Below are 56,477 nucleotides of genomic sequence, written 5' to 3'. Positions count from 1 at the left end.
GCGTCTGGAAGAAGAAAAGCCCGACCTCATCCTGATGGATGTGGTGATGCCGGGCCAGAACGGCTTCCAGCTGACCCGTGCCATCACCCGCGACGAGCGCTATGCCGACGTGCCGGTGATCATCTGCACCAGCAAGAACCAGGAAACCGATCGCGTCTGGGGCATGCGCCAGGGCGCCCGCGATTACGTCGTCAAGCCGGTCAAGGCGGACGAACTGATCGCCAAGATCAAGGCGCTGGGCTGACGTCATGGCCAACAAGCAAGCGCTGCGGGATCTTCAACAACGCCTGGCGCAGCGCATGCAGGCCGCCCGCGAGGCGCCGCAGGCCGCCAGCTGGCTGGCGGTGGAATGCGCCGGCCTCGGTCTGTTGCTTCCGCTGAAGCAATCGGGTGAGATCTTCACGCCCGTCCCGCTGCAGAGCGTGCCCTACACCCAGCCCTGGTTGCTGGGTGTGGCCAATCTGCGGGGCGGTTTGCACACGGTGGTGGACCTGGCGGCCTTTCTCGGCCTGCGCGGACCCACCGCCCTGACGCCCGCCCACCGGCTGGTGTCGATCAACCCGGATCTGGGGATCAACTGCGCGCTGCTGGTGGACCAGCTGCTGGGGCTGCGCGGTGATGAACAGATCCAGGCCGAGCCCGATGTGGCCGGCCACCCGGAATTTGCTCCCATGCGCATGCGCGACGGGCAAGGCCGGCGTTGGCAGGTGCTGGATCTGGATGCGCTGACGCAGCATCCCCAGTTCCTGCGCATTGTTTTGAACTGAGAGCCAGACGGCGGTCCCGTCCCAGGCCGAACGACCAAACGAGGGTGAGATGAGCTTCCTGGACAAAATCAAGAACAAGGGCAAGAACGAGGGCAAGGCGGTCGTCGATATCGACGACGCCGGCCCCAACACGGAAGCGGCCGTGTCCGCCGAGGACACGCAGGACTTCCAGCCCTCGATCATCACGACGGCGCAGCCCACGCCCGAATTCCAGGACACCGGCAACGGCTTCCAGCCGACCGCCAGCGCCCCCGACGCGCCCAAGACGATGCCGACGGTGCAGCCGCCGCAGCCGCGTCGTCAGGGCCTGTTCACCATGTTGGTCGTGGCCGGTCTGATCGGCACCACGTCCTTCGTGACCTGGAGCCTGATCAATTCGAACCAGTCCGCCGCCCAGGTGCGCGGCGCGGGTCAGGCGGCCATGCAGTCGCAGCGACTGGCCAAGGCGGTCTCGACCGCCCTGCTGGGCAACAAGAACGCCTTCCCTGAAATGAAGGAAAGCGCGGAAGTGCTGACCGGCGTGATCAGCAGCCTGCGCGACGGCAACGGCGCGCTGAGCCAGGGTCCGTCGTCGGTGCAGCCTCTGCTCGAGAAGATCGCTCCGATGGTCGAGCGCGCCGACAAGAACACCAAGGTGATGCTGGCGCAGGAAAAGGTGTTGACCCAGGTCGGCTCCGCGCTGCGCGCCATCAATCGCCAATCGTCCGACCTGCTGGAAAGCGCGGAAGCGGTGGCGTCGCTGTCGATCCAGAGCTCGGCGCCGACCGGCGAAGTGGCTGCGGTCGGTCAGCTGGTGATGCTGACCCAGCGTATCGGCAAGTCCGCCAACGAATTCCTGACCCAGGACGGCGTGAGCCCCGAGGCGGTGTTCCTGCTGGGCAAGGACTTGAATGCCTTCCGCGAAATCGCCCAGGCCTTGCTCAACGGCAACCCCGAGCTGCGACTGGCCGGCGCCAAGGATGCACAGGTGCGTGAGCGTCTGAAGGTGCTGCTGACCCAGTACGACCAGACCCGTACCCAGGCCACCGCCATCCTGTCCAACCTGCAGGGCCTGGTGGCCTCGCGGGAAGCGCAGACCTCCATCCTGAACGACAGCGAAGTGCTGCGTAAGGACCTGGACGAACTGTCGCAGGGCCTGGAATCCGCCGGCGGCCTGAACCCGGCCCTGCTGATCGGCATGGTGGCGTCGCTGGCGATGCTGATCATCGGCGCGCTGGGCTTCCTGAAGCTCTACGTGAACGACCAGGCCCGTCGTGCCCAGCTCGCTGAAGAACAGCGTCGCGAGGCCGAGGCGCAGGAGCAGGAGGCCAAGCGCGTCAACGACGCCAACCAGGCCGCCATTCTGCGACTGATGAACGAACTGCAGACGGTGGCGGAGGGTGACCTGACCCACCAGGCAACGGTGACGGAAGACATCACCGGCGCGATCGCCGACTCGGTGAACTACACCGTGGAAGAGCTGCGTTCGCTGGTGCACCAGGTGCAGACCACGGCGGTGCGGGTGACCGACACGACCGCGCAGGTCGACCAGACGTCCACCGAGCTGCTGGCCGCATCGACCGAACAGCTGCACGAGATCCGCGCCACCGGCGAAGCGGTGCTGCAGATGGCGCACCGAATCAACGATGTGTCCGCACAGGCGCAACAGACCGCCGACGTGGCCCGCCAATCCCGGCAGGCCGCTGAGCTGGGTCTGGAGGCGATGCAGAACACCATCGGCGGTATGAACCAGATCCGCGACCACATTCAGGAAACCTCCAAGCGCATCAAGCGTCTGGGCGAGTCGTCGCAGGAAATTGGCGAGATCACCGAGCTGATTTCCGACATTACCGAGCAGACCAACGTGCTGGCGCTGAACGCGGCGATCCAGGCGGCGTCCGCCGGTGAAGCCGGTCGCGGCTTCTCGGTGGTGGCGGAAGAAGTGCAGCGTCTGGCGGAACGCTCCGCCGATGCGACCCGTCGAATCGCCGCGCTGGTCAAGACCATTCAGACCGACACCCATGATGCGGTGGCCGCCATGGAACGTTCCACGCTGGGTGTGGTGGAAGGTACCAAGCTGTCCGATGCGGCCGGTCGTGCGCTGGAAGACATTGACTCGGTGTCTCGTCGCCTGGACGACCTGATCGTGCAGATTTCGTCCGTCGCGCAGAACGAAGCGCGTGCGGCCAACGAGGTCGGCGCCAACATTCAGCACATTTTTGCGGTGACCGAGCAGACTTCCGAAGGTACCCGTTCGACGGCGCAGATGGTGCATGAGCTGTCCCGCTCCGCCGAAGCGCTGAAGCAGTCGGTGGCCCGGTTCAAGGTCTCCTGATCGGTTGGACGCCCAAGCGTTCACCCCGCGAGTTCACCCCGCGATACACCGCGATAAAGACAACAAAGAGCGAGCATGGACCTTTCGCGCGAATCCGAGTTCCCTGCCGACCTGAGCCCTTTGGCCTGGGTCCAGGAGGAACTGCGCCGCACGCTGGAATCGGTGCACAAGGCCCTGCGCCGGGTGCTGCGCGATACAGATGCGCGCGCCACCACCCTGGGCGGCGAAGGCCAGCCCAGCCCCGCGCTGCAGGGAGCAGCCCAACAGATGCACCAGGCTGCCGGCGTGCTGTCGGTGGTGAGCCTGCCGGCCGCCGCCCAGCTGCTGCGCGCCGCCGAGGCGACGCTGTTCCGACTGGCCGAAGCCCCCGCGACCGTGTCGGTCGCCGAGGTCGAAGCGGTCGAACGGGCCGACTTTGCCGTCCTGGCGTTCATCGCCAAGACGCTGGCCGGTGGCCAGCCCAGTTCGCTGGCGCTGTTCCCGGCGTATCAGGCCCTGCAGGAACTCAACGGCGCGGGCCGCATCCACCCGGCCGACCTGTGGACGCAGGAATTCCGCTGGCGCGACCTGCCGGTCGATCCGGCGGTGCGCGCGCTCACGCCTGAGCAGATGCGGGCGCCGTTCGAGGCGCTGCTGCTCAAGCAGATGCGCTCCCCGGCCCCCGGCCAGGGACAGCTGCTGAGCGACCTCTGCGCCGGCCTGGCCCTCACACAAACGCAACCCCACGCCCGCACCCTGTGGATGCTGGCGTCGGGCCAGTTCGAGGCCCAATCCCGCGGCCTGCTGCCGGTGGACACCCTGGTCAAGCGCTTGGGCTCGCGCCTGCTGGCGCAACTGCGCGCCGGCAGCGATGCGGCGCCGTCCGAGCGTCTGGCCAAGGACCTGCTGTTCTTCTCCGCGGCTGCGAAGCATCCCGAGCCCGGCACCTCGCCGCGCCTGGAAGCGGTGCAGCGCGCCTTCGGCCTGGTCGAGACCGCGGTCGTCGATTACCGCGACGATGCGCTGGGTCGCATCGACCCGACCTGGGTGCAGAACGCCAAGCGCCGTGTCGCCACCGCCAAGGAATCCTGGGGCTCCGCCGCGGAAGGCGAAACCCATCGCCTGGGCGGGCTGGACGAACAGTTCGCCGGCGTGGCGGAGTCGCTGACCAAGCTCTTCCCGAGCGGTGAGGTGCTGGGTGACACCCTGCGCCGCGCCGTCGTGACCACGCTGCGTTCCGGCCGTGCGCCGGAGCCGACGCTGGCGATGGAAATCGCCACCGCGATGCTCTATCTGGAAGCGGCACTGGAGGACGAAGCCTTCGACCAGCCCGAGCAGGCCGAGCGCGTCAAGAGCCTGGCCCGCCGCATCGAATCCGTGGGTCATGGCGAAGCGCCTGAGCCGCTGGAAACCTGGATGGAGGAGCTCTATCGCCGCGTGGCCGATCGCCAGACGCTGGGATCGGTCGTGCATGAACTGCGCGCCAGCCTGTCCGAGGTCGAGCGCCAGTGCGATGAATACTTCCGTGACCCGACCAAGCGCGACCTGCTGATCCCGGTGCCGGGCCAACTGCAGGCCATGCGCGGCGTGTTCAGCGTCCTGGGCCTGTCGCAAGGCGCTCAGGCGGCGTTGCGCATGCGCGATCAGGTCGATGAGCTGGCCCAGACCGAAGTCGATCCGTCGCTGCCCGGTCCGCGTGCCCAGTTCGATCGCCTGGCCAACAACCTCGGCGCCCTGGGCTTCCTGATCGACATGGTCAGCGTCCAGCCGCAGCTCGCCAAGCGGATGTTCCGCTTCGACGACGAGACCGGCATGCTGCAATCGCTGGTCGGCCGCGAAAGCGAACAGCCGACCCACGAGGAGGCCCCGGTGGCGGAAGCTCCGGCGCCGCAGCTGATCGATCAACTGCAAGCCACGGCCCAAGCCGTCGCCCAGGGGGACCGCTCCGCGCAGGATCTGGCCCGCGACCTGGAACGCATCTCCCAGGAGGCGCGCGCCAACGACGAAATCGGTTTGGCGCAAGCCGCCCAGCAGGCGCAGCAACAGCTGCTGTCCGCGGGTCCGGATGCCGATGCGGTCGGCACCGATGCCGCCCAGTCGCTGCAGCAGTTCATCGAAGCCGCCGCCCCCGTGCTGCCGCCCGCACCGCCGCCATCGGCCCCGATTCCGCAAGCGGAAGAGGCGATCGACGAGGAAATGCTGGGCATCTTCCTGGAAGAAGCAGCCGAGGTCGTCGACACCGCCCGTGCGGCCATGGCCGTGCTGGCCCGCGACAGCGCCAACCGCGAGGAACTGACCACGGTCCGCCGTGCGTTCCACACCCTCAAGGGCAGCTCGCGGATGGTCGGCCTGAATGAATTCGGCGAAGCCGGATGGGCCTGCGAACAGCTGTACAACCACCGCCTGTCGGAGCATCCGCAGGCCGACGCCGACCTGCTGCGCTTCAGCAACGAGGCGCTCGATGCCTTCCACGCCTGGGCCACCGCCATTGGCGACAAGCGTCCGCACGGCTATCACAGCGCACCGATCCGCGCTGCGGCCGATTCGCTGCGCCTGAACAACCGCTACCTGTCGCTGAAGGATGCGACCGCGGCCGCTGCTGCGTCTGCACCGGCACCGGCACCTGCGCCGGTGGCAGCACCCGCACCGGTCGCCCCGGCGGCGGTCGTCGCGCCGGTGCTGGCCGCACCTGACGTCGTCGAAGCGGTCTCGGTGCCCGAGATCGTTGAAGTCGCCGAGATGGCCGAACTTCCGGAACTCATCGAAGTGCCGGAGATGGTCGACATCCCGACGCTGGCCGATGTGCCGGCGCCGATCGAGGTGCTGTCCGCGCCCGCTGCGGTGCCCGCGCCGGCCGCTGTGCAGGCGCTGTCCACAAACGAGCTGCCGCCGCTGACGCTGCCGTCGCTGGACGACACGCCGTCGACCGATGCGCTGTCGCTGGACTTCGCCCCCGACGCACCGGCCGTGCCCGAGCTGACCCAGGCCGTTGCGCCGCTGGATGCGGCGCTGGACCTGCCCCCATTGGGCATTGACAGTGCCCAAGGCGTTCCGTCGTTGGATGGTGAGCCGTTCACGTTGGACCAGACGCTGGATCTGCCGCTGACGGCCGAGATCGCCGAAGTGACCGAGTCGCTGGAGATGCCTGCCGGTTGGCCGGATGACGTCGCCATCGTGGAAGTCGAGGCGACCGAGCCGATGCCGCTGGGCGACATTGCCGAGCTGCCCGCGCAGATCGACGAGCCGACGGTCGACCTGCTGGATCTGTCCGGTCTGGATCTCACGCCGGAGGCTGCGGAACCCGCAGCGCCTGTGGCGTCCGTGGAGCCTGTGGCCTCGGTGGACCTCACGCTGGATCTGAGCGAAGAGCTGGTCAGTGCGGCGGCCCCGGTCGTCCCCAAGACGCCGGCTGAAACGCCCATCGTCACGCCGGTTGAAGCCGCTGCTGAAGCATCGGCTGAGCCGCCGACCTTCATCGACGAGCCACGTGTCGACCTGAGCTTCACCACCACCGATCTTGACCTGACCGCACCGGCCGCGCCGGTGCTGAGCCTGGTGGGCGGCACCGCGCTGGACGCTGCGAATGCCGAGGCCGAGGCCGAAGAGAACGATGACGGCGTGAAGGTCATCGGACCGCTGCGCATCAGCATCACGCTGTTCAACATCTTCCTGAACGAAGCGGACGAGCGTTCGCGTCGCCTGCAGGTCGAGCTGACCGAATGGGCCTTGCTGCCGCAATCCCAGTTGCCGCCGGAAGCCGAAGCCTTGGCCCACGGCCTGGCGGGCAGTGCGGCGACGGTGGGCTTTGATGACCTGTCGACACTGTCGCGCGCGCTGGAACATGCGCTCGGCCGTGCCCAGGGTCACGAGGTGGCGGATCCGACGCTGTTCCAGCGTGGCGCCGACGAAATTCGCCGTCTGCTGCATCAATTCGCCGCCGGTTTCCTGAAGGAAGTCGACGCCGAACTGCTGGCCCAGCTGCAACTGTTCCAACCGGGCGCACCGCTGCCCGACGGTTCGGGTGACAGCGACGAAGGCCTGCTGGCCATGTCGCTGGACGAGGTGTCGACCGCGTCGCAGTCGATCAGCCACGCCCAGCCGGTGCATCCGGCCTCCAGCCTCCCCGCCTTCGAAGCGGCGGCCGAAGCCGCTGCCGACGAGGACTTCGACCTCGGCCTGCCGGATCAGATCGATCCGGAGCTGATGCCGATCTTCGAGGAAGAGGCCGAAGACCTGCTGCGCGAGCTGCATGCCAGCCTGCGCGAATGGGCCGCACAGCCCCAGGACACCGGACGTGCCGCCGCCTCCATGCGGGTGCTGCACACCTTCAAGGGCGGCGCTCGTCTGGCCGGCGCCATGCGCGTTGGCGAACAGGCCCACGGGCTGGAGTCCCAGATCGAGCGTCTGGCGAGCGATGGCAACGCGCAGCTGGAACAGCTGATGTCGTTGCAGGATGCGGCCGACGCGCTGGAACACTCCTTCGTCACGCTGCAACGCGACTGGCGTAATCCGCCGCCGGTGGCCGCACCTGTGGCCGCTCCGGTCGCGGCGCCCGCGCCGGTGGTCGCCGCCCCGGTGGTCGCACCTGTGGCAGCGCCTGCGCCTGCGCCCATCCCGGCGGCACCGGTGGCGCCAGCCATTGAAGTCCCGGTCGAAGGCTCCGACGCCATCACCGTGCCGGACGAACCGGTGGTTGAGGCGATCGAGGTCGCCGAGGTGGCCGAGGTTCCGGAGGTCATCGACATCACGCAAGCCGCTGCGGTGGCCGACGTGCCCGAAGTTCGCGAAGTGGCTGAGGTTCCCGAAGTCACCGAGACGGTCGACGCCGTGGCAGCCCCGGTGCTGCTCGACACGCCGGTGGTGACCGAGGTCATCGAGCCTGCACCCGTGCAGCCGGTGGCCGACATTCCGGCACTGGACGACGTGGTGGAGATCACCGAGATCGCCGCGGTCGCCGAGGTGATCGAGCCGACGCCTGATGTCGACGTGCCGGTGCTGGACACCGTGGCCGAACCCGTCGTGCCGGCCCCGGTGGCCGCACTGCCGGCCCATGTGCCGCCGCCTGCCGACATCGACATCGACTGGGCCCACTTCAGCGAAGTGGCGGATCTGGGTCAACCGATGGAAAGCGCGCCGGTCGCGCCTGCCGCGCAAGTGCGTGTGCGTGGCGTGCTGCTGGAACGCATGGCCGCGCTGTCCGGCGAGGTCAGCATCCGACGCGCCCGTCTGGAGTCGGAGCTCGGCCAGATGCGGACCTCGCTGTCCGACCTGGACGACAACCTGGAACGTCTGCGTACCCAGCTCCGCGAGCTGGAACTGCAGGCGGAAGCCCGCATCGCTGCGCGCCAGGAGGCCGTCCATGCCACCGGCAAGGACTTCGACCCGCTGGAGTTCGACCGCTACACCCGCTTCCAGGAACTGACCCGGATGCTGGCCGAGTCGGTCAACGACGTGGCCACGGTGCAGCGCGGTCTGCAGCGCAATGTGGCCGCCGGTGAAGATGAGCTGGCTGCGCAATCGCGACTGACGCGTGAGCTGCAGGACGACCTGCTGCGGACCCGGATGGTGGAGTTCGACAGCAGCCTGGCGGAACGCCTGCACCGGGTGGTGCGGCAGGCCGCCCGCGAAAGCGGCAAGCAGGCCCAACTGGAGATCCGCGGCGGCAGCGTGGAACTGGACCGTTCCGTGCTGGAGCGCCTGACCGGCGCCTTCGAGCACTTGCTGCGCAACAGCGTGGTGCACGGCATCGAAACGCCGCAGCAACGCCAGAGCGTGCACAAGGCGCCGATCGGCCGCATCACGCTGAGCCTGCATCAGGAAGGCAGCGAGATCCAGGTGCGCTTCGCCGATGACGGCGCGGGCCTGAACCTGGCCCGCATCCGCGCCCGCGGCGAGAGCCAGGGCCTGATCACCGCCGGCCAGTCGCTGACCGACACCCAGCTCATGGAGCTGATCTATGAGCCGGGCTTCTCCACCGCCGAATCGCTGACCGAAATGGCCGGCCGAGGCGTCGGCATGGATGTGGTCCGCTCCGAGGTCAACACGCTGGGTGGCTACGTCATCACCGAGTCGACGCCCGGACAGGGCGCCAGCTTCGAGTTGCGCGTGCCGCTGACCACTGCGCTGACGCAGGTCGTGGTGCTGCGCTACGGTGACCGCAAGGTCGCCGTGCCGGCGTCGCTGATGCTGTCGGTGCAGCGTCTGACTGTGGAACAGGTCGAGAAGGCCTATGTGGACGGCGTCCTGCCGGCTGCCGGCGAGAAGCTGCCGTTCTACTGGCTCGGCGGTCTGATGAACCACAGCGAGCGCGGCACCGCCCAGGGCAAGACCATGCCGGTGGTGCTGGTGCACAGCGCTCAGCAGCGTCTGGCGCTGCACGTCGACGAAGTCCTGGGCAACCAGGAAGTCGTGATCAAGAACCTGGGTCCGCAACTGATGCAGGTGCCGGGTCTGGCGGGCATCAGCCTGCTGGCCTCGGGCGACGTGGCGCTCATCTACAACCCGGTGGCGCTGGCCAACCGCTATGGTCATGCCGCGCAGCAGCGGGTGCATGACCGGGTGGCAGCCGCCCGCCAGGAAGTGGTGGCGGCGGCCTCGGCCGTGCCGCTGGCGCCGCTGGTGATGGTGGTGGACGATTCGCTGACCGTGCGTCGCGTCACCCAGCGTCTGCTGGAACGCGAAGGCTATCGGGTCCTGCTGGCCAAGGACGGCCTGGATGCGATGGAACGACTGGCGGGCGACGAGCTGCCGCGCGTCGTGCTGTCCGACATCGAGATGCCGCGCATGGACGGCTTCGACCTGGTGCGCAACCTGCGGGCCGACACCCGTCTGGCGGCGCTCCCCGTGATCATGATCACCTCTCGCATCGCGCAAAAACATCGCGACTATGCGCAGCAATTGGGTGTTGATGATTATTTGGGCAAGCCTTACGACGAAGACCACCTGCTGGGACTCATCGCTCGATACACTTCGCAGCACTGAGCCGGCCTTCCGGTCCAGTCGCAGCGTCCGGCGTTTCGGGCGCAGGTAGACCGTAGCCGCAACATGTCTGAGGTCGTTGAGCATCTCGCCGAATTGACAGGATTTCGTGACCGGGACGTCATGGACGTCACCCTGGTCACGGCCCTGCGCGATTTGCTCACCGGCCCCGCGTCCGTGGCGATTTATCGCTGCGTGGGCGAGCCCGGTCAGCAACGCTGGCTGACCCGCGCCCGGTTGCGCGCCACCGACACCGTGGCCACCGCCGATTCGCTGTGGGTCGATCCCGACCTGCTGCCGCGTCTGGCCGATCACGCCAGACGCCTGCAGTGCCTCACCGAACGCAGCGTGCTGCAGGACCGTGATGGCGAGCAGTGGCTGACGATGTTCCCGCTGGCGACCGAGCGCGATGTGATCGGCGTGCTGGAGGTCCACACGGCCAATCGGCCCAAGGCCTCGGCACAGCGCATGATCGCGAGCGTGCTGCGGATCTATCACAACTTCCAAGGTCTGCTGGACTACAGCGAGCGTGACACGCTGACCGGCCTGCTCAACCGCAAGACCTTCGACGAGAGCTTCCTCAAGGCCGTCTCCGAACTGCCGCTTCGTCCGCAGCACCATGGCGCCGGCGACGAACGACGCCATGCGGAAGTGCATCCGCGCTACTGGCTGGGCGTGCTGGACATCGACCACTTCAAGTCGATCAACGACCGCTTCGGCCATCTGATCGGCGATGAAGTGCTGCTGCTGCTGTCGCGGCTGATGCGCAGCAGTTTCCGCTTCAACGATCTGCTCTATCGCTTCGGCGGTGAGGAGTTCGTGGTGCTGATGCGCTGCGAGGACGAGGACGACGCCGCTCATGCATTCGAGCGTTTCCGTCACAACACCGAGCACTACGCCTTCCCGCAGGTGGGCCGCATCACGGTGAGCATCGGCTTCACCCAGATCCGCGCCGGTGACTCGCCGGCCGGCGCCTTCGAGCGCGCCGACAAGGCGGTCTACCACGCCAAGGGCGCGGGTCGGAACCAGGTTCAAAGCCACGCCACGCTGGTCGCCCAGGGTCGCATGTCTGAAGCCAACCACCTCAGCGACGTCGAGCTGTTCTAAGCTCGCGGTGCGGCCGGATGTCTCCGGCATCGGTGGTCCCACGATGACGCAGTCGGTTCGAGCGCGCTTTCCCTCCCTCATTCATGCCTTCCGGCGCCTCCTGCCTGGACGCAGCCGCGCAGGCGTCGGTCCGAGCCGGCCGCGGCGCTGGGCGGCGTTGCTGTTTGCCGCCGTGCTCGCAGGATGTGCGGGGCAGCGGAGCCCGTCGCTGGAGCCTGATCTGCCGGCGGTGCCCGGCATCCAGGCCGCCGACGACGGCACCCACCAATGGCAGGACTTCGACTGGCGCGATCCCCAGCGCGGACGCGCCGTGCCGGTCCGGCTGTACTGGCCCCAGGGGGCGGCCCCCGCCGCGGGCTGGCCGGTGATCGTGTTCTCCCATGGCATGGGCGGCACGCGACGCGGCTACAGCTATCTGGGCCGCTACTGGGCCTCGCAGGGCTTCGTGGCCCTGCATGTCCAGCATGTGGGCAGCGACCGCCGCCTGTGGGAGGGCGGTTTCTCCTGGACCAATTCCCTCAACCTGGTGCTGCGCCTGCAGCAGGCCGCGCAGCCGCAGGAGGCCATCGACCGAACCCAGGACATGCGCTTCGCGCTGGACCAACTGCTGAAGGGACCGCTGGCCGGCCAACTCGATCCCCAACGCATCGTCGCCGCCGGGCATTCCTACGGCGCCAACACCAGCCTGCTGCTGGCGGGTGCCCAGGTCGCGGATGTCCATCGCTTCGGCGGCGACGGCGCGCCGACGGCCCTGCGCGATCCCCGGATTCGGGCGGCCATTCTGATTTCTGCGCCCCCGTTCTACGGCGAAGGCGATCCGACGCCCATCGTCGGCTCGATCGGCATTCCCACGCTGCATATCAGCGCGACGCAGGATGAGATCCGCATCCCCGGCTATTACTCGGGCGCCGAGGACCGGGTGCAATTGTTCGATGCGATCGGCGGCCCCCACAAGGCGCTGGCGATGTTCAGCGGTGGCTCGCACAGCATGTTCACCGACCGCCTGAACACCGGCGGCGAGACCCTCAATCCCCAGGTGAAGCGGGCGACCCGGGAGCTGAGCCTCGCCTACCTCCGCTGGGTGCTCGATGGCGACGAGGCGCCCCTGCGGGAATGGCGGGCCCGCCACGCCGCCTTGCTGGCCCGGTGGCAGGGCCCGTGATCGACTGACCGCGTTCTCTTGCTTGCTGAATGCAACGTCAGTGGGCGGCGGCGCGCCCGTCGATGTCTGCTTTGACGATGCCCGGTCGCCCCTGATTCCGGCGACGTCTGCCGAGCCTTGTCAGACCGTCGCCCTGCATGGCGGCATCGACGCACCTCCCCGCAAGGACTGACCCTGTGCCGGACGCCGTCCGCCATGGCGCGAGGGCCTCTGGCGCGGGCGCGTCGCCCATGTGGGTACGGGCTTGCTTTTCTTCTCAAGCCCCTCTAGCGTTGGGGGGAGCGGACGGCACGAAGAGGCCAGACCGCAGAATGAATCGAGAGAAGCAGTCGGGTGGGCGCCATGCCGATGTCATGCAGCGTCCCGTCCCACCAGTTGTGCACATGCAGCGGCGTCTTCCGCGCCAGCCCCGTGGGGTGAATCCGCGCGATACCTTTGGGTAGCGCGGCGTTTACTGAAGCGGGTGTCGCGGCGCTTCACGCCGGGATCGGAGGCGGCGTCCATCGCCTTCATCGTGTGCAGGGATTGGCAGGACAGGACGAGGAAAGGCGGGTGCCTGAGGGATGGTTCGAGCGGATCGCAAGATCTCGTCATACATGCGCTTGCTGACCTTCCCGGTCGCAGCGGCATTGCTGCTGGCCGGATGCGTGGCCTTCGTGGTCACGGCTTACAGCGAGTACCGAAGCCTTGGCGAATTGACGCGCCAGGAGAATGTGCGCGCCGATGCCTTGCGCACGCAAGTGCTGATCGGGCGTGTCTACAACCTGCTGGTGGATCTGGAGACCGGTCAACGCGGCTTCCTGATGACCGGCGATGTCAGCTTTCTCGACCCCTACGAACATGCGGTGCGGGAGCTCGACAGCCGTTATGCAGAACTCAAGCGCACCCTGGCAGCGACCGGCGATGCGCAGTCCCAGGCCTTCGGACGGCTGGATGTGTTCATCGCCGATCGCCGGGTGCAGGTCGAGCAGAACATCGAAAGCCGCTGGCGGCTGGGCGAGGCGGCGCTGAGCAACCTGCAGGGATGGGTGGCCGGCAAACAGTTGATGGACGAGATCCGCGGCGAAATGGAGCGGCTGGATTCGCTTCAGCAAAAGCGCATCACCGACATCGAACGCGCCGTGGCGCAGCAGCAGGAACGCACCCGGTTGCTCGCCCAGATCCTGCCGCTGGTCGGCGGCGTGATGGTGGCCGCTGCCATGGCGGCCCTGTGGGTGGAGCGCCAGCGCCGCGATGTGGCCGAACGCGCCCTGCGCGAGAGCCACGCCCAGTTGGAAACGGCGGTGCAGGAGCGCACCCGGGAATTGACCGGCGCCCTGGACCGCATACAGAGCTTCGCCGCCGAGCTCGACCGCAGCGTCGAGGCCGAGCGTCGCCGCCTGGCTCGCGAGGTGCACGACCAGCTCGGTCAACTCGGCACGGCGGGCAAGATGCTGGTGCTGTCGCTGGGGCGCAAGATGGCACCGGCCAAGGAAGCGCTGCTCGATGAAATGCTCACCATTGCCGACGAGGTCATCGGCGCGGCGCGGCGGATCGCCTCCAGCCTGCGGCCGCCCCTGCTGGACGACTTCGGCTTTGCCGCGGCGGTGCAGCATTACGTGCAGGGACTGGAGCGGCAGAGCGGCCTGGTCGTCGTCGTCGACCTGGCGTCGGACGAGCGACTGAGCAGCGAGCAGCACAATCAGCTGTTCCGACTGCTGCAGGAGGCGGCGACCAATGTGCTCAGGCATGCGCAGGCGCAGCACCTGACCATCGAATCGCGCCTGGAAGAGGGCGAGTACCGGCTGCGCATCGAGGACGACGGCATCGGCCCCGGCCCGGTGCGGGTCGATGCCTCGGGGCTGCGTAACATGCGGGAGCGCGCGGTGCTGGCCGGCGGGCGGATGGACTTCGGTCCCGCGCCGCAAGGGGGCACGCGGATTGACGTCTCGGTGCCGCTGCAGCCGGGCGACACCGATGACACATCCACGGGGCTGGCGCATGCCGGCATCGAAAAAGAGGAGGGCTGGGATGAGGTTTCTGATCGTTGATGACCATCCGATCATGCGACTGGGCGTGAAGCAACTGATCCAGAACCAGTGGCCCCAAGCGCAGATCGATGAAGCCTCCACCATCGCGGAGGCCCTTCAACTCGGCCAGGCCAACAAGCCGGACGCCCTGGTGCTGGACCTGTCGCTGCCCGATGCCAGTGGCACCGAAGGCGCCAACCGCATGCTGCGCGCGCTCAAGGGCGTGCCGGTGCTGGTGCTGAGCCTCAATGCCGAATCTGCCTATGCCGCACGGCTGCTGCAGATGGGCGTGTCCGGCTATCTGCCCAAGGACAAGGCCAGCGACGAGCTGGTGCTGGCGTTGCAGCGACTGCTGCAGGGCGGTCGCTATGTCACCGCCGCCATGGCCGACCATCTGCTGGGCCTGCTCAGCGGCCACACCCCGCAGCAACTGCCGCATGAACAGCTCTCGGCCCAGGAGCATCGGGTGATGCTGCTGATCGCTGCCGGCAAGACGCCGGCGGAAATTGCGGAAACCATGCACCTGTCGGCGAAGACGGTGGGCACCTACCGGGCGCGCATCCTCGAGAAAACCGGCTGGCGCAACAACACCGAGCTCACCAAATACTGCGTGCAGCACGGGCTGACCGACGTGGATTAGGCGGCCCGGCCGCCGGGCAGTGACTCAACCAAGGGGCGAGATCATGGATGAGGGAGCGTGTAGGTGATTCACCGACCGATCATGCAGAGCCAGCCCGACAAGGCCTTGGGTGGGGCGCTGCTGACCGGTTCAGGGCGCAGGGGCCAAGATCCGTGTCATGCCGTCGCATCGCGTCGATGCCGGCGCACGGAGTACCGTCTCATGGACATCTTCCTCGTTGAGGACTCGGTGGCGATCCGCCGCCTGCTGGCCCGCCGGCTCGAAACCCTGCCCGGCACCCGCGTCGTCGGCGAAGCGGATTCGGCGCCTCAGGCGGTGGCGCTGGTGGACTGGCTGCAGCCCCAGACCGTGCTGCTGGACATCACGCTGGCCGTCGGCTCCGGCCTGGACGTGCTGCGGCAGCTCAGGGCGCGCGGCTTCAGCGGCCGCATCCTGATGCTCAGTCACCACGATCTCGACGCCTATCGCGACCTCTGCATGCAGGCGGGCGCCGATGGCTACTACAACAAGGGCAGCGGGCTGGAGAGCCTGTTCGCCGACCTCGACGAACTGCTGCAGAGCGAGCGCGCCAGCGGTCGCCAGACCCGGGTGTCGTCGCTGCTGCGCGATCCGACGACCGGGCTGCTCGGTCAGGTCGCGCTGCTGGAGCGGCTGGATCAGGTGCTGCGCATGACGATGGCCGAGCCGCAACTGCTGGCGGTGAGCGTGGTGGTGCTGCGCGGACTCGAATCGCTGGTGCAGTCCAACGGCCTGGCGGCCACCGCGCCGCTGTTGGTCGACATCGGCCGACGCCTGGGTCAGAGCACCGGCGCGGCGGATCTGCTCGCACGCCATGCGGACGAGCAGTTCGCGCTGGTGGTCAGCCGGGTGACGTCGGCCGCCCAGGCGGACGAGGTGGCCGGGTGCCTGCATGAGGCGCTGGATGCGCCGTTCCTGCTGGGGGATCAGTCGCTGCATCTGCATTTCGACACCGGCATGGCGCTCTATCCGCGCGATGCCATCTCCGCCCGCGGCCTGCTCACGCTGGCCGAATCACGGGCGCATGGCACCCGCCTGCCCGCGCAGGGCAGTGCGGTGGTGCACTGAACACGCATGGCCCGGGCCGCCGCGCTGCTGCTGACCACGGGCGTGGTCGTGGTCATGGTCATGGTTGTGGCGGCGCCGTCGGCGAGCGCCGGCACGGCCAGCAACACGATGAACGCCAGCACCACGGTGGTCAGCGCGTGTTCGGTCAATGGCAACACGCTGAACTTCGGCAGCACGATCAATCCGGTGGGTGGCGGGGCGGTGGCGTCCAGCACCAGCCTGACGGTGCAGTGCACCGCCGCCACCCCGTACAGCGTCGCGCTGAATGCCGGCACCAACACCGGCGGCGGATCCAATTTCGCCGGGCGGGTGCTGAAGAACGGCGCCTACACGATCGGCTATCAGCTCTATCTCAATGCCGGCCTCACCACGTTGTGGGGTGACGGCACCGCCGGCAGCTCGGTCTACAGCGGCACCGGCACCGGCGGTGTCCAGACCTTGACGATCTACGGCAACCTGCCCAGCCTGACCGGCGCGGTGCCAGGCCTCTACACCGACACGGTGACGGTCACGGTGAGTTATTGAAGCGCGAACGTCGACGGGATCGTCCGCCGCCAGCGGCACCGACGTTCAACAACAGGGAGCGCATGATGACGACGAACCAGGCATCGAGAGGGTCTCCGGGCCCGTGGCCCTTGGCCGTGGCGATCGGCCGCACCGTACTCGCCGCAGTGAAGGGCGTCGGCCGTCACGCGGCACACCGCGCGATCGGCGCCCTCGCTCGTCACGCCAACCTGCGGTGGCGCGTGCGATGCGCCATGGCCCCCAAGCCGTCCCGGTTGCTGGAGAAGCCGACCGGTCCCCGTCTGCCCCTGCTTCATCGGGTCGTCGCGGCGTTGCTGGCGGTTGTGGCCTGGGGTGTCGGCACGCCGGCCCGTGCGGCCGATGTGAGCATCATGCCGGTCAATGTGCGGCTGGATCGGCTGAACGACCGGGCCACGGTGCAGGTGCAGAACAACGGCACCGAGTCGGTGACCATGCAGGCCGAGGGCATCGCCTGGACGCGGCAGAACGGTCAGGACGTGGACGCACCGACCAACGAGCTGCTGGTGAATCCGCCGATCTTCACCCTGCAGCCCGGCCAGGTGCAGGTGCTGCGGGTGGGCCTGAGGCGACGGCCCGACCTCGAGAACGAGGCCACCTACCGCATGGTGCTGCGCGAGGTGCCGGTGCCGCGCGCCAATGACGGCACGCGGGTCACCGGCGCGGTGCGGGTGCTGGTGGCGCTGCGGGTGCCGGTCTATGTGGCGCCCAACACCGTGCGGCGCGCCGAAGCCTGGCAGGTGCAGCGCGCGGCCAACGGCGAGACGGTGGCCACTGTCACCAACAGCGGCAATGTGCACCTCAAGGTGGCGGAACTGCGCCTGGCCGGCAATGGCGGTGACACCAAGGTCCTGGCGGTGCAGGGCGCCCAGAGCGTGATCTTCCCCGGCGAGCAACGCACCTTCCGGCTGCAGACGCCGGCCAGTCCGCCCAGCAGTCTTCAGGTCCTGACCGACCAAGGGCTGCAGCATGTGGCGCTGGGCAACTCGGAGAAGTGAGATCGGCCTGTGGCTGCTGACCGTCCCCTGGGCGGCCGCAGCCCAGAGCGCGCCCCCCTCGACGCCCGAGGCGCTTCAGCGCGCGCTGGAGCGTCTCGCCGCCGAGCGCGCCGCTGCGCAGCCGCCGCGCTTCGGCGAGACCTTGTTGCTGGGGCTGCGCATCAACGGCGTGGCACAGCCGCAGACGGTGCGCGCGGTGCGCCTGCCCGAAGGCCTCGCGATGCCGCAGGCCCTGTGGGAGGAGCTCAAGTTCCGTCCGCCCGCGCGCGCGCCCCGGATGATCGACGGCGAGTTGCACATGATCCTGGGCGACGGTCCGGCCGAGGTGCTGCGCTGGGAGATCGAGGAGCTCAGCCAGACCCTGGTGATCAATGCGCCGCCGCAGGCGTTTTCCGATCAGCAACTGGAACTGGCGCGTGCGGTCACGCGGGTGACGCTGCCATCGCAGCTTGGCCTGTTCGCCAATTACGACCTGCAGTGGCAGCGGCGTCTGGGCGGGCAGGGCACCTTCGACGGGCTGATGGAATTCGGCGGACTGACCCCGGCCGGCGATGTGCAGCATCAGCAGCTCTATCGCAGCGATGGCGGCTGGGTGCGGCTGGACACCCGTTGGACGATGGACCGGCCCGAACACCTGACCAGCCTGCGCCTGGGCGACAGCATTTCCCAGCCCGGCACCTGGGGCCGGGCGATGCGTCTGGGCGGGCTGCAATGGAGCACTGATTTCTCCTTGCGGCCGGGCTTCCTGAGTTTCCCGCTGCCCACGCTCAAGGGCGAGGCGGCGCTGCCGTCGACGGTGGATGTGTTCGTCAACAACAGCCAGCGCCTGCAGGGCCGGGTGCAGTCCGGGCCGTTCGACATCACCGACCTGCCGCTGGTCACCGGCCAGGGAGAGATCCGCACCGTGGTGCGGGACCTGCTGGGCCGCGAGCAGGTGGTCACCCAGCCCTACTACATCAGTCCGTCGCTGCTCAAGCCGGGGCTGGTGGCGCACAGCGTCGAGCTGGGCTGGCTGCGGCAGAACTACGGCCTGGACAGCAACCGATACGGGCGCGCGGTCGGCCTGGGCACTTGGCGGCAGGGTGTGACCGATCGCTTCACCCAGGAGTGGCGCAGCGAGCTCAGTCGCACGCAGCAAGCCGTCGGCGCCTCGGGACTGTGGCTGGTGCGCGATCTCGGCACGGTGAATCTGTCTGGCGTGGCCAGCCGCAGCGACGATCCTGCCGCTCGACGGGGCTGGTTGGCTGCGGTCGGGCTGGAGCGTCAGGGCATGGACTGGAGCGGCGGCATGCAACTGCGGCGGGCCAGTCGCGGTTTTGTTCAGCTGGGTCAGCCGGTGTCGCCGCGATGGAGCGTGTCGGCTTCCGTGGGCACCCAATGGAAGCAATGGGGGCTGGGCCTGGGCGTGGTGCACCAGGGCTCGCCGCAGCGTGCGCTGGTGGCGGGGCAGCCCACGCTGCCGTCGTCCCGGCTGTGGTCCTTCAATGCCGGCAGGCCGCTGGGGCGCTGGGGCTATGTGGGGCTGTCCGCGCTGAAGGTGGGGGGCGGAGGCGGCACCGCGATGTCGGTCTTCTGGAGCCTGCTGCTGGACGACCACCGCAGCCTGTCGTCCGCCTGGCAGGGTCAACGGGGCGGCGGGCAGACCTCGCGCGATGTGTGGCAGACGCAGTTGCAGGACAACCCCCCGGTAGGCGCCGGACTGGGCTATCAGCTGCTGGCGGAGTCCGGCGGGCGTCAGCAGGCACAGGCGCAATGGCAGAACAACCGGGTGGCGCTCAACGGGGGCGTGGCGCGGCTCTCCGGTCGCACCGATGTGCGTGCGGGCGCCTCGGGCGGGCTCGCTTGGATGGCGGGCGACGTCTATGCCAGCCGGCGCATCGACGGCGGGTTCGCCGTGGTGCAGGTCGGCGACCAGCCCGGTGTGGGTGTCATGCACGACAACCAGCTCGTGGGTCGCACCGATGCGCAAGGCCGGGCCTTCCTGCCGGCGCTGCGGGGCTATCAGGTCAACCGGGTCGGCGTGGTGGCGGACGATCTGCCGCTGGATGCCGAGATCGAGACCCTGGAGCTGCAAGTCACCCCCGCGGCCCGCAGCGCGGCCTTGATCCGCTTCCCGATCCAGCACAGCCTGACGGCGACCTTCCGCGTGGTCGACGAACAAGGCGAGCCGCTGCCGCCCGGCACGGAGCTCCAGGTGGTGGGTGCCAGCCGCAGCTTCCCGGTGGGCATGGAGGGCAAGGCCTTCATCACCGGCCTGGTCGGCGGCGCCGGCGAGGTCAATCACATCGAGGCGCGAGGGGCCGATGGGTCCTGCCGGATCACCGTGACCCTGCCGCGCGATGTGATCGAGCTGCCGGACCTGGGAACGCGGATCTGCCTCAGCGCGACGCGGACGCCGGCACCTGCACCTGCACCCGCACCCGCACCCGCACCCGCATCCGCACCTGCACCTGCACCTGCACCTGCACCGCCACCGCCACCGCCACCGCCACCGCCACCGCCACCTGCGCCGGCACCCTTGCCAAATATGAAGCGACCGACGACTTCGATGACATCGGTGCCATCGCTGAGCACGCGGACGACACGGTTATCGCCATTGCAGTGGAAACCGTCCACGATCTTCGTTTCTGCGTCAGCGCCCACGCATTCACCCGCACCCGCACCCGCACCCGCACCCGTACCCGTACCCATACCGCCCGTCGCGCTGCCGGTCGCGGCCGTTTTCAAGGAGACGACATGATGCGTTCCCCCTCCCTTCTCATCGCTCCGGAGGCGGAGGGAAGACCGCCACGTGGGGTGCCGATCCCCCCGGGCAGGCGTCCCGGCTGGCGACTCGATGGGCGTCTCGATGGGCGACGACTCCTGGTCGGCGCGGCGCTGGTGGTCGGCGCCTCGGCGGCGCAGGCGCTGTGTCTGCCGGCGGTTTGCAGTTGCACCGCCACCACCACCAATCTGCTGTTCGGCAATTACAACCCGCTGGCGTTCGGCAACACCGACACCACCGGCTCGGTGACGGTCAAGTGCAGTGGCGTGGCGGGGCTGTTGATTCCCTTCACCATCGAACTGGGCAAGGGCGGCGGCACCAGTGCCTCGAATCGGCGGCTGGCCTTCAGCACCTATCAGCTGAGCTACAACCTCTATTCGAATGCCGCCTACACCTCGGTCTGGGGCGACGGCAATGCGTCCACGGTGCTGGTGTCCGGCTCGCTGACGCTGGATCTGCTGGGTCTGTCGCCCGGCCTGTCCTACACCGTCTATGGTCGGATTCCCGGGCGGCAGCTCACCGCCGCCCCCGGGGTCTACACCGACAGCGTCACCGTCACCGTGACCTATTTGTAGCGACGCGCGACGCGCGACGCGTGAGCCTCGAGCCGCGAGCCTGGCCGACGGCTCAGGCGTCGGGAATCCCGCGATCCTTCACCACCGCATAGCGGTCCATGGTGGCCATGCGGGCCGTCTCATGGCGCACGATCGGGAGGGGATAGTCCCGGCCCAGGCCCACCCCGCAGGCCTGCAGTTCCGCCGGACGTGCAAGCCAGGGGGCGTGAATGAGCTTCGGCGGCAGGCGCGACAGTTGCGGCAGGTAGCGTTTGATGAAGGCGCCTTCCGGATCGAACTTCTCGCTCTGGTTCACCGGATTGAAGATCCGGAAGTAGGGCTGCGCGTCGCAGCCGCTGGAGGCCGCCCATTGCCAGCCGCCGTTGTTGGCCGCCAGATCGAAATCGAGCAGTTGCTGGGCAAAGTAGGCCTCGCCGCGGCGCCAGTCGATGCCCAGGTCCTTGATCAGGAAGCTGGCCGTGACCATGCGCAGCCGGTTGTGCATGTAGCCGGTGCGGTTGAGCTGCAGCATCGCCGCATCCACCAGCGGATAGCCGGTGCGGCCCTGGCACCAGGCCTCGAACTCGGCATCCGCCTGCGGGCCGCTGGCCCAGGCGATCCGGTCGTACTCCGGTCGGAAGGCGTGGCTCACCACCCGGGGATGGTGATGCAGCACCTGGTGGTAGAAATCGCGCCAGATCAGTTCGGACAGCCAGGTCGCCGACCCCGGATCGCCGGCCTGCGCCCGGGCCCAGGCCTCGCGTGCCAGTTGCCGGATCGAGATCGTCCCGAAGCGCAGATGGGTGCTCAGGTAGCTCGGGCCCTTCTCGGCGGGAAAGTCCCGGCGGTCGGCATAGTGGTCGATGCGTCGCAGGAAGTCGTCGAACAGGCGCTGCGCCCCGCGGCTGCCCTCGGCCAGCAGGGTCGGCAGTTCGACCGGCTCGAAACCGATGTCCGACTCGGTGGGCACACGTCGGCCGGGTGTCGGTGCGAAATCGGCGGTCACCCGGCCCGGTCCGGTGGGCCGGAACGCGTTCAGCGCGTCCGGCAAGCGGGCCAGCCGGTCGGCATAGCGGGCGACCGGATAGTTGCTGAGGAAGAACGGGTTGACCTGCCGCAGCCAGGCGTTCTTGTAGGGCGTGAACACGCCATACGGCTTGCCGACCGCGGTCAACACCTCGGAGCGCTCGAAGACGACATGGTCTTTGAAGCTGTTCACCTGCAAGCCGCGGGCGCGCAGCGTGTCCCCGACCTCGGCGTCGCGGCGCAGCGCATCCGGTTCGTCGTCATGGTTGAAATAGAGGGCACCGGCGCCTAGGGCGGCGGCCAGGGTGGGGATTTCGGTCCGTGCGGGGCCGTGGCGGACGATCAGGCCCGCACCGGCGGCCAGGGCGCCCAGGTCGTCGTCCAGCACCTGCAGCGCCTCGAGGATGAAGGCCACGCGGCGGTCGGCGCGGGGCAGGGGGTCGAGGATGTCGGTGTCCAGCACGAAGGCACAGAACACGCGGCGGTGGCGCTTCAGCGCATGGAAGAGGGCGGCATGGTCGTCGACGCGCAGGTCGCGGCGGAACCAGACCAGGGCGGTTTCCGCGTCGGTGGGAGGAGAAGTCGTCATGGAGGGCAAGTGTCGGTGAAATAGAATCCGCGCCATGTCCAAGGAACGCATCGACCTCACCAACCAGTTCCTGATCGCCATGCCCGGCATGGTGGATGAGGCCTTTGCCGGTTCTGTCATCTATCTCTGCGAGCACAACGAGAAGGGTGCGCTGGGTCTGGTGATCAACAAGCCGATCTCGCTGACCCTGGGCAACCTGTTCGAGAAGGTCGAACTGGAGCTGTCCGACGAGGCCATGGCGGCCCGTCCGGTGTTCTTCGGCGGCCCGGTCCAGACCGAGCGCGGTTTCGTGCTGCATGAGCCGCTGGATGAGCAGGGCAATCACTACAACGCCACCCTGGCCGTGCCCGGCGGGCTGGAGATGACCACCAGCCGGGATGTGCTGGAAGCGCTGTCCAGCGGCGCCGGCCCGAAGCGGGTGCTGGTCACCCTGGGCTACAGCGGCTGGGCTGCGGGGCAGTTGGAAGAGGAGATCGGTCGCAACGGCTGGATCACCGTGGATGCGGCGCCGGACATCATCTTCGAGACCCCGATCGAGGAACGGTACGAGAAGGCCCTGGCCTTGCTCGGCATCGATCCCCGCATGCTCAGCCAAGAGGCCGGCCACGCATGAAGAAGGACTTGAGCCCCCCAGTCGCTGCGCTCCTGCCCCCGAGGGGCGCTGCCCGCCTTGGGGCGGCCCGGCGGCGGGCGGACTTGAACCCCCCAGTCGCTGCGCTCCTGCCCCCGAGGGGCGCTGCCCGCCTTGGGGCGGCCCGGCGGCGGGCTGGCCCCCCAGTCGCTTTGCTCCTGCCCCCACAGGGCGCGCGGCGGGCATGACGGCCGCTCGACCCATGGTCACCGACGCGTCCGCTTCCTTTGTTTCTCCCCTGGCATTCGATTTCGGTACGAAACGCATCGGCGTGGCGACCGGCAACCGGTTGCTGGGCAGTGCGCGGGGACTGCGCACCGTCAGCGAGCAGGGCGATGCCCGCTGGGCAGCGATCTCGGCATTGATCCAGGAATGGCAACCCGACGCGCTGGTGATCGGCGTCCCTCGCCATCCGGATGGCACCCCGCATGAGATGACTGCCCGTGCGCTGAAGTTCGCCGGCCAGTTGCGGGGGCGCTATCGCCTGCCGGTGGTCGAGGTGGATGAGCGCTACACCAGCGCCGAAGCCCAATCGCACGGCGCGCGCGATCTGGATGCGGCCAGCGCGGCCCTGATCCTTGAACAGTTTTTTCGGGAACATTCATGATGAACGCGACGTCGACACGGCTGCCGTGCCCGGCCGCCACGGGCCTGGACACGTCCCCCTGCAGGGCCGCCCAGGCCACGAACCCATCCGACAAGGGCTGACATGACCACCTTGCTACTTGACGCGGAAGCGCTCTACGCCGACCTCGTGCGCGGCGTGCAGCGCCTGATGCAACCCGACGCGGCACTGGTCGGCATCTGGTCAGGCGGTGCCTGGCTGGCCGAACGGCTGCAGCAGGACCTGAAGATCCCCGGCCAGCACGGCGTGATCTCCAGCGCACTGCATCGCGACGATTTCGGCTCCAAAGGCATGAATGCCAGCGCCGACCACACCAAACTTCCCTTCGACATCAACGGTCGCCACATCCTGCTGATCGACGACGTGCTCTACACCGGCCGCACCACGCGCGCGGTGATCAACGAGCTGTTCGATTTCGGCCGCCCCGCCAGCGTGACGCTGGCGGTGCTGGTGGACCGCGGCGGTCGCGAGCTCCCGATCGAGCCGGCGTTCTCCGCCGCCCGGGTCGCGGTGTCGCCCAGCCAGCGCCTGAGCCTGATCAAGCGCGACGGCGAGGGCGACGGCGAGCGCGGCCGCTTCAGCTTCGACCTGCGAGGGGACTGACCCAATGCTGAGCAAACGCAACCCCCAACTCAACAAGCACGGCGAGCTGATCCATCTGCTCTCCACCGAAGGCCTGCCCCGCGCGGTGCTTCATCAGATCCTGGACACCGCCGGCACCTTCCTGTCGGTCAACGACCGGGAAGTGAAGAAGGTCCCGCTGCTGCGGGGCAAGTCGGTGTTCAACCTGTTCTTCGAGAACAGCACCCGCACCCGCACCACCTTCGAGATCGCGGCCAAGCGGCTGTCGGCGGATGTGATCAACCTCGACATCGCCCGCTCCAGCACCGCCAAGGGCGAGACCCTGCTCGACACGGTGGCCAACCTGTCGGCGATGCATGCGGACATGTTCGTGGTGCGCCACAGCGAATCCGGCGCGCCCTATCTGATCGCCCAGCACTGCGCCCCGCATGTGCATGTGGTCAACGCCGGCGACGGCCGCCATGCGCATCCGACGCAAGGCCTGCTGGACATGTACACGATCCGTCACTACAAGAAGGACTTCACCAACCTGACGGTGGCGATCGTGGGCGACATCGTGCATTCGCGGGTGGCGCGCTCCGACATCCATGCGCTGTCGACGCTCGGCGTGCCGGAGATCCGCGCGGTCGGCCCCAAGACGCTGGTGCCCGGCGACCTGAAGGACATGGGCGTTCGCGTGTGTCACGACATGGCCGAAGGCATGAAGGATGCCGACGTCATCATCATGCTGCGCCTGCAGAACGAACGCATGAGCGGCGCGATGCTGCCAAGCGCAGGCGAGTACTTCAAGAGCTTCGGCCTCACACCTGAGAAGCTGGCGCTGGCCAAGCCCGATGCGATCGTGATGCATCCCGGCCCGATCAACCGCGGCGTGGAGATCTCGTCGAGCGTGGCCGACGGCTCCCACAGCGTCATCCTGCCGCAGGTCACCTTCGGCATTGCGGTGCGGATGGCGGTGATGTCGATCCTGGCGGGGAACGAGGCATGAGGCCGGCGGCTGCAGCGGCGCGGATCGCCGCATTCCCAAGGCATTCAGGCGCCGTCGCGGGCGCGGTGCGCAGCACCTGGAGGACACGATGAAGATTCTGATTCAGAACGGGCGGCTGCTCGACCCGGCCTCCGGGCTCGATGCCACCGGCGATCTGGCGATCGCCTCCGGCCGCATCGTCGGCCTGGGCCAAGTGGGTGAATTCAGCGCCGATCGCACGATCGACGCCACCGGCCTGGTCGTCGCCCCCGGACTGGTGGACCTCGCCGCGCGCCTGCGCGAGCCGGGCCATGAGCACGAAGGCATGCTGGAGAGCGAGCTCGCCGCGGCGGCCGCCGGCGGCGTCACCAGCCTGGTCTGCCCGCCCGACACCGACCCCACGCTGGACGAGCCCGGCCTGGTCGAGATGCTCAAGTTCCGCGCGCGCAAGCTCAGCCGGTGCCGGCTGTTCCCGCTCGGCGCGCTGACCCGCGGCCTGGCTGGCGAGACGCTCACCGAAATGGCCGAGCTGACCGAGGCCGGCTGCGTGGGCTTCTCCCACGCCACGGTGCCGATCCGCAACACGCTGACGATGCAGCGCGCCATGCAGTACGCCGCCAGCTTCGGTTATGCGCTGTGGCTGAGCCCGCGGGATCCGTGGCTCAGCGGCGGCGTGGCCGCCAGCGGTGCAGTGGCCACCCGGCTCGGTCTGTCCGGCGAGCCGGTGGCCGCTGAGACGATCGCCCTGCACACCATCTTCGAATTGATGCGCGTCACCGGGGCCCGCATCCATCTGTGCCGCATCAGCAGCGCCGCAGGTGTCGAGCTGATTCGCCAGGCCAAGAAGGAGGGCCTGCCGGTGACGGCGGATGTGTCGATCAACTCGCTGCACCTCAGCGATGTGGACATCGGCTACTTCAACCCCGCCATGCGCCTGCAACCGCCGCTGCGCCAGCAGCGCGATCGCGAGGCCCTGCGCCAGGGGCTGCTCGACGGCACCATCGACGCCCTCGTCAGTGACCACAACCCGGTGACGTCGGATGAAAAGCATCTGCCGTTCGCCGAAGCGACGCCGGGTGCGACCGGCCTGGAGCTGTTGCTCAGCCTGGCCTTGCGCTGGGGCCAGGACCTGGGGCTGTCGCTGGGCAAGAGCCTGGACGTGATCACGGCCCGTCCGGTGAAGGTGTTGGGCAGCGCCTTGGGCTCGCTGTCGGCCAGCGCGGGGCGCCTGGTCGTCGGCGGCGTGGGCGATGTCTGCGTCTTCGATGCGGGCGCCAGCGGCGCGGTCACGCCGGAACGGCTGGTCAGCCAGGGCAAGCACACCCCGTTTGCCTTCGACATCACCGGCTTCGAACTTCCCGGACAGGTCCGTTTCACGCTGGTGGCGGGTCAGGTGGCGTTCGAGTCCCTGCTGACGGAATCGGCTTGATGGGTGCGGTGTTGGCCATCGTGCGGATGCTGCGCATGGTGGCGCATGTGGCCCACGGACTGATGTTGGTGCATTGGGGATGGGACCGGCGCACGCCGCAGGACCGCCAGGACCGCATCGGCTGGTGGTCCGCCAAGCTGCTGCGTGTGCTGGGCGTGCGGCTGGAGACGGTGGGCATGCCCGCCCAGGGGGCCCGGCTGGTCACCGCCAACCATGTGTCCTGGCTCGACATCGCCGCGATGCATGCGGTGATGCCGGATGCGCGCTTCGTCTCCAAGGCCGACATCAAGCACTGGCCGCTGGTCGGTCGCCTGGTGACGGCGGTGGGCACGCTCTACATCGAACGCGCCAGCAAGCGCGATGCGCTGCGGGTGGTGCATCAGACTGCCGAGGCCCTGGCCCGCGGCGAGACGGTCGCGGTGTTCCCGGAAGGGACTACCGGTCCCGGACGACCGCTGCTGCCGCTGCACGGCAACCTGCTGCAGGCGGCGATCAGCACCGGCACGCCCCTGCAACCGGTGGTGTTGCGATGGCATCAGCCGGGCCGCCCCTACAGCGAGGCGGCCCAGTTCATCGGCAACATGACGCTGGTGGCGAGCATGTGGCGCATCATGAGCGCGCGTGGATTGACCGCACGGGTGCAATGCCTGCCGCTGCTGCCCACCGCGCACATGGAGCGACGCGCCCTGGCCGATGCCTTGGCACGTCTGATCGACGCGGAGCTGCCGCCCGCCTGAATCCGATCTCATCCACGGGCCGCCGGCCTTCTCCCTCATCGCTCATCCTTCATCGCTCATCCTTCAGGCTTGGCGAGCTTCGGCCACCAAGGCCGGATTGAGCGTCGGGTCGTTGTACATCTTGTACTGCCGGTAGAGATTGAATCGCACCCGGCCTGCCGCCAGGTCCCGCATCAGCCGGGACAGGCAGCCCGTCAGGTCGCGGCGTTGCTGCTCCAGCACCGCGGCGCGTTGCAGGCACTGGGTGCGGTGGGGCGGTTCGACATCCTCGCGCAAGGCCTGCGCCGTCATGGCCTGGATCTTCAGCGCCAGGATCGACAGCCGGTCGATCATCGCGCCGGGTGTCTCGCTGTGAAGCGGGGCGTCTTCCGACCGGGGGATGTCGGCGCGCTGGAGCGCTTCCATGATCAACCCATCCATCCGCTCCACCGCATCGTTGCGCTGCTGGTTGTAGCGGTCGATGGCCCGCTTGCTGGCGGCGATCTCGGAATCCGGCACCCGCGTGCGTCGCGCAAGATCCTCCTCATACCAGAGGCTGGCATTGCAGCGGTGGTTCCAGCGGGCCCATTGGGTCAGCAGGTCATTGGCGTCCATGTCGGGATCGACGGAGACGGGCGGACCCCGCAGCAGGTCCATCGGCGGGTTGCCATCGCCGAGGGCCCGCCGTGCCGGTCCCTGGGTGGGACGTGAGGTCCGAGCGATCTCGATGCCCGCCGGCGTGCCGACGGCTGCCGCGCGCAGCTCAGCCTCCAGGGGCTGCGCCTTGGCCCGGCCGCAGCCACCCGGTGTCTTGCATTGACCGCAGCCGCCGGCGGTGGCCTCGCCGGACGCGGGGCTGGGTGCGGCGGCGCCGTGGAAGCCGCTGCGCAGCGCGAGGTCATGGATGGCCACCAGTTGTTCGGCGCTGAAGGTGCTGAACCGAAACGGCCGGTGGGGCACAGGGCGCTTGTCGGGCGCCACAGCCGCGTGGACAGGCCCCGGCACGGGGGGCGACGCAGGCAAGGTACAGGGACGGGTCGACGGCGCGTTCGAGGTGGGTGAACTCATGGGGAGGTCCTGAGACAAATGGGGCTCTCCATGTTGCGAATGGCCGGCTGATCCCGCCATTGCCGTTATTTGTATGTCTGAGGTTCCCCTGATCGTGCGGCTGCGCAATTTCGTCGGTGATGTGGTGCTGATGGTGCCTGCCCTGCGCCTGTTGCAGCGTCAGGGGTATGCCTTGCGCCTGATCGGCAAGGGCTGGGCGGGCGCGCTGCTCAGCGGTGAAGGCTGGCCTGTCGAGGTGAGGCCCGAGGGCACGTGGCAGCGCACGGCGCAACTTCGTCGGATGCGGCACGCTGCCGCCTCGGTGGATCCGGCGTTCAACCACCGACCAAATGCGGTGTTGTTCGCGGATGCATTCTCGGCAGCGCTGGAATGTCGGCTGGCCGGACTGAAGGCCACCGGCCATCGACATGAGGCCCGCAGCTGGTTGCTGAATCGGGCGCTCTCGAAGCCGCCGGCCAACAGCATGCATGCGCTGCAGGAATATTGGTCACTGGCGAGCCGATTCCTCGACATTGCCGAGGACCCGCCGGCGGACATCCAACTGCGGCTCACGGCGGAAAGCCGCACCCTCGCTGCGGGACTGCTCAAGGGCCTCGGCGTAGGGGACACAGATCCGTTCGTGCTCATCTGCCCGTTCACCAGCGTGGCGCCGGGCCTGCCGTCGCCTCGGATGTGGCCGCATTGGAGCGGCTTCGCGCGGCTGCTGGCGCGGCGCGGTCTGCCCACCGTGGTGTGCCCGGGCAGCGGGGAGGAGTGGGAAGCCGCCCGGCGGCGCTTCCCGACGGCGCATTGCCTGCCCCATGTGCCGTTGGGAACCTACGGCGCGTTGCTGGAGCGGGCCGCCGTGGCCGTGGGCAACGACACCGGACCGATGCATTTGGCGGCGGCAGTCGGCACGCCCACCTTGAGCCTGTTGGGCCCGACGCTGCCGCAGCGTTGGGCGCCGTGGGGCAGCCAGGTGGAGGTGCTCAGGGCGTATCCCGCCTGGATCCCCCCGGAGGCCGTGATGACGCGGGTGGAGGCGCGCCTGCGTCTCGCCAGCGGCTCACATCCCCCCGATCCCCAGGCTGCGGTGCCGCTTCCGCCGCCAGAGGCGCTTCAGCGCCCGGAAGGACGAAGCGGATCCTGATGGGATCCGCTTCGTTGAATGGCCGTTGCTGAGACGTCGTTGATCTCAGGGTCCGTGCGACGTCGTGGCTTGCGGCGTCGCGCCCGCCAGAGCCGCCCCGCCTGGTGGCGGGTCGGTTCGCGGACGACGTTCGGACGTCAGGCCTTGCCCTGGCTCGCCACGGCGGCAGCGGCCTTGGCGGCGGCTTCAGCGTCGCCCAGGTAGTAGCTCTTGATCGGCTTGAGGTCCTTGTCCAGCTCGTAGACCAGCGGAATGCCGTTGGGAATGTTCACGCCCACGATGGCGTCGTCAGCGATGCCGTCCAAATATTTCACCAGGGCGCGGATGCTGTTGCCGTGGGCGGCGATCAGCACGCGTTGACCCGACAGGATCGCGGGCGCGATCTGCTCGTTCCAGTAGGGCAGCACACGGGCCACGGTGTCCTTGAGGCACTCGGTCAGCGGAATGTCCGAGGCTTGCAGACCGGCGTAACGGATGTCGCCGCGCTCGCTGCGGGGATCGTCGGCCTCCAGGGCGGGCGGCGGCGTGTCGTAGCTGCGGCGCCAGACGAGCACCTGTTCATCGCCATATTGCTTGGCCATGTCCGCCTTGTTCAAGCCTTGCAGGCCACCGTAGTGGCGCTCGTTCAGGCGCCAGCTGTGGCGAACCGGCAACCACTGGCGGTCCATCTGATCCAGGCAGTGCCACAGGGTCCAGATGGCCCGCTTCAGCACAGAGGTGTGGGCGACGTCGAAGTCCAGCCCCGCTTCCTTCAGCAGACGACCGGCCTGCTGGGCCTGGGCGACGCCGGTCGGGGTCAGGTCCACGTCGGTCCAGCCGGTGAATCGGTTCTCGAGGTTCCAGGTCGATTCGCCGTGGCGAATGAGCACGAGCTTGTACATGGGGTCGGATGTGAAGTTTGGCCGGTTTCCGGCGGGCCCGGCGGATTCTAGGCGGTGCTCCGACAGGCCGGCCGTCAAGGCGGTTTCATCGGCCCGAACCCGCTGCCGATGCCGATCCCGCCCCCACGGTCATGCCGCCGCACACGCGCCGGCCTCCCGTCCGCACGCCTGCGGGCGCCTGCGGGCGCATCGCCGGAATCGCGGCGCGGGCGGTCCGAACGGGCGCTCAGTCGGTTCGGTTCCTATAATCCGCGCTTTTGATCCTCCGGACCTGGCCTTGAAGTTTCTGATCGACAACTGGTATCTGGTGCTGACGGCCCTCGTGTCCGGCGGCTTGTTGCTGTGGACGTCGGTGCGCGGCAAGGCGGGCGGCATCGCGACGGCGGAAGCCGTGCGGCTGATCAATCGCGAAAAGGGCGTGCTGATCGATGTCAGCGAGCCCGACGAATTCGCGGCGGCTCATGCGGGCGGCGCGCGCAATGTGCCGCTGTCGGTGCTCACTGGCACGACCGACCCGATCAAGCAACTCCCCACCAACAAGGCCCTGCCGGTGGTGCTGATGTGCAAGAGCGGCACACGCGCTTCGCGCGCCGCTGGCATCCTTCGCAAACAGGGCTATGCAAACGTGGTGGCGCTCAGCGGCGGTCTCGCCGCCTGGCGCGAAGCCAGTTTGCCGATCGAGAAGTCCGCAGCCTGATCGCCCTGACGGCTGCATCGGCGTTCGCCCTGTCGTCGAGCCTGTCTCGACGCTGAGGCGGACACCGCCTCGATCCTCGATTCGACCTATTGGAGAACTGGCGATGGCCGCCGTGAAGATGTACACCACCTTGGTCTGCCCGTACTGCGTGCGCGCCAAGTCGCTGCTCAAGCAACGTGGCGTGGAGCAGATCGAGGAAGTCCGCGTGGACCTGGATCCGGCTCAACGCGATTCGATGATCGAGCTCACCGGTCGTCGCACCGTGCCGCAGATCTTCATCGGCGATACCCATGTCGGCGGATGTGACGATCTGATCGCGCTGGATCAGCGCGGCGGTCTGCAACCGCTGCTGCAAGGCGCTTGAGGCCCGTTGCGGGCTCACGTCTGAAACGCGCGGTCACATCACCGCGCCGGTCCCGGGGCGGCCCTTTCGCGAGTGCGCGGCCCCCTCGGTCATAATGCCCGCCGCGGCCCGCCGCTGGCGGGCTTTTTCATTTGGATGACCCACATGGCAGACGACACCAACACCCCCGTGTTCCAGATTCAGCGCATGTACCTGAAGGATCTGTCGCTGGAGCAGCCCAACGCTCCGCAGATCCTCCTGGAACAGGCCCAGCCGCAGGTCGACATCAAGCTCTCGCTGGCCGCCGAACCGGTGGCCGAGGGCCTGTTCGAGGTCAGCGTGACCGCCACCGTCACGACCACTGTCGAAGAAAAGACCCTGTTCCTGATCGAAGCCAAGCAGGCCGGCATCTTCGAGATCCGCAACCTGCCGCAGGAGCAGCTCGAGGGCATCCTGTCCATCGTCTGCCCGCAGATGATCTATCCCTACCTGCGTGCAATCGTCTCCGACGTCTGCACCCGTGCCGGTTTCCCGCCGGTGCTGCTGACCGAAGTGAACTTCCAGGCGATGTTCGAAGCGCAGCAGGCCCAACTGATGGCTCAGCAGACCAACGGCGAATCCGCGCCGAACTGAGCGAACTGAAATCCGCCCCGGCGCCGCGTGTGCCGGGACGAGGCGCCGGCCGGACGGCCCCTTCCGGGCCGACCGGCCGGCGTTGTTGTCTGGGGCTCGCGCCCGACTCGACGATGAAGTGTTCCGCATGAAGATCAGCGTTCTCGGTGCTGGCGCCTGGGGCACGGCGCTGGCCATTGCCGCCAGTGCGCGCCATGAGGTGCTGTTGTGGGCCCGCGATGCGTCCGGCATCGCCGCGATGCGCAGCGCCCGGCGCAATGCGCGCTATCTGCCCGATGCGCCTCTGCCCGAGACGCTCGGCCTGACCGATCAACTCGATGCCGCGCTGGCCCACGGCCGCGACGGCCTGATCGTGATCGCCACGCCCATGGCCGCCTTGCGCGGCATGCTGGGCCATCTGCCGGCGGGCACACGCTGCCTGTGGCTGTGCAAGGGCTTCGAAGCCGGCACCGGTCGCCTGGGGCATGAGATTGCCCGCGAGGTGGTGCCGCATCTGGCGACCGGCGTGCTGTCGGGCCCCAGCTTCGCGCAGGAAGTGGCGGCGGGGCAGCCGACGGCGCTGGTGTCCGCCTCGCATGACGCGGCCCTGGCGCAACTGGGCGTGCAGGCCTTTCACAGCGATCGGCTGCGGGTGTACTCCTCGGCCGACCCCGTGGGCGTGGAGGTGGGCGGCGCCGTCAAGAACGTGATGGCGATCGCCGTCGGCATCGCCGATGGCCTGCGGCTGGCCGCCGAGGCACGAGGCCATCAGGGCCCGGGCCTGAATGCCCGCGCCGCACTGATCACCCGAGGCCTGGCCGAAATGCAGCGCCTGGCGTTGGCCCTGGGCGCCCAGACGGAAACCCTGCTCGGCCTGGCCGGCCTGGGCGACCTGGTGCTGACGGCCACTGGCGACCTGTCGCGCAATCGGCGCGTCGGTCTGCTGCTGGCCGAGGGCCTGGACCTGCCCGGCATCCTGCAGCGGCTCGGGCATGTGGCCGAGGGTGTCTACAGCGCGCCCACCGTGCTGGCGCGCGCCCGGAGCCTGCAGGTCGACATGCCGATCGCCGCCGCGGTGGTCGACGTGCTGGAAGGCCGGCTGGACACCCAGGGCGCGATGGACGCTCTGATGGGTCGCCAAGCCCGCGCCGAATGGTGATCGGGGCGATGACCGGCGCCGCATCGTGATTCCGCGCGGTTCGCCACCACCGGATCCGCAACAACCCGGCCGTCGACGCGCCGTGTTCGGAGCGCTCAGCCGCATCGGCGCGATCGGCCCCGTCGGGAGCGCTTTGCGCCTTTTGGCCGGTGCGGGATTGCACGGGGCGGGCAGGGTGGGGTTCAGCCGTGCGACAGCGGCCTACGCGGTCGCTGGTGCGACGGCCGCGACCGCGGCGCCGACGCCACTTGCCTGGCCTCAACGGCCCCTCCGCCTCGTGGTGCCGTTTCCGGGCGGCAGTTCCCCTGATCTGATCGCCCGCACGCTGGCGGAACCGCTGGCGCAGGCGCTGGGTCAGCCCATCGTGATCGACAACAAGGTCGGTGCCGGTGGCAACATCGGCACCGGGGTGGTCGCCAAGGCGCCACCGGATGGCTACACCCTGCTGTTCACCATTCAGGGGCCGTTGATCACTGCGCCGATGCTGGCCAAGGCCTTGCCCTACGACCCGGCACGTGAGCTGCGGTCGATCAGCCTGGTGGCCAGTTCGCCCAATGTGCTGGTCGTGTCGCCGTCACTGGGCGTGGAGAACGTGGCGCAGTTCGTGGCGCTTGCCCGGCGCCAAGTCGGCGCGTTGAACTACGGCAGCATCGGCAACGGCAGTGCGGCGCATCTGGCGATGGCGTCGTTCATCGAGCGGGCCGGCCTGTCGATGGTGCATGTGCCTTATGCCGGCTTTCCTCAGGTGGTGAATGCGATGCTGGCAGGCCAGCTCCAGGCTGGCATCATGGTGCCGGCGATTGCCATGCCGCAGGTGCGCGGCGGCAAGCTGAAGGCGCTGGCGGTCACCAGTGCGGGTCGGATGGCGGCCTTGTCGGACCTGCCGACGTTGGCCGAGTCCGGCTTCCCCGGCTTCGAGGCCACCTCCTGGCAGGCGTTGCTGGCGCCGGCGGGAACGCCGACGTCGATCGTCGATCGATTGGCGACCGAGACGATTCGCATCGTCAAGAGCGAGACCTTCCGTCGGGCCTTGCTGCCGCTTTATTTCAGCGCCGCGGGCACCTCGCCCGATGGGCTTGAGACCTTGATGCGTGACGAGCGTCAGCGGTGGGGGCAGTTGATTCGACAGTTGCGCCTGGCGCGTGAATGATCGAATCAGCCGTCAGCCGTCAGCCGTCAGCCGTCAGCCGTCAGCCGTCAGCCCTGAGCCCTGAGCCCTGAGCGGTGGGCGGTGAGCGGTGGGCCAAGGGCGCGAGCGGAGGGTCGGATGACCCGATGCGCGGCGCCGATGCCGTGCCGGCTCAGACGCCGTCGCGATAGCCGTTCTGGCGCCAACCTTCAAACACCGCCACCGCCACCGCATTGCTGAGGTTGAGGCTGCGCTGTCCGTCGCGCATCGGCAGTCGCACCCGTTGCGCCAGCGGGAAGCTGTCGCGCAGGTCGGATGGCAGGCCGGCGGTCTCGCAGCCGAAGACCAGGTAATCGCCCTCGCGCAAGGCGACCTCCGGCAGCAGGCGGCTGCCCCGGGTGGTGAAGGCGAAGAGACGGGTGGGATCCGGTGTTTCGGTGCTCAGGAAGGCCGCCCAGTCCGCATGGCGCATCACCGGCGCGTACTCGTGATAGTCCAGGCCGGCGCGCTGAAGCAGCCGATCTTCCATCGAGAAGCCCAGGGGCTCGATCAGATGCAGCCGGCAGCCGGTGTTGGCCGCCAGGCGGATGACGTTGCCCGTGTTGGGCGGGATTTCTGGATGCACCAGCACGATGTTGAACATGGGATCGATCTGCTTATCTGCTTGTCTTGGTGGCTTCTCGGGGGGGCTGTGACCTTTTGCCTGCTGCGGCGCATGGGCGGAGCCGCTCACGCTCAACGGCTCAGTCCGGCGTCCGCGCCACCGTCCAGGCGTGGACTTCGGCCGCACCGGCGCGTCGCAATGTCGCAGCGGCCTCGAACACAGTGGCACCGCTGGTCATCACATCATCCAGCACGGCGACGCGCAGACCTCGCACCGGCCGCACCACCGCGAAGGCGCCCCGCAGATTGCCTCGGCGCTCCGCCAGGGAGAGTCGCGCCTGGTGGCCGGTGTCACGCACCCGAATCAGGCTGTGCACGCACAGGCGGCATTGTCGCCGCCGCGCCAGCGTCTGTCCGATCAGTTGGCTCTGGTTGTAGCCGCGCTCGCGCAGGCGACTGTCGGACAGCGGGATCGGCAGGATCAGGTCGGGCGGACGCAGCGGGTCTCGCGCGTGCTCGTGGTCCAGGGCCTGATGCAGTCGGTCCGCCAGCACGGGGGCGAGGGCCAGCCGCTCCTGGAACTTGAAGGCCTGCAGCAGTCGGTCCCACGGGAAGAGATAGTCCTGCGCCGCGATGCAGCGGTCCAGCGGCGGCGGCCGACGCAGGCAATGGCCACAGCGGGCGATCGTCGCCCCGGTGGGCAGGCGCAGGGCGCAGGTGCGGCAGCGGGCAGGAGGAGGTGCGTCAAAGCGGTGACGACAGTCGGCGCACAGGGTGTCGCGGCACCAGCGTCGACACAGCGGACATTCCCCCGGCCAGCGTGCACGAATGGCGTTTGCCAGCGGCTTTGCCATGCACCATCGTTGGATGAGGTCAAGCATGCCCGCCTACAATTCCGCCCATGAGTGGGAATGAGGCCATGCCGCCGGGCACACAGCAGATCGATGCGCAGGCGGCGCGGCGGCAACGCCGTCGCCTGGCCGGGTTGGACCAGCCGCCCTGGCTGCATCAGGAGGTCGCTCAGCGCATGCTGGACCGCCTGCCGGTGATCCGCCTCGCGCCGACGGCCGTGCTGCAGAGCCGGCCCTCGCTGGGTGGGGGTGATGATGGCCTGCGCCGTCAGTATCCGCAGGCCACGCAGTTGTGGGTCGAGCCGGACGAAGTGGTCCGCCAGCAGTGGCAGCAGCGCTTGCGGCGCGGCCTGATGCAGTCGGTGATGGACCGCCTGCGCGGCGCGACGCCGCCGGAATTGGTCGCCGAGGCGCCCGCCGGCGCGTCGCAGTTGCTGTGGTCCAACATGGAGCTGCATGCCGAAGCGGATAAGCCGGCGCTGGTGCGTCGCTGGCATGCGGGCTTGGCGGTGGACGGCTGCCTGATGTTTTCATGCTTCGGGCCGGACAGCTTCATCGAACTGCGCGCGCTGTATGCGCGTGAGGGCTGGGGCCCGCCCGCACCCGATTGGGTGGACATGCATGACTTGGGCGATCTGCTGGTGCATGCCGGCTTCGCCGATCCGGTGATGGATCAGGAACATCTGCGCCTGACCTGGAAGACGCCTCAGGACCTGCAGCGCGACCTGCGCGCGCTGGGCGGCAATCTGGCGCCGACGCGCTCGGCCGGGTTGCGCGGACGAGGCTGGCAGGATCGATGGCTGCGCAGCCTGGAGGCGCTGCGTGGCGTGGACGGATTGCTGGGATTGAGCGTGGAGCTGGTCTACGGGCATGCCTTCAAGCCGAAGCCGCGGTTGAAGGTGGCGGCGCAGACCGAGGTCTCGCTGGACCAGATGCGGGCCCTGGTGCGCGGGGTGGGCAAGCACTGACCCCGGCCGGGCTCTGAGGGTAATCCTGGGCGGCTGGGTGTCGCCGCCCCGGTCATAGTGCGAGCTTGGTGCAAAAGGGGGTGGACTAGAATCCGCACCCGACTGGAACACGTCTGCTGGCCCCGTGGGTTTTCGCGATTGCGTTGGCCTCGACGCCTGCTGAGAGCGGGCTCGAGTGCGACGCCGCCTGGTAGAGACCCGGGTGACGAGAGCTTGAGAAAGACTGGATAAAAGAGACGACCATGACGATGATGAACAGTTGCGTGCATCAGCTGCGGTGCCGATCGAGCCAGCTGGCGATGGTCGGGCTCACGGGGCTGAGTGCGCTGGCCAGCCAGGCCGCCTGGGCAGTGAACGATTTGAAGGGTGGCCCTGCGGTCAACCAGATCAATCTGCAGACGCCGGTCACCAAGATCGCGCAGGAGCAGATGTGGCTGCACAACATGATGCTGGTGTTGTGCCTGGTCATCTTCATCGCCGTGTTCGGCGTGATGTTCTATTCGATCTTCAAGCACCGGAAGTCCAAGGGCGCGGTTTCCGCCAACTTTCATGAAAGCGTGAAGGTCGAGATCGCCTGGACGATCGTGCCCTTCATCATCGTGATCCTGATGGCCCTGCCGGCGACCAAGGTCGTGGTGGCCATGAAGGACACCACCAACGCCGACATCACCATCAAGGCTACCGGCTACCAGTGGAAATGGGGCTACGACTATGTCAAGGGCGAGGGCGCCGGCATCGGATTCGTCTCGACGCTGGATGCCTCGCATCGTGCGATGTCGGATTCGGGCAACCCCGGCGAGGTGGATGACTACCTGTTGAAGGTGGACAACCCCTTGGTCGTGCCGGTGGGCAGGAAGATCCGCATCATCACCACCGCAGACGACGTGATCCACGCCTGGTCGGTCCCGTCCTTTGGCGTGAAGCAGGATGCGATTCCCGGCTTCGTGCGCGACACCTGGTTCAAGGCCGAGCAGACCGGCGACTTCTACGGCCAGTGCGCCGAGCTGTGCGGGAAAGAGCATGCCTACATGCCGATCCATGTGAAGGTGCTCGAGCCCAAGGCCTACAGCGCCTGGGTGGCCGACGAGCAGAAGAAGATCGCCGCCAAGGCCGACGATCCGAACAAGGAGTGGAAGCTCGACGAGCTGATCGCCCGCGGCGAGAAGGTCTACACCGCCAACTGCGCGGTCTGCCACCGGCCTGACGGCAAGGGCGCCGGCCCGATCAAGCCGCTGGATGGCTCGGCCATCGTGCTGTCGGACAAGCACTCTGACCAGCTGGAGGTGCTGCTGCGCGGCCGCAACGCCATGCCGGCCTGGACGCAGCTCAGTGACACCGAGCTGGCGGCCGTGGCCACCTTCACCAAGAACAGCTGGTCCAACAAGACGGGACAGGTCGTTCAGCCGGCGGAAGTCGTGGCTGAGCGCGCCAAGTAAATCGCGGCCTGCGGGCCCTCCCGACGGGCGAGACCTTGTCATCGTCCCGGAACTGTTGCAGATTCGTCGCAGATTCGACTCAGATAAGCCGCACGGACCCGATCCGCGGAACCGAGGAATTCACCATGAGTGCAGTGCTTGACCACCCGACCGGTCACGTTCATGACCATCATGACGATCACCATGCGCCGACGGGCTGGCGTCGCTGGGTCTTCGCCACCAATCACAAGGACATCGGCACCCTGTACCTGCTGTTCAGCTTCACCATGCTGATGGTCGGCGGGATTCTGGCGCTGTGCATCCGTGCCGAGCTGTTCCGCCCCGGCCTGCAGTTCTTCAATCCGGAGCTGTTCAACCAGTTCACCACGATGCACGGGCTGATCATGGTGTTCGGCGCGATCATGCCGGCCTTTGTCGGCTTCGCGAACTGGATGATCCCGCTGCAGATCGGCGCCTCGGACATGGCCTTCGCGCGGATGAACAACTTCAGCTTCTGGCTGATGATCCCTGCGGCGCTGATGCTGGTCGGCTCGTTCTTCATGCCCGGTGGCGCCCCTGCGGCCGGCTGGACCCTGTATGCGCCGCTGACGCTGCAGATGGGCCCGTCGATGGATGCCGGCATCTTCGCCATGCACATCCTCGGCGCGTCGTCGATCATGGGCTCGATCAATATCATCGTGACCATCCTCAACATGCGTGCCCCCGGCATGACCTTGATGAAGATGCCGATGTTCGCCTGGACCTGGCTGATCACCGCCTACCTGCTGATCGCGGTGATGCCGGTGCTGGCTGGCGCGATCACGATGACGCTGACCGATCGCCATTTCGGCACCAGCTTCTTCACTCCGGCCGGCGGTGGGGACCCGGTGATGTACCAGCACATCTTCTGGTTCTTCGGTCACCCCGAGGTCTACATCATGATCCTGCCGGCGTTCGGCATCATCAGCCAGATCGTTCCGGCCTTTGCCCGCAAGCGCCTGTTCGGTTATGCCTCGATGGTGTACGCGACCGCCTCGATCGCGATCCTGTCCTTCATCGTGTGGGCCCACCACATGTTCGCCACCGGCATGCCGGTGACCGGGCAGCTGTTCTTCATGTACGCGACCATGCTGATCGCGGTGCCCACCGGCGTGAAGATCTTCAACTGGCTGGCCACCATGTGGCGCGGATCGATGACCTTCGAGACCCCGATGCTGTGGGCCATCGGCTTCATCTTCGTGTTCACCATGGGCGGCTTCACCGGCCTGATCTGCGCGGTGGCACCGGTGGACATCCAGATCCAGGACACCTATTACGTCGTCGCTCACTTCCACTATGTGCTGGTGGCGGGCTCGCTGTATGCGCTGTTCGCCGGCGTCTACTACTGGGGGCCGAAGTGGACCGGTGTGATGTATTCGGAGACCCGCGGCAAGATCCATTTCTGGGGCTCGCTGATCTTCTTCAACATCACCTTCTTCCCGATGCACTTCCTCGGCCTGGCCGGCATGCCGCGCCGCTATGCCGACTATCCGATGCAGTTCGCCGACTTCAACGCGCTCGCCTCGATCGGCGCCTTCGGCTTCGGCTTCATGCAGGTGTACTTCTTCCTGTTCGTGGTCATCCCGATGATGCGCGGACAGGGCGCGAAGGCCCCGCAGAAGCCGTGGGAAGCGGCGGAAGGCCTGGAATGGGAAGTGCCGTCGCCGGCGCCGTTCCATACCTTCGAGAACCCGCCCAAGCTGGACGTGACCGCCACCAAGGTGATCGGCTGACGCCATGGCGATGACCCCGGATCAACGCAAGAGCAACCGCCGGCTGGCCCTGATCCTGGCGAGCGTCGCGGCGGTCTTCGCGATCGGCTTCGTGGCCAAGATCGTGCTGCTCGGCGCGGCGTGAGGACCGCATGAGCCGCCTTCCCACCGCCGCCGCCTGGCTCCGCAGGGACAACCTGCGGATGATGGGCAAGCTGTTGGTGGTGGTCGTGGTGATGTCGTGCTTCGGTTATGCGCTGGTGCCGATGTACCGCGCGATCTGCACGGCGCTGGGGATCAATGTGCTGTCGCTGGCGGAGCGCCAGCATGTGGTCAAGGCGACCGACCTGCGCAACACGCAGATCGACTACAGCCGCAAGATCACCATCGAGTTCGATGCGAACGCACGCGGTCCGTGGGACTTCAAGCCGGCCAAGCGTTATCTCGAGGTGCACCCGGGCGAGCTGACGACGGTGATGTACACCTTCCAGAACAGCCAGACCCGTCAGATGTCGGCCCAGGCGATCCCCAGCTATGCGCCCAAGCAGGCCACGGCCTATTTCAACAAGCTGGAGTGCTTCTGCTTCAATGAATACACGCTCAAGCCCGGCGAGCAGAAGGAATGGCCGGTGGTGTTTGTCATCGATCCGAAGCTGCCCCGCGATGTGAAGACGATCACCCTCTCCTACACCTTCTTCGAGGTGGCGGGGAAGGGGCATGCGCAGGCCATCGCGGTGCCGGCCGCGCCGAAGGAGCCGCGCACGTGAACGCGCCGGACGAATCGGGACAAGGGCTGAGCGATCGCGCCACGCGCGAAGCCGCGTCGGCTGTCGGCGAGGACGAAGGCCTGTCACGCGTGGTGCAGCGCAAGGGCTCGTTCTGGGGCACTTTCAGGGCGGTGGGCTGGTCCTTCTTCGGCGTGCGCCAGGGGGCCGGTTATGAGAAGGATGTGTCGCAGCTCAATCCGCTGCATGTGATCGCGGCCGGTGTGCTGGCCGCGGCGCTGTTCGTGCTGGGATTGGTGCTGTTGGTGAATTGGGTGGTGGGCAGCGGCGCGGCCAGCGGCTGAACCTGGGTTCAGCGGCGTGACGGGCGGGCGTGTTCACCGGGCGCGTTCGAAGCGAAGGACAGACCGATGCATCGGTGTCATCGCCTCGGACGAGCCGCAGGACCACGGTTGGAGACGAGGTGAGGTCGAGGCGTCGAGGTCGGGCGCCCGGCGATCACCGGGATTGAGCATCTGAGTTCGAGGAGAGACAGGCATGTCGGCAGCGACGACTCACGGGAACACCCCTTACTACTTTGTGCCCGGACCTTCCCGGCACCCGGCCATGGCCGCTTTCGGCCTGTTCTGGGTGATCCTGGGCGCGGGGCAATGGATCAACGGCCACGGCTGGGGCGCCTGGTCGCTGCTGTTCGGCCTGCTGTGGTGGGCCTTCACCCTCAAGCAGTGGTTTGGCGACGCCATCCGCGAAAGCGAAGGCGGTCTGTACAGCGACCGCATCGACGCCTCGTTCCGCTGGAGCATGGGCTGGTTCATCTTCTCGGAGGTGATGTTCTTCGCCGCCTTCTTCGGTGCGCTGTTCTGGTCACGCGGCTACAGCATTCCGACCCTGGGCAGCCTGGACAACGCGCTGCTGTGGCCCGACTTCAACGGCCTGTGGCCCAGCAACGCGCCAGGGTCGACGGCCTCGCCCGCGGGCACGGTGGAAGCCTTCGCGATCATGGGTCCATGGCCCATCCCGACCATCAACACCGCGCTGCTGCTGACCTCCGGCGTCACGCTGACCATTGCGCACCATGCGCTGATCGCGGGCCATCGGGCGCGCACCATCGCCTTCATGTGGGCGACGGTGTTGCTGGGCATCGTGTTCCTGGGCTTCCAGGGTTACGAGTACCACCATGCCTACGAAGACCTCAACCTGAAGCTGAACTCCGGCATCTACGGCTCCACCTTCTTCATGCTGACCGGCTTCCACGGCTTCCATGTGTTCGTGGGCATGCTGATGCTGCTGTTCATCACGCTGCGGTTGATGAAGGGCCACTTCACGCCGGATCGCCACTTCGGCTTCGAAGGCGCGGCCTGGTACTGGCACTTTGTGGACGTGGTCTGGCTGGGCCTGTATGTGATCGTCTACTGGCTTTGACCGGCACCGCACGGCCCCGGCCGTGACGCCCCACGAAAAAGCGCCGCTCGACGCGGCGCTTTTTGTTGTGCGGATCGGAGCGAATCGTGTGGTGTCGGGTCGTGCCAGGCCGTGCCGTGCCGAGCCGAGCAGTGGCAGTGGCTGTGGCAGTGGCAGTGGGGTGACCCTGCTTTGCCGCACTGCGGCGGGGTCAGGGTGATCGCCTGCCCGCGCCCTCCACCAGTGGCTTCAGTGCGAGACTGGCAGCCCGGTGGGCTTGATCCATCCCATGTAGGCACTGAACAGGATGATGAGGAACAGGGCCACCGACAGGCCGACCCGCAGCGCCAGCGCGCGGGCCATGCTGGCCTTGCCTTTCTGGCGCCTCAGCATCAGGACCCCGGCGCTGAACAATGCACCGAGGATGCCGATGAACGCGACGATGACGATGATCTTCATGGCGAACGATTATTCCACCTCCCCCCTGGCGATGCGCGTCCATGGCTGAGCGCCGTCGATGGCCGGTGCTGGTGGCCAGCGTGATCGGTGTGGCGGTCACCGTGTCGCTGGGCGTGTGGCAACTGGATCGGGCCGCGCAGAAACGCGCGATGCAGCAGGACATCGACCAGCGGGCCGAACTGCCGCCGCTCTCTACCGCCGAGCTGCCCGCCGCGGACCGGTCGTTGCCGCAGGCCCTGGTCCATCGCGTGGCGCGGCTGGAGGGCCGCTGGGATGCCGCGCACACGGTGTACCTGGACAACCGACCGATGGACGGCCGCGTCGGTTTTTTCGTGCTCACGCCGCTGAAACTCAAGGGCCGCGACGACGCGGTGCTGGTGCAGCGCGGCTGGGTGCCGCGCCATGCCGCGCAGCGCGAGGCCTTGCCGCCGATCGTCACTGCGCCGGGCGATGTCCGCATCGAGGGACGGCTGGCGCTGTCGCCCTCGCGCGCCTATGAACTCGGGCAGGGCGTGGGGTCAGGCCCGATCCGGCAGAATGTCGATCTGTCGGCTTTCCAGGGTGAATCGGGCTTGCGCCTGTTGCCACTGGTGCTGCTGCAGACAGAGCCGGCGCACGAGCCCGGCGCTGCTGCTCGCGCGGCAATGTCCGACGGCCTGTTGCGTCACTGGCCGCCGCCGACCGTGGATCTCCACAAGCACTACGGTTATGCCTTTCAATGGTTTGCGCTCGCTGCGCTGATCCTGGGTCTTTATGTCTGGTTCCAAGTCCTCGCCCCTCTCCGGAGAGACCGCCGCCGACGCGATGCCCGCGACGCCGATGCCACCTGAGGGTCCGGTGACCCTGTCGGTGCACAGCATGCCGATGCCGTTGGCGCCCATCGCCAGCGATGCGCCGCGACGCGCCCGTTGGCAGATGTGGCTGGTGCTGCTGGTCTGCGCTGCACCGGTCATCGCCTCCTACTTCAGCTTCTATGTGCTGGACCTGCGCGGCAGTGCCTACAGCGAGCTCATCACGCCGACGCGCGATCTGCCTGCCGATCTGCCGTTGCGCACGCTGGCCGGGGAGCCGGTCCGTGCGGAGTCGCTCAAGGGCCAATGGCTGCTGACCTATGTGCCGGACGCCGGCGCCTCCTGTGCCGACGCCTGCGAGCGCATGCTGTTCATGCAGCGTCAACTTCGCCAGATGCTCGGCAAGGACCGCGATCGGCTCGACAAGCTGGTCCTGCTGCCCGATGAGCTGGTGCTCACGCCGGCGCAGCTCGACGCGCTCACCCAACAGGGCGTCCCGGTGACGCTGCTGCGCGCGCCTGCGGCGGCGTTGCAGGCCTGGCTGATGCCGGCACCGGGGCATCGCATGGGCGAGCATCTGTTCCTGATCGATCCCTTGGGCCGCTGGATGATGCGCTCGCCCGCCCAGCCCGATCCGGCGCGATTCAAGAAGGATCTGGAGCGGCTGATGCGTGCCAACGCCGGCTGGGATCGGCCCGGTCGGTGACCGCAGCGCCCCTCGATCTCTCATTGCGGAACGACAAGGACTCTCTGCTGCTATGACTGGCCTGGCCAACGGATTCGATTTCGGCCCGCTGCTGCAACTGCTGGCAATGGCCGCCTTGATCGGCGGTGCCGCGTTGCTGTGGTGGCATCTGCGCCAGCGCAGTGCCACGCCGTCGCAGCGACTGCGCGCGCTGACGGTGCTGACGGTGTTTCTCACCTTCGACCTGATCCTGGTCGGCTCGTTCACGCGACTCACTGACTCCGGATTGGGCTGCCCGGATTGGCCGGGCTGCTATGGCAGCGCGTCGCCGCTTGGGGCACGCGATGAGATCCATGCGGCCCAATCCGCGATGCCCACCGGCCCGGTGACCCATGGCAAGGCCTGGGTGGAGATGATCCACCGCTATCTGGCGAGCGGGGTCGGTTTCCTGATCCTGGTGCTGGCGATTCAGAGCTGGCGACTGCGCCTGGCAGCGCGACGAGCCGCACGGGCAGGGGCAGCGGCTGACGATCGCCTGGCCGGCGGGACGGTGCCGTCACCGTGGTGGAGCACGCTGTCCCTGGTCTGGGTGCTGGTGCAGGGACTGTTCGGCGCCTGGACGGTGACGATGAAGCTGTTCCCAGCCATCGTGACCAGCCATCTGCTGTTGGCGCTGGGGCTGCTGATGTTGCTGGCGTGGCAGGCGGAGGCGTATGCCCCGCGGCCGCTGCGCGCCTCGCACGCCCTGCGGCGCGGCATGGTGGCCTTTACCGCGCTGGTGATCGTGCAGGTGGCGCTGGGCGGCTGGGTCAGCACCAACTATGCGGTGCTGGCCTGCCGGGATTTTCCGACCTGTCAGGGACAATGGTGGCCCGCGACGGACTTCGAGCACGGCTTCACCCTGTGGCGTGAGTTGGGCCGCGGCGCCCATGGCGATTGGTTGCCCTTCGAGGCGCTCACCGCCATCCACCTGACCCATCGCATCGGCGCGCTGATCGTGTTCGTGGCCCTGTTGGCGATGGCGGCTGCGTTGTGGCGGCTGGATGGCGGCGCGCCGGGGCAGGCGCGAGTGGCGTCGCCGGCCATCGGTGCGACCGAAGGCATCGGCAGGCCCGTCCGGACCGGCCGGACCGGCATGAGCGAGGGCCGCCGCTGGGCGCTGCGCTTGCTCGCCGTGGGCGGCTGGCAGGCGGCGACCGGGCTGTCGAATGTCGTGCTGGGATGGCCGCTGGTGGCGGCCGTATCCCATACCGGCGGCGCTGCGGCGCTGTTGTTGATCTGTTCCCTTGTGCTGGCGCGTTTGCGTGCCGGCGCGCTGACCGTGAGTTCGAGATGACGTCCGCGACCCATGCTGCCCTGCCTTCGCGCTGGTGGCAGTTCTATCAACTGACCAAGCCGCGCGTGGTGCAGCTGATCGTGTTCTGCGCGGTCATCGGCATGGCGCTGGCGATTCCCGGCCTGCCTCATGGCGAGGAATGGATCAGGCTGATCGCCGCCACGGCCGGCATCTGGCTGGTGGCCGGTGCGGCCGCTGCCTTCAACTGCCTGATCGAACAGCAGATCGACGCCAAGATGAAGCGCACCGCCTGGCGCCCGACGGCCCGCGGTGAACTGAGCCGGCGTGACACGCTGCTGTTCTCGGCGCTGCTGTGCGCCTGCGGGTCAGCGGTGCTGTTCATCTGGGTCAATCCGCTGACGATGTGGCTGACCTTCGCCACCTTCGTCGGTTATGCGGTCATCTACACCGTGGTGCTCAAGCCGATGACGCCGCAGAACATCGTCATCGGCGGCGCTTCCGGCGCGATGCCGCCGGTGCTCGGTTGGGCGGCGATGCGCGGCGATCTGGGCGCGGAAGCCTGGCTGATGTGCCTGATCATCTTCCTGTGGACGCCGCCGCATTTCTGGGCCCTGGCGCTCTACCGCAGCGAGGACTACCGCAAGGCCGGCCTGCCGATGATGCCGGTGACCCACGGCAACGCGTTCACCCGGCTGCAGATCATGCTCTACACCTGGGTGCTGTTTGCGGCGACCTTGCTGCCCTTCCTGATCGGCATGAGCGGCTGGCTCTACTTGGCCGCGGCCGTGGTGCTGGGATTGATGTTCTGCCACCATGCGTGGCGACTGTGGCGCGCCTATTCGGAAGCGTTGGCGCGACGCACTTTCATGTTCTCGCTGGTGCATCTGTCGCTGCTGTTTGCAGCGCTACTGCTGGATCACTATCTCAGCCCGTGGCTGGGTTGAGGTCTGCTCGGTCCGCGAGGCTCCTGCGACGCTTCTCTTGCGGCGTTCTTCTCATCTTCTGTCCAGGCCCTTCGCCATGATCTCGAGACGTTTGATCTGCTTCACCGCCCTGACCGGCGCCGCCCTGCTCACCGGGTGCGACAAGCTTGGCTTCACGTCGGCGCCCAAGGCCAGCTTCCAGGGCGTGGACCTGACCGGTGCCAACTACGCCCGCGGCTTCAACTTGCCCGACCAGGACGGCAAGATCCGCACGCTGGAGGATTTCAAGGGCAAGGTCGTGGTGGTCTTCTTCGGCTTCACCCAATGCCCGGATGTCTGCCCGACCACCCTGCAAGAGCTGGCGGAGGTCAAGCGCGCGCTGGGCGCTGATGGCGACCGGTTGCAGGCCGTGTTCATCTCGGTCGATCCGGAACGGGACAAGCCGGAGATGCTGAAAGCCTACATGGCCAACTTCGATCCGGGCTTCGTGGCCTTGCGCGGGTCGCCGGAGCAGGTCAAGGACGTGGCCAAGGAGTTCAAGGTTTACTACGCCAAGGTGCCGGGAAAAACCCCTGACAGCTACACCATGGACCACACCGCCGCGAGCTTCCTGTTCGATCCGCAGGGCCGGGTTCGGGTGTTCTCGCGTTACGGCGCGGGCACGCAAGCGCTGATGAGCGACATCAAGACGCTGCTGGCAGGGCAGTGACGGATCGGGGCCGGCCAGCTCGGCCGGCTCGGCCAGACGGGCATGACGGGCCAGACGGACCCGATCGGTTCGATCGATGAATGGCCTCACCCTCGTCTCCGCCCTGGCCCTCTCCCTTGGTTTTGCGTTTGCGTTTGCGCTCCTTGGCGTCCGGAAGGCAGAGCACGTTGTCGACGACATCACCAGCGAAAAGACGAAGGCCCCGCATGGCGGGGCCTTCATTTTTTGAAGTGATGTCGCAGTGAGCGCGGCGGGCAGGCGATGCCCCTTTGCGCGGACTGCGGTGACCGCTCAGGCGGTGACCGCGACGTCCTTGGCCGCCTTCTTGGCCGCTGCCGGCTTGGCGGCCGGCGTGGCATCGCCGACCATGGCCTTGCGCATCTTCTTCATCGCGGCGACTTCGATCTGGCGAATCCGTTCAGCCGAGACGCCGTACTCCGAGGCCAGCTCATGCAGCGTCATGCCGCCGGAACTGTCATCGTTCACCTTGAGCCAGCGCTCTTCGACGATGCGACGGCTGCGCGGATCCAGCACCTCCAGCGCCTGGTTCAGGCCGTCGGTGGCCAGACGGTCCCGCGAACGGGCATCCAGCACCCGGGTGGGCTCCTGCGAGTCGTCCGCCAGGTAGGCGATCGGGGCGAAGGTTTCGGAATCGTCGTCGCCTTGCGGCTCCAGCGCGATGTCGCCACCGGAGAGACGGGTTTCCATCTCCAGCACTTCCTCGCGCTTGACGTTCAGCTGCTGGGCGACCAGATCGATCTCGCTTTCGGTCAGCGAGGCGCGTTGCTGGTGGTCCGAGCCTTCCTTCAGGCTGTGCTTCATCGAGCGCAGGTTGAAGAACAGCTTGCGCTGCGCCTTGGTCGTCGCGACCTTGACCATGCGCCAGTTCTTCAGGATGTACTCGTGGATCTCGGCCTTGATCCAGTGCATGGCGTAGCTGACCAGGCGCACGCCTTGGTCCGGATCAAAGCGCTTGACCGCCTTCATCAGGCCGACATTGCCTTCCTGGATCAGGTCGCCCTGCGGCAGGCCGTAACCCAGGTATTGCCGGGAGATCGACACCACCAGACGCAGGTGCGAGAGCACCAGCCGACCGGCCGCTTCGACATCGCCCTGCGCGCGCAGGCGCTTGGCGTAATCCTGTTCCTCCTCGAGCGTCAGCATCGGCAAGCGATGGACGGCCGAGATGTAGGCATCCAGGTTCCCCAGCGATGGCACCAGGGACCAGGGATTGCTGATCTTCAATGCATGGCTGTTGGACATGGCTTCAGTTCTCCTGGCCAAAGAATTTGGCGTTGGAGAGAATATTAGCACTCATGGCAATTGAGTGCTAAAGCCGTGCAACGAGCTTGACCAAGTGTAGGGCTGCTGCCGAAGATGTGGGCGCATGCTCACGTTTCAAGCCCCGCAGATGCTGTGGGGCAGGGCAAATCGAAGCGAAAGGTGGATCCGACGCCCGGCGTGCTGGTGACCTCAAGCCGGCTGTCCATCAGCTCCAGCAAGCGCTGGGTGATGACCAAACCGATGCCGGTGCCCTCGATGCCGCTCACCTCACGCCCCAGCCGGTTGAACGGCTGAAACAGCTGCGCCAACTGGGTCTCGGTCAGGCCGGCACCGGTGTCGGCCACGCTGAGATGCACGCGCTCGCCGCGCCGCTCGGCCCGCAGCCGGATCTCGCCGCCTTCGCGGTTGTACTTGATGGCGTTGCTGAGCAGGTTGGTCAGCACCTGGCGCAGGCGGGTGGCGTCGGCCCGGACCTGGCTGGCGTCCTCGTCGAGCTCGACCTCCAGGCGGATGTGTCGCCGTTGACGCTGGGTCTCCACCATCGCCAGGCTGTCCGAGACGATCCCGTCCAGCGCCAGGTCGTCGATGCGCACCCGCATCTGGCCGACCTCCAGCCGCGACAGGTCCAGGGTGTCGTTGATCATCGCCAGCAGATGCCAGCCGGACTGCTGGATGCGCCCCAGCCAGTCGCGCTGTCGGGCGGTGAGCGAGGCCTCCGGATCCACTTCCAGCAGCTGCGCGAATCCCAGCATCGCATTCAAGGGCGTGCGCAGCTCATGGCTCATCCGCGAGAGGAATTCGCTCTTGGCCCGATTGGCCGCCAGCTCGGTCTCATGTTCCAGCTCCAGCGCTTCCAGCCTCAGCTGCTCGCCGATGTCCTCCACCACGCCCACCAGGCGATGGGGCTCGCCGTTGGCGTCCCGCAGCAGGCTGACGGTGCTTCTCACCGTGATCACCTGACCCTCTTTGCCGATGTAGCGCTTGATCCGGCTGTAGCGGTCCAGGTCGCCCCGCAACAACGCGGTGCCCAGCCGGTTGTCTTCGGCGCGGTCATCCGGATGGGTGATCTTGAGGATGGATTTCTCCTTGAGTTCCTGCGCGGTGTAGCCCAGCAGTTGGCAGAAATACGGGTTGATCTCCTGGGGCCTCGCCTTGAGGTCGGCAAAGACGACACCGACCGGCGCGTGCTCGACGATGCTGCGAAACCGCTCCTCGCTTTCGCGCAGTCGGCGGGTGCCTTCATCGACCAGTTGCGCCACCCGGGCGGCGCGGCCGGTCACGATCAGCAGCAGCATGCCGAGCAGGCCGGTCCCGAACAGTCCGGCCAGCGCGAAGGGCAAGCTGGCGCTGCGGTCCGGCGGCGGCAGGCCTTGCGGCGCATAGACCACCAGGCGCCAGTCCCGTCCCGCAAAGTCCAGTGACCGCTCCAGATGCGGCAGGCTGTCCGGCAAGGCCGCACAGCGCGGATCCCCGGCGATCAGCGGTCGCGCGACCCCCGGGGTGTCGTCCAGCAGGCAGAAGTCCAGCATCGGTGCGGTGGGCGCCTCGCCCTGGTGCTCCAGCGCCGCAGCAGGTGAGGACATGGCATGCGCACCCGCGGCTGGCGCGGAGGCCGGCGCGCTCGGCGCGGTGTGATGCGCCTGCGCGGCCATGGCTTCGCGCAGCAGCAGCTCGGGGCGGAGCGTGGCGAAGGTCAGGCCGTGCAACTCGCCTCGGGGGTCTGCGCCCTGTGAGGCGGCCGGCTCTCCTCGCAGGGCGCGGTAGACCACCACGCCGATGGCGTGGGTGCCGGTGTCCTGGGACAGCGGGAACGCCTCGCTCGCCTGCGGCAGTCCGGAAGCGATCGCCAGATCCTGCGCGGTGCGCGACTGCGGAATCGCACGCACATTGACGCCCAAGGCCCCGCGATTGCGCGTCCAGGGCACGATCAGCCGGACCACCATCAGGTCGTCCTGAGCATCGATGGGAAGGTCGCCCGGGCGCTGACGCTCACGGACCATGAAGTCGGGGTAGTCCTCCTGTCGGGCAGCGCGCTCGAAGGCATCGCGCTGGGACGGCGTGACCCGGGCGATCCAGCCGAGCGCATAAACGCTTTCGTTGTCGGAGACGCGTTCCGCATGAGCCCGCTCGAACTCGGCCCGGCTCAGATGCGGTGCCACCCGCAGCACGCTGTGGTTGGCGTCCAGGGCGACCAGCGGGCGGCGCAGCGCTTCGCCCAGGCTGTCGAGCCCGAGTTCGGCCGCTACCTCGAAGCTGTGTCGCTGCCGATTGTCCTCATTGCGGGCGATGTAGAACGCCGCCGCGCTGAGCAGGGCGCAGGCGCACAGCAAGGGCAGCGCGACCGCCAGGCGGCGCGGTGCCCAATGGGCACGTGGCAAGCCGAACAGGCTGAGGGCGATCGGGGCCGCCAGCAGCACCCCGATCGCATCGCCGATCCACCAGGACAACCAATGGGCGGCCACCTGGGCGTCGGTGATGGTGGCTGAGAGCCACAGCGTCGTGGTCGCCACCGTGGGGCTGATCAGGCAAGCCAGGCCGGCGATCGCACCGAAGAATCGCAGCAGTTCACGAGGCTCGGTCAAGCGCGGCTGTGGCCCGACCCACCGACGCGCCAGCGCCGCACCGAGACCGGCCTGCGAGGCGGCGCCGAAGGCGATCACGACGGCAGTCATCCACTGGATCTGCCCGCGCGAGGCGGCGAGCGTCATCGTGACGAAGAAGCTCCCGAAGGCCACGCCCGGCAAGACACCGGTCCCCCACCGCAGGGCAGCCGCCACTGCCAGACCGGCGGCCGGATAGACCGGTGCGGCAAAGTCCTGCGGCAGGATCAGGCGCAGCGACGCAATGCCCAGCGCGGTGTAGCCCATGGTCAGCACCAGATTGACCGCCAGCAGGAGAGCCCAGGACGACCCACGCCCCACAGCGGGCGGCATCGTCACCGAATCCTCTGAGGAGGGGGCATCGCGCATGCAACCAGCCTACCCGGGGTGTGCGCATGGCGAAAAGAAAAAAAGCCCGGCAGGTGCCGGGCTTTCCCTAGTGGTGCGCAGGGGTGGGACGGCGCTACGCCAGCGCCTGGGCTGCGGCGAGACGCCTAATCGGCGTCATCACCTGCCCGCCCCGATCAGACGTTAAAGAGGAAGTTCAACACGTCGCCATCCTTGACGACGTATTCCTTGCCTTCGGCCCGCATCTTGCCGGCGTCCTTGGCCCCTTGTTCGCCCTTGAACTGGATGAAGTCGTCGAAGGCGATGGTCTGGGCGCGGATGAAGCCGCGTTCGAAGTCGGTGTGGATCACGCCGGCCGCCTGCGGGGCGGTGTCGCCGATGTGGATGGTCCAGGCACGGACTTCCTTCACACCCGCAGTGAAATAGGTCTGCAGACCCAGCAGCTTGAAGCCGGCGCGGATCAGGCGGTTCAGGCCCGGCTCGTCCTGGCCCATCTCGGCCAGGAACATCGCGCGGTCTTCATCGCTCATTTCCGACAGCTCGGCCTCGGTCTTGGCGCAGATGGCCACCACCGGACCGTTCTGGGCGGCGGCGTATTCCTTCAGCCGGTCCAGGAAGGGGTTGTTCTCGAAACCGTCTTCGGCCACGTTGCCCACGAACATCGCCGGCTTGGCGGTGATCAGGCACAGCGGCTTGAGGATGACCAGCTCTTCCTTGCTGAAGTCGATGGTGCGCACCGGCTTGGCCTGGTCCAGCGCCGCCTGGCACTTCTCCAGCACCTTCACCAGGGCGATGGCTTCCTTGTCGCCGGCACGGGCCACCTTGTTGTAGCGGTGCAGGCTCTTTTCCACCGTGCCCAGGTCGGCCAGGCAGAGTTCGGTCTGGATGACTTCGATGTCGGCGATCGGGTCGACCCGGCCGTTGACGTGGATCACATTCGGATCCTCGAAGCAGCGCACCACGTTGACGATGGCATCGGTCTCGCGGATGTGCGAGAGGAACTGGTTACCCAGACCTTCACCCTTGGACGCGCCCGCCACCAAGCCGGCGATGTCCACGAACTCGACGATGGCCGGGACGATGCGCTCGGGCTTGACCACTTCGGAGAGCTTGCCCAGACGCGGATCGGGCAGTTCCACGATGCCCACATTGGGCTCGATGGTGCAGAACGGATAGTTCTCGGCGGCGATGCCGGCCTTGGTCAGGGCGTTGAAGAGGGTGGACTTGCCCACATTGGGCAGACCCACGATGCCGCATTTGAGGCTCATGGTTGGACTTTCGGGTGATCCGGGAGATGCTTGTGGGCCAGCGGCGACGCCTGCAGGCGAAAGAAGCCGGCATTTTAAGCGGCGCTGGAAACCGCGGGGACCGGGCTGCCTACAATCCCGTTCCATGGAAAAGTTTGACGTGCTGGTCCGCGGCAGTGGCTGCGTCGGTCGCAGCCTGGCGCTGGCGCTGGGTGCCCGCGGGTATCGGGTCGCGCTGCTGGCCCGGCCCGGCGCCGCGCCCAAGCCGTCGGGTGACGTGCGTGCCTATGCGCTGAATGCGCAGTCGGTGCGTCTGCTCACCCGTCTGCGGGTCTGGGAAACGCTGCCCGAAGACGCCCGCACCCCCGTGCATGACATGCGAGTGATGGGCGACCGCGCCGGCGCCGCACTGCATTTCAGCGCCTGGGAGCAGGGCGCCGGTGAGCTGGCCCACATCGTCGACGCCGCCGCGCTCGAAGACCAGCTCGATGCCGCGCTGCGTTTCGCCCCCCATGTCCAGCAGGTCACCGCGCCGGTGCCCGCCACGCTGCAGGCCCTCTGCGAAGGCCGCGATTCCGCCACGGCCGCCGAACTCGGCGTCCGCTACGAGCGGCACGATTACGGCCATCTCGGCGTAGCGACCCGCCTGGTGGCCAGTCAGCCGCATCACGGGCAGGCGCTGCAATGGTTCCGCTCGCCGGACATCCTGGCCCTGCTGCCGTTCGATCGACCGGAGCCGGGGCACAGCTACGGCCTGGTGTGGTCGCTGCCCCGCGAGCGTGCCCAGGCCATGTTGGCGGCGGGCCCCGCCGAATTCGAATCCGCGCTGTTGGAGGCCACCGGCGGTGCGGCCGGCAGTCTCAAGCTTGCTGGTGAGCGCCAGGCCTGGCCGCTGCAGCTCGTGCGGGCGGACCGGCTCTGCGGCCCCGGCTGGGTGCTGCTGGGGGATGCCGCCCATCTGGTGCATCCGCTGGCCGGCCAGGGCCTGAACCTGGGCCTGGCGGATGTCGAATCCTTGCTGGAGGTGATCGCCGCGCGCGAAACCTGGCGCGGCCTGGACGATGAGAAGCTGCTGCGTCGCTATGAGCGGGCCCGCATCGCGCCGACTTGGGCGATGGGGGAGCTGACGGACGGCCTGCTGCGTGGCTTTGCCAGCCAGGCGCCGGTGATCGCGCGATTGCGCAACGAGGGACTGCGCCTGGTCAATCAGGCCGGTCCCATCAAGAAATGGCTGACCGCTCGCGCGCTCGGCCGCTGACCCCATGCCCCATCCCATGAAGACATCCTTCGCCCTGCTGGCCGCCGCGCTGGCCCTGTCCGGCTGCACCGCGCAGGCCAACGAGGACACGATCCGCAAAAACCTGGGCGCCCAGTTGCCCAAGGAGATCAAGCTCGACGAGATCCGCCCCAGCCCGGTCGCCGGCCTGTGGGAGGTGCGCATCGGCTCCGAAATCCGCTACACCGACGCCACCGGCCAGTTCCTGATCGAGGGCGAGATCCTCGATCTCAAGAACCGCCGCAACCTGACCCAGGACCGGGTGGCCAAGATCACCGCGGTCGATTTTTCGACCCTGCCGCTGAAGGACGCCATCGTCTGGAAGAAGGGCGACGGCAAGCGCCGCATCGCGGTCTTCGCCGATCCGAACTGCGGCTACTGCAAGCGCTTCGAGCGCTCGCTGCAGGACGTCAACAACATCACCGTCTACACCTTCGTGCTTCCCATCCTGGGCGGCGACTCGCCGGACAAGTCCCGCGCTGCCTGGTGCGCCAAGGACAACACCGTTGCCTGGCGCGATTGGATGCTCAGCGGCACCACGCTGCCGCGGCCTGACGCCAAGTGCGACGCGGCCGCCATCGACCGCAACATCGAACTCAGCCGCCGCCTGCGCGTCAACGGCACGCCGGCCATCGTCTTCGAGGACGGCACCCGCGCGCCGGGTGCGCTGTCGGCCGAGCAACTCGAGCAGCGGTTGCAGTCGATTTCCGCTGGCGCTGGCGCTGCGCCGGCCGCCGCCGGCAAATCGTGAGTGACGCGGTGACCTCGCGCACCGTGGCGCCGCTCAATCCGGTCGCGCTGCGGCTGGGTTATGCCGGGCTGATTCCGTTCATCCTAGGCGCGATCCTGGTGTGGCTGGTGCGCGCGGATGCGCACCCCTACGTCACCGACGGGCTCTCGCGTTATGCCGCGGTGGTGATCTCGTTCCTGGGGGCGATTCACTGGGGACTGGGCTTTCGCCAGACCGTGCCGTCCCCGGCGCCGTTTGTCTGGGGCATCGTGCCTGCGCTGCTGGCCTGGGTGGCCTGCATCATGCCGCCCTATGCGGGGCTGGTGGTGCACGGCGTGCTGCTGATCGCCTGCTACCTGGTGGATCGCCGCACCTATCCCGGCCTGGGCGCCGGCCCCTGGCTGACGCTGCGCTTCCGCCTGAGCGCGGTGGCGTCGCTGTGCTGCTTCATTGCCGCCCAAGGCACCTGAGCGACACGAAGAACGCCCCGCTTCGTCCTGTGGACTGGGCCCGACCGGCCAAGACTTGTTAGTCTTCCGTCATGATCCATTACCGCATTGCCATCGCCGACCTTCACGCGCATCGCTTCGAGGTCACCCTGACCGTGCCGGCGCCCGCCGCCCGGCAGGTGCTCAGCCTGCCGGTGTGGATTCCCGGCAGCTACCTGGTGCGCGAGTTTTCGCGCCACCTGGGCCAGGTCTCGGCCCGGCAAGGCAGTCGCGAGGTCGCGGTTCACCAGACCGCCAAGAACCGTTGGGAGTTCGACTGCAGCGGTCGCGGTGCGCTGGTGATCAGCTACCCGGTCCATGCTTTCGACACCTCGGTCCGGGCGGCCTTCCTGGATGCCCAGCGCGGCTTCTTCAATCCGAGCTCGTTGTGCCTGCGGGCGCACGGCAAGGAATCCCTGGAGCACCGCATCGAGCTGGCGGATCTGCCGTCTTCCTGGTCGGTGGCCACCGGCATGGACCGTCTGAACGAGAAGGCCGATGCCGCCTCGGAAAGCGGCGAGGGCGGGTCTTGGCTGTTCAAAGCGGCCGATTTCGATGAGATGGTCGACCATCCGTTCGAGCTCGGCAGTTTCTGGCGCGGCGAGTTCATTGCCGGCGGTGTGCCGCATGAGTTCGTGGTGTCCGGCGCCTTGCCGGTGTTCGATGGTGAACGGCTGCTGCGCGATGCCCAGCGCATCTGCGAAGCGCAGATCGCCTTCTGGCATTGCCACAAGAGCAAGCCGCCCATGGACCGATATGTGTTCCTGCTCAACTGCGTGGACGACGGCTACGGCGGTCTCGAGCATCGCGCCAGCACCGCGCTGATTGCGGCACGGCGTGATCTGCCGCGGCTGGGCCAGCCGGAGACCAGCGATGGTTATGTCAAGCTGCTGGGCCTCATCAGCCACGAGTACTTCCACACCTGGAACGTCAAGCGGCTGCGGCCGGATGTCTTCGAGCATTACGACTACGAACAGGAGAACTACACCGAGCTGCTGTGGTTCTTCGAGGGCTTCACCTCGTATTACGACGACCTGTTCCTGGTGCGCAGCGGCCTGATCGACGAGGCCCGCTACCTCAAGCTGATTTCCCAGACCTTCACCCAGGTGCTCGGTGCGCCGGGTCGCAAGCACCAGAGCGTGGCACGCTCCAGCTTCGAGGCCTGGACCAAGTACTACCGGCAGGACGAGAACACGCCCAACGCGGTGGTGAGCTACTACGCCAAGGGGTCGATGGTCGCCATGGCGCTGGACCTTTCGCTGCGCAGCGCCGAGCGTGCCAGCTCGCTGGACGAGTTGATGCGGGCCCTGTGGCGCGACAGCGGCGGCGGGCCGATCAGCGAAGCACGCATCCTGGCGCGCCTGACCGAACTCGGCGGCGAGCCCTTGGCCCAGACGCTGTCGACCTGGGTCCATGGCACCGACGACCTGCCGCTGCCGCCC

51 protein-coding genes (2 of these 51 only partly in view) are annotated in these 56,477 nt (G+C 67.8%); 42 read left to right on the top strand and 9 right to left on the bottom strand.

The features are described 5' to 3' along the window. From N4261_RS22400 to N4261_RS22340, 13 genes are all read left to right on the top strand, one after another. A protein-coding gene (locus tag N4261_RS22400) for a response regulator (protein ID WP_261757462.1) crosses the window boundary here: on the top strand, positions 1-244 show its 3' portion. It extends 122 nt beyond the left edge of the window; the window shows 244 of its 366 coding nt (coding positions 123-366); its start codon lies beyond the left edge, outside the window; the stop codon is at positions 242-244. Between the two features lie 4 nt (positions 245-248). Continuing rightward, entirely contained in the window at positions 249-767 is a 519-nt protein-coding gene (locus tag N4261_RS22395) for a chemotaxis protein CheW (protein WP_261757461.1), read from the top strand. A gap of 49 nt (positions 768-816) precedes the next feature. After that, complete coding sequence (locus N4261_RS22390) at positions 817-3,081, top strand: methyl-accepting chemotaxis protein (RefSeq protein ID WP_261757460.1); 2,265 nt, start codon at positions 817-819, stop codon at positions 3,079-3,081. Between the two features lie 75 nt (positions 3,082-3,156). Next, positions 3,157-10,041: a hybrid sensor histidine kinase/response regulator gene (locus N4261_RS22385; protein ID WP_261757459.1), complete on the top strand. Its 6,885-nt coding sequence runs from the start codon at positions 3,157-3,159 to the stop codon at positions 10,039-10,041. Between the two features lie 63 nt (positions 10,042-10,104). Continuing rightward, a complete protein-coding gene (locus N4261_RS22380; RefSeq protein ID WP_261757458.1) occupies positions 10,105-11,145 on the top strand; it encodes a GGDEF domain-containing protein in 1,041 nt (346 codons plus the stop codon). A 157-nt stretch (positions 11,146-11,302) separates the two neighbouring features. Beyond that, positions 11,303-12,307 carry an alpha/beta hydrolase family protein gene (locus N4261_RS22375; protein ID WP_261757457.1) on the top strand — a complete coding sequence of 335 codons (1,005 nt, stop codon included), beginning with the start codon at positions 11,303-11,305 and terminating at the stop codon, positions 12,305-12,307. Between the two features lie 596 nt (positions 12,308-12,903). Continuing rightward, on the top strand, positions 12,904-14,337 hold the full coding sequence (locus N4261_RS22370; protein WP_261757456.1) for a CHASE3 domain-containing protein: 1,434 nt from the start codon (positions 12,904-12,906) through the stop codon (positions 14,335-14,337). Further along, positions 14,318-14,956, top strand: coding sequence for a response regulator (locus N4261_RS22365; RefSeq protein WP_261757455.1), 639 nt, complete (start codon positions 14,318-14,320; stop codon positions 14,954-14,956). Before N4261_RS22370 ends, N4261_RS22365 begins: the two co-directional genes overlap by 20 nt. 201 nt (positions 14,957-15,157) lie before the next feature. Beyond that, the gene (locus tag N4261_RS22360; protein WP_261757454.1) at positions 15,158-16,042 is read left to right on the top strand and encodes a response regulator; all 885 of its coding nucleotides are present in this window, start codon (positions 15,158-15,160) and stop codon (positions 16,040-16,042) included. A gap of 6 nt (positions 16,043-16,048) precedes the next feature. Then, positions 16,049-16,567 carry a Csu type fimbrial protein gene (locus N4261_RS22355; protein ID WP_261757453.1) on the top strand — a complete coding sequence of 173 codons (519 nt, stop codon included), beginning with the start codon at positions 16,049-16,051 and terminating at the stop codon, positions 16,565-16,567. Positions 16,568-16,800: 233 nt separating this feature from the next. After that, a complete protein-coding gene (locus N4261_RS22350) occupies positions 16,801-17,583 on the top strand; it encodes a fimbrial biogenesis chaperone (RefSeq protein WP_261757452.1) in 783 nt (260 codons plus the stop codon). Continuing rightward, entirely contained in the window at positions 17,555-20,323 is a 2,769-nt protein-coding gene (locus N4261_RS22345; protein ID WP_261757451.1) for a fimbria/pilus outer membrane usher protein, read from the top strand. Before N4261_RS22350 ends, N4261_RS22345 begins: the two co-directional genes overlap by 29 nt. Continuing rightward, a complete protein-coding gene (locus N4261_RS22340) occupies positions 20,320-20,922 on the top strand; it encodes a Csu type fimbrial protein (RefSeq protein ID WP_261757450.1) in 603 nt (200 codons plus the stop codon). The genes N4261_RS22345 and N4261_RS22340 overlap by 4 nt, the downstream gene beginning before the upstream one ends. Before the next feature lie 52 nt (positions 20,923-20,974). On the opposite strand, the gene N4261_RS22335 is transcribed toward N4261_RS22340, so the two are convergent. Further along, positions 20,975-22,516: a cryptochrome/photolyase family protein gene (locus tag N4261_RS22335; protein ID WP_261757449.1), complete on the bottom strand. Its 1,542-nt coding sequence runs from the start codon at positions 22,514-22,516 to the stop codon at positions 20,975-20,977. 34 nt (positions 22,517-22,550) lie between these two features. Here N4261_RS22335 and N4261_RS22330 point away from each other — a divergent pair, with 34 nt between their 5' ends. From N4261_RS22330 to N4261_RS22305, 6 genes are all read left to right on the top strand, one after another. After that, positions 22,551-23,129 carry a YqgE/AlgH family protein gene (locus N4261_RS22330; RefSeq protein WP_261757448.1) on the top strand — a complete coding sequence of 193 codons (579 nt, stop codon included), beginning with the start codon at positions 22,551-22,553 and terminating at the stop codon, positions 23,127-23,129. 220 nt (positions 23,130-23,349) lie between these two features. Continuing rightward, positions 23,350-23,754, top strand: a complete 405-nt coding sequence (ruvX, locus tag N4261_RS22325; RefSeq protein WP_261757447.1) for a Holliday junction resolvase RuvX — start codon at positions 23,350-23,352, stop codon at positions 23,752-23,754. A gap of 102 nt (positions 23,755-23,856) precedes the next feature. Next, positions 23,857-24,375, top strand: coding sequence for a bifunctional pyr operon transcriptional regulator/uracil phosphoribosyltransferase PyrR (gene pyrR / locus N4261_RS22320; RefSeq protein WP_261757446.1), 519 nt, complete (start codon positions 23,857-23,859; stop codon positions 24,373-24,375). 4 nt (positions 24,376-24,379) lie between these two features. Beyond that, positions 24,380-25,342: an aspartate carbamoyltransferase catalytic subunit gene (locus N4261_RS22315; protein ID WP_261757445.1), complete on the top strand. Its 963-nt coding sequence runs from the start codon at positions 24,380-24,382 to the stop codon at positions 25,340-25,342. 88 nt (positions 25,343-25,430) lie between these two features. Further along, entirely contained in the window at positions 25,431-26,750 is a 1,320-nt protein-coding gene (locus N4261_RS22310; protein WP_261757444.1) for a dihydroorotase, read from the top strand. After that, positions 26,750-27,487, top strand: coding sequence for a lysophospholipid acyltransferase family protein (locus N4261_RS22305; protein ID WP_261757443.1), 738 nt, complete (start codon positions 26,750-26,752; stop codon positions 27,485-27,487). Before N4261_RS22310 ends, N4261_RS22305 begins: the two co-directional genes overlap by 1 nt. 63 nt (positions 27,488-27,550) lie before the next feature. Here N4261_RS22305 and N4261_RS22300 read toward each other — a convergent pair whose 3' ends face one another. Beyond that, complete coding sequence (locus tag N4261_RS22300) at positions 27,551-28,534, bottom strand: DUF4254 domain-containing protein (RefSeq protein WP_261757442.1); 984 nt, start codon at positions 28,532-28,534, stop codon at positions 27,551-27,553. Positions 28,535-28,607: 73 nt separating this feature from the next. Between N4261_RS22300 and N4261_RS22295 the strand changes: the two genes are divergently transcribed. Next, positions 28,608-29,663, top strand: a complete 1,056-nt coding sequence (locus tag N4261_RS22295; protein WP_261757441.1) for a glycosyltransferase family 9 protein — start codon at positions 28,608-28,610, stop codon at positions 29,661-29,663. A 137-nt stretch (positions 29,664-29,800) separates the two neighbouring features. Here the strand turns inward: N4261_RS22295 and gpmA are convergent, their stop codons facing one another. Then, the gene (gene gpmA, locus N4261_RS22290) at positions 29,801-30,544 is read right to left on the bottom strand and encodes a 2,3-diphosphoglycerate-dependent phosphoglycerate mutase (protein ID WP_261757440.1); all 744 of its coding nucleotides are present in this window, start codon (positions 30,542-30,544) and stop codon (positions 29,801-29,803) included. A gap of 277 nt (positions 30,545-30,821) precedes the next feature. Here gpmA and N4261_RS22285 point away from each other — a divergent pair, with 277 nt between their 5' ends. The 5 genes from N4261_RS22285 to N4261_RS22265 all read left to right on the top strand — a co-directional run bounded on the left by N4261_RS22285 (position 30,822) and on the right by N4261_RS22265 (position 34,505). After that, complete coding sequence (locus tag N4261_RS22285) at positions 30,822-31,241, top strand: rhodanese-like domain-containing protein (RefSeq protein WP_261757439.1); 420 nt, start codon at positions 30,822-30,824, stop codon at positions 31,239-31,241. 103 nt (positions 31,242-31,344) lie between these two features. Next, positions 31,345-31,605 (top strand): glutaredoxin 3, encoded by a 261-nt coding sequence (gene grxC, locus N4261_RS22280; protein ID WP_261757438.1) that lies wholly within the window; start codon positions 31,345-31,347, stop codon positions 31,603-31,605. Between the two features lie 144 nt (positions 31,606-31,749). Beyond that, positions 31,750-32,217: a protein-export chaperone SecB gene (gene secB, locus N4261_RS22275; RefSeq protein ID WP_261757437.1), complete on the top strand. Its 468-nt coding sequence runs from the start codon at positions 31,750-31,752 to the stop codon at positions 32,215-32,217. A gap of 127 nt (positions 32,218-32,344) precedes the next feature. Then, positions 32,345-33,355: an NAD(P)H-dependent glycerol-3-phosphate dehydrogenase gene (locus N4261_RS22270; RefSeq protein ID WP_261757436.1), complete on the top strand. Its 1,011-nt coding sequence runs from the start codon at positions 32,345-32,347 to the stop codon at positions 33,353-33,355. Between the two features lie 175 nt (positions 33,356-33,530). Further along, positions 33,531-34,505 carry a Bug family tripartite tricarboxylate transporter substrate binding protein gene (locus N4261_RS22265; RefSeq protein WP_261757435.1) on the top strand — a complete coding sequence of 325 codons (975 nt, stop codon included), beginning with the start codon at positions 33,531-33,533 and terminating at the stop codon, positions 34,503-34,505. Positions 34,506-34,656: 151 nt separating this feature from the next. Here N4261_RS22265 and trmL read toward each other — a convergent pair whose 3' ends face one another. Further along, positions 34,657-35,127: a tRNA (uridine(34)/cytosine(34)/5-carboxymethylaminomethyluridine(34)-2'-O)-methyltransferase TrmL gene (trmL, locus tag N4261_RS22260; protein ID WP_261757434.1), complete on the bottom strand. Its 471-nt coding sequence runs from the start codon at positions 35,125-35,127 to the stop codon at positions 34,657-34,659. A 100-nt stretch (positions 35,128-35,227) separates the two neighbouring features. Then, the gene (locus N4261_RS22255; RefSeq protein WP_261757433.1) at positions 35,228-35,941 is read right to left on the bottom strand and encodes a ComF family protein; all 714 of its coding nucleotides are present in this window, start codon (positions 35,939-35,941) and stop codon (positions 35,228-35,230) included. A gap of 47 nt (positions 35,942-35,988) precedes the next feature. On the opposite strand from N4261_RS22255, the gene N4261_RS22250 reads away from it, so the two are divergent. The 7 genes from N4261_RS22250 (at position 35,989) to N4261_RS22220 (ending at position 42,219) form a co-directional block, all read left to right on the top strand. Beyond that, on the top strand, positions 35,989-36,906 hold the full coding sequence (locus tag N4261_RS22250; protein ID WP_261757432.1) for a biotin synthase: 918 nt from the start codon (positions 35,989-35,991) through the stop codon (positions 36,904-36,906). A 299-nt stretch (positions 36,907-37,205) separates the two neighbouring features. Further along, the gene (gene coxB / locus N4261_RS22245; protein WP_261760817.1) at positions 37,206-38,342 is read left to right on the top strand and encodes a cytochrome c oxidase subunit II; all 1,137 of its coding nucleotides are present in this window, start codon (positions 37,206-37,208) and stop codon (positions 38,340-38,342) included. A 125-nt stretch (positions 38,343-38,467) separates the two neighbouring features. Continuing rightward, entirely contained in the window at positions 38,468-40,093 is a 1,626-nt protein-coding gene (ctaD, locus tag N4261_RS22240) for a cytochrome c oxidase subunit I (RefSeq protein WP_261757431.1), read from the top strand. A 10-nt stretch (positions 40,094-40,103) separates the two neighbouring features. After that, a complete protein-coding gene (locus N4261_RS22235; protein ID WP_261757430.1) occupies positions 40,104-40,217 on the top strand; it encodes a cytochrome oxidase small assembly protein in 114 nt (37 codons plus the stop codon). Between the two features lie 7 nt (positions 40,218-40,224). Beyond that, positions 40,225-40,839, top strand: coding sequence for a cytochrome c oxidase assembly protein (locus N4261_RS22230; RefSeq protein ID WP_261757429.1), 615 nt, complete (start codon positions 40,225-40,227; stop codon positions 40,837-40,839). Continuing rightward, a complete protein-coding gene (locus N4261_RS22225) occupies positions 40,836-41,141 on the top strand; it encodes a DUF2970 domain-containing protein (RefSeq protein WP_435531967.1) in 306 nt (101 codons plus the stop codon). The genes N4261_RS22230 and N4261_RS22225 overlap by 4 nt, the downstream gene beginning before the upstream one ends. A gap of 193 nt (positions 41,142-41,334) precedes the next feature. Next, complete coding sequence (locus N4261_RS22220; RefSeq protein ID WP_261757428.1) at positions 41,335-42,219, top strand: cytochrome c oxidase subunit 3; 885 nt, start codon at positions 41,335-41,337, stop codon at positions 42,217-42,219. A gap of 228 nt (positions 42,220-42,447) precedes the next feature. Here N4261_RS22220 and N4261_RS22215 read toward each other — a convergent pair whose 3' ends face one another. Beyond that, positions 42,448-42,657 carry a DUF2909 domain-containing protein gene (locus N4261_RS22215; RefSeq protein WP_261757427.1) on the bottom strand — a complete coding sequence of 70 codons (210 nt, stop codon included), beginning with the start codon at positions 42,655-42,657 and terminating at the stop codon, positions 42,448-42,450. A 41-nt stretch (positions 42,658-42,698) separates the two neighbouring features. Between N4261_RS22215 and N4261_RS22210 the strand changes: the two genes are divergently transcribed. From N4261_RS22210 to N4261_RS22185, 6 genes are all read left to right on the top strand, one after another. Further along, positions 42,699-43,487 carry an SURF1 family protein gene (locus N4261_RS22210; RefSeq protein WP_261757426.1) on the top strand — a complete coding sequence of 263 codons (789 nt, stop codon included), beginning with the start codon at positions 42,699-42,701 and terminating at the stop codon, positions 43,485-43,487. Next, a complete protein-coding gene (locus N4261_RS22205; RefSeq protein ID WP_261757425.1) occupies positions 43,477-44,154 on the top strand; it encodes an SCO family protein in 678 nt (225 codons plus the stop codon). Before N4261_RS22210 ends, N4261_RS22205 begins: the two co-directional genes overlap by 11 nt. A gap of 52 nt (positions 44,155-44,206) precedes the next feature. Next, on the top strand, positions 44,207-45,469 hold the full coding sequence (locus tag N4261_RS22200; RefSeq protein ID WP_261757424.1) for a COX15/CtaA family protein: 1,263 nt from the start codon (positions 44,207-44,209) through the stop codon (positions 45,467-45,469). Then, complete coding sequence (cyoE, locus tag N4261_RS22195) at positions 45,466-46,374, top strand: heme o synthase (RefSeq protein WP_261757423.1); 909 nt, start codon at positions 45,466-45,468, stop codon at positions 46,372-46,374. The genes N4261_RS22200 and cyoE overlap by 4 nt, the downstream gene beginning before the upstream one ends. Before the next feature lie 76 nt (positions 46,375-46,450). Next, a complete protein-coding gene (locus N4261_RS22190; RefSeq protein WP_261757422.1) occupies positions 46,451-47,062 on the top strand; it encodes an SCO family protein in 612 nt (203 codons plus the stop codon). 76 nt (positions 47,063-47,138) lie between these two features. Continuing rightward, positions 47,139-47,291 (top strand): hypothetical protein, encoded by a 153-nt coding sequence (locus tag N4261_RS22185; protein ID WP_261757421.1) that lies wholly within the window; start codon positions 47,139-47,141, stop codon positions 47,289-47,291. A 62-nt stretch (positions 47,292-47,353) separates the two neighbouring features. Here N4261_RS22185 and rpoH read toward each other — a convergent pair whose 3' ends face one another. The 3 genes from rpoH to ychF form a co-directional block, all read right to left on the bottom strand. Further along, positions 47,354-48,325, bottom strand: a complete 972-nt coding sequence (gene rpoH, locus N4261_RS22180) for an RNA polymerase sigma factor RpoH (RefSeq protein WP_261757420.1) — start codon at positions 48,323-48,325, stop codon at positions 47,354-47,356. Positions 48,326-48,453: 128 nt separating this feature from the next. Continuing rightward, entirely contained in the window at positions 48,454-51,315 is a 2,862-nt protein-coding gene (locus N4261_RS22175; protein WP_261757419.1) for an ATP-binding protein, read from the bottom strand. A 155-nt stretch (positions 51,316-51,470) separates the two neighbouring features. Continuing rightward, positions 51,471-52,562: a redox-regulated ATPase YchF gene (ychF, locus tag N4261_RS22170; RefSeq protein WP_261757418.1), complete on the bottom strand. Its 1,092-nt coding sequence runs from the start codon at positions 52,560-52,562 to the stop codon at positions 51,471-51,473. A 124-nt stretch (positions 52,563-52,686) separates the two neighbouring features. Between ychF and N4261_RS22165 the strand changes: the two genes are divergently transcribed. The 4 genes from N4261_RS22165 to N4261_RS22150 form a co-directional block, all read left to right on the top strand. Next, a complete protein-coding gene (locus N4261_RS22165; protein WP_261757417.1) occupies positions 52,687-53,799 on the top strand; it encodes an FAD-dependent monooxygenase in 1,113 nt (370 codons plus the stop codon). A 16-nt stretch (positions 53,800-53,815) separates the two neighbouring features. After that, positions 53,816-54,568 carry a DsbC family protein gene (locus tag N4261_RS22160; protein ID WP_261757416.1) on the top strand — a complete coding sequence of 251 codons (753 nt, stop codon included), beginning with the start codon at positions 53,816-53,818 and terminating at the stop codon, positions 54,566-54,568. 8 nt (positions 54,569-54,576) lie between these two features. Then, the gene (locus tag N4261_RS22155; RefSeq protein ID WP_261757415.1) at positions 54,577-55,017 is read left to right on the top strand and encodes a DUF3429 domain-containing protein; all 441 of its coding nucleotides are present in this window, start codon (positions 54,577-54,579) and stop codon (positions 55,015-55,017) included. Positions 55,018-55,088: 71 nt separating this feature from the next. Then, positions 55,089-56,477: the 5' portion of a M61 family metallopeptidase gene (locus N4261_RS22150; protein WP_261757414.1), read on the top strand. Its footprint extends 387 nt past the window's final position; only the first 1,389 of its 1,776 coding nucleotides appear in the window; the start codon lies at positions 55,089-55,091; its stop codon lies off the right edge, out of view.

The organism is Roseateles amylovorans (assembly GCF_025398155.2).
In the GTDB taxonomy this organism is placed as follows: Bacteria; Pseudomonadota; Gammaproteobacteria; order Burkholderiales; family Burkholderiaceae_C; genus Roseateles; species Roseateles amylovorans.
This window is presented reverse-complemented; position numbering and strand designations above follow the sequence as displayed.

Coding starts and splice junctions, on each gene's coding strand:
- N4261_RS22395 (WP_261757461.1), top strand. CDS start 249: ATGGCCAACAAGCAAGCGCTGCGGGATCTTCAACAACGCCTGGCGCAG.
- N4261_RS22390 (WP_261757460.1), top strand. CDS start 817: ATGAGCTTCCTGGACAAAATCAAGAACAAGGGCAAGAACGAGGGCAAG.
- N4261_RS22385 (WP_261757459.1), top strand. CDS start 3,157: ATGGACCTTTCGCGCGAATCCGAGTTCCCTGCCGACCTGAGCCCTTTG.
- N4261_RS22380 (WP_261757458.1), top strand. CDS start 10,105: ATGTCTGAGGTCGTTGAGCATCTCGCCGAATTGACAGGATTTCGTGAC.
- N4261_RS22370 (WP_261757456.1), top strand. CDS start 12,904: ATGCGCTTGCTGACCTTCCCGGTCGCAGCGGCATTGCTGCTGGCCGGA.
- N4261_RS22365 (WP_261757455.1), top strand. CDS start 14,318: ATGAGGTTTCTGATCGTTGATGACCATCCGATCATGCGACTGGGCGTG.
- N4261_RS22360 (WP_261757454.1), top strand. CDS start 15,158: ATGGACATCTTCCTCGTTGAGGACTCGGTGGCGATCCGCCGCCTGCTG.
- N4261_RS22355 (WP_261757453.1), top strand. CDS start 16,049: ATGGCCCGGGCCGCCGCGCTGCTGCTGACCACGGGCGTGGTCGTGGTC.
- N4261_RS22350 (WP_261757452.1), top strand. CDS start 16,801: ATGGCCCCCAAGCCGTCCCGGTTGCTGGAGAAGCCGACCGGTCCCCGT.
- N4261_RS22345 (WP_261757451.1), top strand. CDS start 17,555: ATGTGGCGCTGGGCAACTCGGAGAAGTGAGATCGGCCTGTGGCTGCTG.
- N4261_RS22340 (WP_261757450.1), top strand. CDS start 20,320: ATGATGCGTTCCCCCTCCCTTCTCATCGCTCCGGAGGCGGAGGGAAGA.
- N4261_RS22335 (WP_261757449.1), bottom strand. CDS start 22,516: ATGACGACTTCTCCTCCCACCGACGCGGAAACCGCCCTGGTCTGGTTC.
- N4261_RS22330 (WP_261757448.1), top strand. CDS start 22,551: ATGTCCAAGGAACGCATCGACCTCACCAACCAGTTCCTGATCGCCATG.
- ruvX (WP_261757447.1), top strand. CDS start 23,350: ATGGTCACCGACGCGTCCGCTTCCTTTGTTTCTCCCCTGGCATTCGAT.
- pyrR (WP_261757446.1), top strand. CDS start 23,857: ATGACCACCTTGCTACTTGACGCGGAAGCGCTCTACGCCGACCTCGTG.
- N4261_RS22315 (WP_261757445.1), top strand. CDS start 24,380: ATGCTGAGCAAACGCAACCCCCAACTCAACAAGCACGGCGAGCTGATC.
- N4261_RS22310 (WP_261757444.1), top strand. CDS start 25,431: ATGAAGATTCTGATTCAGAACGGGCGGCTGCTCGACCCGGCCTCCGGG.
- N4261_RS22305 (WP_261757443.1), top strand. CDS start 26,750: ATGGGTGCGGTGTTGGCCATCGTGCGGATGCTGCGCATGGTGGCGCAT.
- N4261_RS22300 (WP_261757442.1), bottom strand. CDS start 28,534: ATGAGTTCACCCACCTCGAACGCGCCGTCGACCCGTCCCTGTACCTTG.
- N4261_RS22295 (WP_261757441.1), top strand. CDS start 28,608: ATGTCTGAGGTTCCCCTGATCGTGCGGCTGCGCAATTTCGTCGGTGAT.
- gpmA (WP_261757440.1), bottom strand. CDS start 30,544: ATGTACAAGCTCGTGCTCATTCGCCACGGCGAATCGACCTGGAACCTC.
- grxC (WP_261757438.1), top strand. CDS start 31,345: ATGGCCGCCGTGAAGATGTACACCACCTTGGTCTGCCCGTACTGCGTG.
- secB (WP_261757437.1), top strand. CDS start 31,750: ATGGCAGACGACACCAACACCCCCGTGTTCCAGATTCAGCGCATGTAC.
- N4261_RS22270 (WP_261757436.1), top strand. CDS start 32,345: ATGAAGATCAGCGTTCTCGGTGCTGGCGCCTGGGGCACGGCGCTGGCC.
- trmL (WP_261757434.1), bottom strand. CDS start 35,127: ATGTTCAACATCGTGCTGGTGCATCCAGAAATCCCGCCCAACACGGGC.
- N4261_RS22255 (WP_261757433.1), bottom strand. CDS start 35,941: ATGGCAAAGCCGCTGGCAAACGCCATTCGTGCACGCTGGCCGGGGGAA.
- N4261_RS22250 (WP_261757432.1), top strand. CDS start 35,989: ATGAGTGGGAATGAGGCCATGCCGCCGGGCACACAGCAGATCGATGCG.
- coxB (WP_261760817.1), top strand. CDS start 37,206: ATGGTCGGGCTCACGGGGCTGAGTGCGCTGGCCAGCCAGGCCGCCTGG.
- ctaD (WP_261757431.1), top strand. CDS start 38,468: ATGAGTGCAGTGCTTGACCACCCGACCGGTCACGTTCATGACCATCAT.
- N4261_RS22235 (WP_261757430.1), top strand. CDS start 40,104: ATGACCCCGGATCAACGCAAGAGCAACCGCCGGCTGGCCCTGATCCTG.
- N4261_RS22230 (WP_261757429.1), top strand. CDS start 40,225: ATGAGCCGCCTTCCCACCGCCGCCGCCTGGCTCCGCAGGGACAACCTG.
- N4261_RS22220 (WP_261757428.1), top strand. CDS start 41,335: ATGTCGGCAGCGACGACTCACGGGAACACCCCTTACTACTTTGTGCCC.
- N4261_RS22215 (WP_261757427.1), bottom strand. CDS start 42,657: ATGAAGATCATCGTCATCGTCGCGTTCATCGGCATCCTCGGTGCATTG.
- N4261_RS22210 (WP_261757426.1), top strand. CDS start 42,699: ATGGCTGAGCGCCGTCGATGGCCGGTGCTGGTGGCCAGCGTGATCGGT.
- N4261_RS22205 (WP_261757425.1), top strand. CDS start 43,477: ATGCCACCTGAGGGTCCGGTGACCCTGTCGGTGCACAGCATGCCGATG.
- N4261_RS22200 (WP_261757424.1), top strand. CDS start 44,207: ATGACTGGCCTGGCCAACGGATTCGATTTCGGCCCGCTGCTGCAACTG.
- cyoE (WP_261757423.1), top strand. CDS start 45,466: ATGACGTCCGCGACCCATGCTGCCCTGCCTTCGCGCTGGTGGCAGTTC.
- N4261_RS22190 (WP_261757422.1), top strand. CDS start 46,451: ATGATCTCGAGACGTTTGATCTGCTTCACCGCCCTGACCGGCGCCGCC.
- N4261_RS22185 (WP_261757421.1), top strand. CDS start 47,139: ATGAATGGCCTCACCCTCGTCTCCGCCCTGGCCCTCTCCCTTGGTTTT.
- rpoH (WP_261757420.1), bottom strand. CDS start 48,325: ATGTCCAACAGCCATGCATTGAAGATCAGCAATCCCTGGTCCCTGGTG.
- N4261_RS22175 (WP_261757419.1), bottom strand. CDS start 51,315: ATGCGCGATGCCCCCTCCTCAGAGGATTCGGTGACGATGCCGCCCGCT.
- ychF (WP_261757418.1), bottom strand. CDS start 52,562: ATGAGCCTCAAATGCGGCATCGTGGGTCTGCCCAATGTGGGCAAGTCC.
- N4261_RS22165 (WP_261757417.1), top strand. CDS start 52,687: ATGGAAAAGTTTGACGTGCTGGTCCGCGGCAGTGGCTGCGTCGGTCGC.
- N4261_RS22160 (WP_261757416.1), top strand. CDS start 53,816: ATGAAGACATCCTTCGCCCTGCTGGCCGCCGCGCTGGCCCTGTCCGGC.